Source organism: Psychrobacter sp. TB67 (assembly GCF_000511065.1).
GTDB classification, from domain to species: Bacteria; Pseudomonadota; Gammaproteobacteria; order Pseudomonadales; family Moraxellaceae; genus Psychrobacter; species Psychrobacter okhotskensis.
This window is the reverse complement of record NZ_AYYA01000010.1, coordinates 1-57671: the sequence shown is the minus strand read 5'-3', so window position 1 is coordinate 57671 and position 57671 is coordinate 1. Positions and strand designations below refer to the sequence as shown.

At 44.0% G+C, this 57671-nt stretch carries 48 protein-coding genes and 1 tRNA gene (1 of these 49 running past the window's edge); 18 read left to right on the top strand and 31 right to left on the bottom strand.

The genetic code is table 11. The annotated features are described in order from the left end of the window. The 5 genes from accC to speB all read right to left on the bottom strand — a co-directional run. A protein-coding gene (gene accC / locus W293_RS0102110; RefSeq protein WP_025650879.1) for an acetyl-CoA carboxylase biotin carboxylase subunit crosses the window boundary here: on the bottom strand, positions 1-1138 show its 5' portion. Its footprint begins 209 nt before the window's first position; 1138 of the gene's 1347 nt are visible here — the first part of the coding sequence; it begins with the start codon at positions 1136-1138; its stop codon lies off the left edge, out of view. Between the two features lie 60 nt (positions 1139-1198). After that, positions 1199-1720 carry an acetyl-CoA carboxylase biotin carboxyl carrier protein gene (accB, locus tag W293_RS0102105; RefSeq protein WP_025650878.1) on the bottom strand — a complete coding sequence of 174 codons (522 nt, stop codon included), beginning with the start codon at positions 1718-1720 and terminating at the stop codon, positions 1199-1201. A 387-nt stretch (positions 1721-2107) separates the two neighbouring features. Continuing rightward, positions 2108-3514: a YjiH family protein gene (locus W293_RS0102100; protein ID WP_025650877.1), complete on the bottom strand. Its 1407-nt coding sequence runs from the start codon at positions 3512-3514 to the stop codon at positions 2108-2110. 275 nt (positions 3515-3789) lie between these two features. Beyond that, positions 3790-5511, bottom strand: a complete 1722-nt coding sequence (locus W293_RS0102095; protein WP_025650876.1) for a 5-guanidino-2-oxopentanoate decarboxylase — start codon at positions 5509-5511, stop codon at positions 3790-3792. 117 nt (positions 5512-5628) lie between these two features. Further along, positions 5629-6597: an agmatinase gene (gene speB, locus W293_RS0102090; protein WP_025650875.1), complete on the bottom strand. Its 969-nt coding sequence runs from the start codon at positions 6595-6597 to the stop codon at positions 5629-5631. Between the two features lie 213 nt (positions 6598-6810). Between speB and W293_RS0102085 the strand changes: the two genes are divergently transcribed. Then, positions 6811-7728: a LysR family transcriptional regulator gene (locus W293_RS0102085; protein ID WP_025650874.1), complete on the top strand. Its 918-nt coding sequence runs from the start codon at positions 6811-6813 to the stop codon at positions 7726-7728. Positions 7729-7772: 44 nt separating this feature from the next. Here W293_RS0102085 and W293_RS0102080 read toward each other — a convergent pair whose 3' ends face one another. From W293_RS0102080 to W293_RS0102070, 3 genes are all read right to left on the bottom strand, one after another. After that, on the bottom strand, positions 7773-9560 hold the full coding sequence (locus W293_RS0102080) for a potassium/proton antiporter (protein WP_025650873.1): 1788 nt from the start codon (positions 9558-9560) through the stop codon (positions 7773-7775). A gap of 410 nt (positions 9561-9970) precedes the next feature. Further along, positions 9971-10360 carry a GlpM family protein gene (locus W293_RS0102075; protein WP_227502335.1) on the bottom strand — a complete coding sequence of 130 codons (390 nt, stop codon included), beginning with the start codon at positions 10358-10360 and terminating at the stop codon, positions 9971-9973. A gap of 143 nt (positions 10361-10503) precedes the next feature. After that, on the bottom strand, positions 10504-12174 hold the full coding sequence (locus W293_RS0102070) for an alpha-keto acid decarboxylase family protein (RefSeq protein WP_025650871.1): 1671 nt from the start codon (positions 12172-12174) through the stop codon (positions 10504-10506). Positions 12175-12432: 258 nt separating this feature from the next. On the opposite strand from W293_RS0102070, the gene W293_RS0102065 reads away from it, so the two are divergent. After that, positions 12433-12507: transfer RNA gene (locus W293_RS0102065), tRNA-Gly, on the top strand. A gap of 425 nt (positions 12508-12932) precedes the next feature. On the opposite strand, the gene ppiC is transcribed toward W293_RS0102065, so the two are convergent. Beyond that, complete coding sequence (ppiC, locus tag W293_RS0102060) at positions 12933-13211, bottom strand: peptidylprolyl isomerase PpiC (protein ID WP_025650870.1); 279 nt, start codon at positions 13209-13211, stop codon at positions 12933-12935. Between the two features lie 305 nt (positions 13212-13516). On the opposite strand from ppiC, the gene W293_RS0102055 reads away from it, so the two are divergent. Beyond that, entirely contained in the window at positions 13517-13828 is a 312-nt protein-coding gene (locus W293_RS0102055; RefSeq protein ID WP_025650869.1) for a DUF1244 domain-containing protein, read from the top strand. 116 nt (positions 13829-13944) lie between these two features. Here W293_RS0102055 and W293_RS0102050 read toward each other — a convergent pair whose 3' ends face one another. The 6 genes from W293_RS0102050 to W293_RS0102025 all read right to left on the bottom strand — a co-directional run bounded on the left by W293_RS0102050 (position 13945) and on the right by W293_RS0102025 (position 19723). Then, positions 13945-14382, bottom strand: coding sequence for an SRPBCC family protein (locus W293_RS0102050; protein ID WP_025650868.1), 438 nt, complete (start codon positions 14380-14382; stop codon positions 13945-13947). Positions 14383-14540: 158 nt separating this feature from the next. After that, positions 14541-15521, bottom strand: a complete 981-nt coding sequence (gene rluF, locus W293_RS0102045; protein ID WP_025650867.1) for a 23S rRNA pseudouridine(2604) synthase RluF — start codon at positions 15519-15521, stop codon at positions 14541-14543. 171 nt (positions 15522-15692) lie between these two features. Continuing rightward, positions 15693-16406: a DUF6977 family protein gene (locus W293_RS0102040; protein ID WP_025650866.1), complete on the bottom strand. Its 714-nt coding sequence runs from the start codon at positions 16404-16406 to the stop codon at positions 15693-15695. Positions 16407-16564: 158 nt separating this feature from the next. Next, positions 16565-17284, bottom strand: coding sequence for a hypothetical protein (locus W293_RS0102035; RefSeq protein ID WP_025650865.1), 720 nt, complete (start codon positions 17282-17284; stop codon positions 16565-16567). 380 nt (positions 17285-17664) lie between these two features. Next, positions 17665-18312, bottom strand: coding sequence for a glutathione S-transferase (locus tag W293_RS0102030; RefSeq protein ID WP_025650864.1), 648 nt, complete (start codon positions 18310-18312; stop codon positions 17665-17667). Between the two features lie 91 nt (positions 18313-18403). Further along, the gene (locus tag W293_RS0102025; protein ID WP_025650863.1) at positions 18404-19723 is read right to left on the bottom strand and encodes a short-chain fatty acid transporter; all 1320 of its coding nucleotides are present in this window, start codon (positions 19721-19723) and stop codon (positions 18404-18406) included. Between the two features lie 660 nt (positions 19724-20383). Here W293_RS0102025 and W293_RS0102015 point away from each other — a divergent pair. Both W293_RS0102015 and W293_RS0102010 read left to right on the top strand, forming a co-directional pair. Beyond that, complete coding sequence (locus W293_RS0102015; protein ID WP_025650862.1) at positions 20384-21163, top strand: class II aldolase/adducin family protein; 780 nt, start codon at positions 20384-20386, stop codon at positions 21161-21163. Positions 21164-21170: 7 nt separating this feature from the next. Then, positions 21171-22052, top strand: coding sequence for an alpha/beta fold hydrolase (locus W293_RS0102010; RefSeq protein ID WP_025650861.1), 882 nt, complete (start codon positions 21171-21173; stop codon positions 22050-22052). Positions 22053-22205: 153 nt separating this feature from the next. On the opposite strand, the gene W293_RS0102005 is transcribed toward W293_RS0102010, so the two are convergent. The 7 genes from W293_RS0102005 to W293_RS0101975 form a co-directional block, all read right to left on the bottom strand. Next, positions 22206-22841 carry a hypothetical protein gene (locus tag W293_RS0102005; RefSeq protein ID WP_101212040.1) on the bottom strand — a complete coding sequence of 212 codons (636 nt, stop codon included), beginning with the start codon at positions 22839-22841 and terminating at the stop codon, positions 22206-22208. Positions 22842-23229: 388 nt separating this feature from the next. Further along, a complete protein-coding gene (locus W293_RS0102000; RefSeq protein WP_025650859.1) occupies positions 23230-24516 on the bottom strand; it encodes an NAD(P)/FAD-dependent oxidoreductase in 1287 nt (428 codons plus the stop codon). 17 nt (positions 24517-24533) lie between these two features. After that, positions 24534-25994, bottom strand: coding sequence for a Na+/H+ antiporter NhaC (gene nhaC / locus W293_RS0101995; protein ID WP_025650858.1), 1461 nt, complete (start codon positions 25992-25994; stop codon positions 24534-24536). A gap of 290 nt (positions 25995-26284) precedes the next feature. Further along, positions 26285-27775, bottom strand: coding sequence for an aldehyde dehydrogenase family protein (locus tag W293_RS0101990; RefSeq protein WP_025650857.1), 1491 nt, complete (start codon positions 27773-27775; stop codon positions 26285-26287). Between the two features lie 170 nt (positions 27776-27945). Continuing rightward, complete coding sequence (locus tag W293_RS0101985) at positions 27946-29346, bottom strand: VOC family protein (protein ID WP_051395060.1); 1401 nt, start codon at positions 29344-29346, stop codon at positions 27946-27948. A gap of 189 nt (positions 29347-29535) precedes the next feature. Then, positions 29536-30807, bottom strand: a complete 1272-nt coding sequence (locus W293_RS0101980) for an aspartate aminotransferase family protein (RefSeq protein ID WP_025650855.1) — start codon at positions 30805-30807, stop codon at positions 29536-29538. Positions 30808-31074: 267 nt separating this feature from the next. Next, the gene (locus W293_RS0101975; RefSeq protein WP_025650854.1) at positions 31075-32022 is read right to left on the bottom strand and encodes a LysR substrate-binding domain-containing protein; all 948 of its coding nucleotides are present in this window, start codon (positions 32020-32022) and stop codon (positions 31075-31077) included. A 612-nt stretch (positions 32023-32634) separates the two neighbouring features. Here W293_RS0101975 and W293_RS0101965 point away from each other — a divergent pair. Further along, positions 32635-33834, top strand: a complete 1200-nt coding sequence (locus W293_RS0101965; RefSeq protein ID WP_025650853.1) for a sugar transporter — start codon at positions 32635-32637, stop codon at positions 33832-33834. 97 nt (positions 33835-33931) lie between these two features. Here the strand turns inward: W293_RS0101965 and arfB are convergent, their stop codons facing one another. After that, on the bottom strand, positions 33932-34345 hold the full coding sequence (gene arfB, locus W293_RS0101960; RefSeq protein WP_025650852.1) for an alternative ribosome rescue aminoacyl-tRNA hydrolase ArfB: 414 nt from the start codon (positions 34343-34345) through the stop codon (positions 33932-33934). A 330-nt stretch (positions 34346-34675) separates the two neighbouring features. On the opposite strand from arfB, the gene uvrA reads away from it, so the two are divergent. Further along, positions 34676-37273, top strand: a complete 2598-nt coding sequence (gene uvrA, locus W293_RS0101955; RefSeq protein WP_025650851.1) for an excinuclease ABC subunit UvrA — start codon at positions 34676-34678, stop codon at positions 37271-37273. 30 nt (positions 37274-37303) lie between these two features. On the opposite strand, the gene W293_RS0101950 is transcribed toward uvrA, so the two are convergent. From W293_RS0101950 to W293_RS0101930, 5 genes are all read right to left on the bottom strand, one after another. After that, on the bottom strand, positions 37304-38158 hold the full coding sequence (locus tag W293_RS0101950) for an HpcH/HpaI aldolase/citrate lyase family protein (protein WP_051395059.1): 855 nt from the start codon (positions 38156-38158) through the stop codon (positions 37304-37306). Positions 38159-38387: 229 nt separating this feature from the next. Next, the gene (locus W293_RS0101945) at positions 38388-39149 is read right to left on the bottom strand and encodes an SDR family oxidoreductase (protein WP_025650849.1); all 762 of its coding nucleotides are present in this window, start codon (positions 39147-39149) and stop codon (positions 38388-38390) included. A 172-nt stretch (positions 39150-39321) separates the two neighbouring features. Then, complete coding sequence (locus tag W293_RS0101940; RefSeq protein WP_025650848.1) at positions 39322-40116, bottom strand: SDR family NAD(P)-dependent oxidoreductase; 795 nt, start codon at positions 40114-40116, stop codon at positions 39322-39324. Positions 40117-40119: 3 nt separating this feature from the next. Continuing rightward, on the bottom strand, positions 40120-41139 hold the full coding sequence (locus tag W293_RS0101935) for an NADP-dependent oxidoreductase (protein ID WP_037024851.1): 1020 nt from the start codon (positions 41137-41139) through the stop codon (positions 40120-40122). A 221-nt stretch (positions 41140-41360) separates the two neighbouring features. Next, a complete protein-coding gene (locus W293_RS0101930) occupies positions 41361-43175 on the bottom strand; it encodes an acyl-CoA dehydrogenase (RefSeq protein ID WP_025650846.1) in 1815 nt (604 codons plus the stop codon). A 199-nt stretch (positions 43176-43374) separates the two neighbouring features. On the opposite strand from W293_RS0101930, the gene W293_RS0101925 reads away from it, so the two are divergent. Then, a complete protein-coding gene (locus tag W293_RS0101925) occupies positions 43375-44385 on the top strand; it encodes a GlxA family transcriptional regulator (protein WP_025650845.1) in 1011 nt (336 codons plus the stop codon). Between the two features lie 207 nt (positions 44386-44592). Here W293_RS0101925 and W293_RS0101920 read toward each other — a convergent pair whose 3' ends face one another. Then, positions 44593-45849, bottom strand: coding sequence for an LD-carboxypeptidase (locus W293_RS0101920; RefSeq protein ID WP_025650844.1), 1257 nt, complete (start codon positions 45847-45849; stop codon positions 44593-44595). A gap of 271 nt (positions 45850-46120) precedes the next feature. Here W293_RS0101920 and W293_RS0101915 point away from each other — a divergent pair, with 271 nt between their 5' ends. Continuing rightward, positions 46121-46579: a YkvA family protein gene (locus W293_RS0101915; protein WP_025650843.1), complete on the top strand. Its 459-nt coding sequence runs from the start codon at positions 46121-46123 to the stop codon at positions 46577-46579. 119 nt (positions 46580-46698) lie between these two features. On the opposite strand, the gene W293_RS0101910 is transcribed toward W293_RS0101915, so the two are convergent. Both W293_RS0101910 and W293_RS0101905 read right to left on the bottom strand, forming a co-directional pair. After that, a complete protein-coding gene (locus W293_RS0101910) occupies positions 46699-47004 on the bottom strand; it encodes a hypothetical protein (RefSeq protein WP_025650842.1) in 306 nt (101 codons plus the stop codon). Between the two features lie 388 nt (positions 47005-47392). Next, a complete protein-coding gene (locus W293_RS0101905) occupies positions 47393-47947 on the bottom strand; it encodes a hypothetical protein (RefSeq protein ID WP_217271560.1) in 555 nt (184 codons plus the stop codon). 449 nt (positions 47948-48396) lie between these two features. On the opposite strand from W293_RS0101905, the gene dnaQ reads away from it, so the two are divergent. The 9 genes from dnaQ to W293_RS17140 all read left to right on the top strand — a co-directional run. Then, positions 48397-49998, top strand: a complete 1602-nt coding sequence (dnaQ, locus tag W293_RS0101900; RefSeq protein WP_025650840.1) for a DNA polymerase III subunit epsilon — start codon at positions 48397-48399, stop codon at positions 49996-49998. Between the two features lie 161 nt (positions 49999-50159). Continuing rightward, a complete protein-coding gene (locus W293_RS0101895; RefSeq protein WP_025650839.1) occupies positions 50160-51842 on the top strand; it encodes a hypothetical protein in 1683 nt (560 codons plus the stop codon). Positions 51843-52033: 191 nt separating this feature from the next. Then, positions 52034-53002, top strand: coding sequence for an NAD(+) diphosphatase (gene nudC / locus W293_RS0101890; RefSeq protein WP_025650838.1), 969 nt, complete (start codon positions 52034-52036; stop codon positions 53000-53002). 100 nt (positions 53003-53102) lie between these two features. Beyond that, positions 53103-53936, top strand: coding sequence for an RnfABCDGE type electron transport complex subunit B (locus W293_RS0101885; RefSeq protein ID WP_025650837.1), 834 nt, complete (start codon positions 53103-53105; stop codon positions 53934-53936). Between the two features lie 53 nt (positions 53937-53989). Then, complete coding sequence (gene nth, locus W293_RS0101880; RefSeq protein ID WP_025650836.1) at positions 53990-54685, top strand: endonuclease III; 696 nt, start codon at positions 53990-53992, stop codon at positions 54683-54685. Between the two features lie 90 nt (positions 54686-54775). Beyond that, complete coding sequence (locus W293_RS0101875; protein WP_025650835.1) at positions 54776-55372, top strand: DJ-1/PfpI family protein; 597 nt, start codon at positions 54776-54778, stop codon at positions 55370-55372. Between the two features lie 162 nt (positions 55373-55534). After that, entirely contained in the window at positions 55535-56701 is a 1167-nt protein-coding gene (gene metK, locus W293_RS0101870; protein WP_025650834.1) for a methionine adenosyltransferase, read from the top strand. A gap of 158 nt (positions 56702-56859) precedes the next feature. Continuing rightward, positions 56860-57156 (top strand): DUF3144 domain-containing protein, encoded by a 297-nt coding sequence (locus tag W293_RS0101865; protein WP_051395061.1) that lies wholly within the window; start codon positions 56860-56862, stop codon positions 57154-57156. A gap of 114 nt (positions 57157-57270) precedes the next feature. Further along, a partial coding sequence (locus tag W293_RS17140; RefSeq protein WP_037028747.1) for a helix-turn-helix domain-containing protein occupies positions 57271-57671 on the top strand: 401 nt, incomplete at its 3' end.

Here is a 57671-nt window from a genome sequence, read left to right as displayed (position 1 = left end):
AGGGTGGAACGGTATAGTTTGATTCGATATGGCTATCCACTCGAATACCAAGCCCTGCTGGCATATGACAGTAATCTATACGGCCAGCGTTGGGCAAAAAGGTAACAGGGTTTTCAGCATTAATACGGCACTCAAAAGCGTGTCCAGTGATAACAATATCACTTTGTTTATGCGCTAGCTCTAACCCTGCAGCCACTCGTATTTGTTCTTGAACGATATCGACCCCAGTGACCATCTCGGTAATAGGATGCTCAACCTGAATACGAGTATTCATTTCGATAAAAAAGAACTCACCATTTTCATATAAAAACTCAAACGTGCCCGCCCCTCTATATTTCATTTGCTGGCAGGCAGTCGCGCAAGCTTGACCTATCCGCTGTCTTTGTTCATCAGTAATACCTGGTGCTGGCGCTTCCTCTATTACTTTTTGGTGGCGGCGCTGCATAGAGCAATCGCGCTCACCTAGATAAATAGCATTGCCATGGGTATCAGACAGCACTTGGATTTCAACATGCCGTGGCGCTTGTAGGTATTTTTCGAGATAAACGATAGCACTACCAAAATTGGCTTTGGCTTCTGTCTGCGTCATAGAAATAGCGGATAATAAATCGGCCTCTTGTTCCACGACTCGCATACCGCGTCCACCACCACCACTCGCAGCTTTGATAATGACGGGATAGCCAACATCACTTGCAATCTTGATTATCTGATCGCTATCTGCGGGCAAAGCACCTTCGGAACCAGGTACACAAGGCACACTCGCGGCAATCATCTGCTTTTTGGCAGCGACTTTGTCACCCATCTGTCTAATATTATCTGCGGTCGGCCCGATAAAAACGAGACCAGACTTCTCAATCAAATCCGCAAATTCTGCATTCTCAGACAAAAACCCATAGCCTGGGTGAATGGCGTCAGCGTTGGTCATTTTTGCCGCAGAGACAATCGCTTTTTTATTTAAGTAGCTGTGTGTTGCATTGGCAGGGCCGATACATATGCTCTCATCAGCTAAACGTACGGGTAGCGAGTCTCTATCCGCCTCCGAATGGGCTATGACTGACCCGATACCCAACTGTTTACAAGCTCGCACGATGCGTAAGGCAATCTCGCCACGGTTAGCAATTAAGATTTTTGAGAACATGTCGATTTTCCTAAGCTGATATTCCTAAAAAGTATAGTGCGTAAGCAATGTACGCTAATCTTAGCTGGCTGGTTCAATAACAAACAAGGCCTGTCCATATTCTACAACATCACCTTCATCAACTAATGCCTCTTTAATAGTGCATGGAAACTCAGCTTTGACCTCGTGCATCATTTTCATAGCCTCAATAATACATAGCGTCTGTCCTTTGTCTACCGTACCCCCTACTTTAACAAACTCGTCAGCTGTAGGCTCTGAGCGTCGATAAAAAGTGCCTAGCATGGGTGCTGTTACTTGTTTTTGGGCGTCTTCATTTGCCTCTTTTTTATTGAGAACTGCGTCATCATTACCAACATCGTTTTGATTGCTCTCAGCGCTTATATTCGCTCGCTGTTTTGAGCCGGAAGTGCTAGCAAGATTGCGCTTATTGTTATTGTTGTTGTCACCACTGATACTCTCGTTGCCATCAGATCGGCATATTATAGAGATACGCGCGTCACCATCCGTTACTTCTAAGGAATTTATGTTAGAGCGTTCAGCTATCTTTATCAGCTTTTCGAGGTCAGGGAAGTTAATATTCATATTATTATCTAGTCCATTAGAGTGAAAAGAACACCATTATTTTATTTGACTATATTGAATTGCTTCATTTAATCGTAGCATATATTTTTTGTCAGATTTAGCTAAATAACCACAATCATCTTGCTATCAAACCTATTTAAAAACAGTCAATTCACTATAAAAAAATTACACTATTAAGCGTGCTTGAGTTATTACATATACATCGGCACTCAGTCACTTTTTATCTTTTTTAAATTGTATAAACTATAGCTTAACACCAGTCAAAAGTTATTATTTACAACCACTAAAAATTGGTTAAGCCTATGTAGAAGTAGAATTAATCGCGTCAAACTTAGCCAAAATCATCAGTTATATCTGATAATTTTGACTAAGTATCAATATATCTAACTAGTATAAAAGATGGGCTACTGAGGTGATAATAACTAAGCTAATTAAAGTACGGAGAATGAAGATCATAAACAGCTCTAACACATTGAGCTTGATATTTGATTTCAAAATTAACGCCCCGACCTCAGACATATAAATAATCTGGGTAATAGAGGCCGCTCCAACGATAAATCGTGTCATCTCACTTTCAATGCTTTTACCAACCAACGCTGGTAGATACATATCAGCAAAGCCCATAATCATGGCAGGCGCAGCTTCTGCCGCTTCTGGAATCTTTAACAATTCAAGCACTGGCACGAGGGGCGCGGATATCCAGTTGAATACAGGCGTGTACTCTGCTAGCCCCAGACCAATGGTGCCGATAGCGAAAATAACAGGGATTAAGCCGAAATAAATATCAAATAGATTCTTTACGCTATGCTTAAATACGCTCGCCAGACTGGGCATAGAGTGCGCACGCGTCACGGCACGATTGAGCGCCCACTGCGGCATACTATACTGCGCAGGAATCTCTTCATCCAGCATACATTTGCCAGAATGGTAAGTGTCGGCCTTTAATGACAATGGCGGGATACGTGGCATGATAATGGCCGCGACAAAACCGGTCAACGCGATGGTGAGATAAAAGAAGACAAAGTTATTGTCAACGCCAATAGTCTTGGCAACGACATACGTAAAGGCAATTGAGGTCACCGAAAAAGTCGTGGCAATAATCGCCGCTTCACGCTGGCTATAGTAGCTTTTGTCATACTCTTGCATGGTCACGAGCAAACCAATAGACGCCGCGCCAAACCAAGAAGACATCGCATCGACCGCTGAGCGTCCGGGCAGTTTAAACAGCTTGATAAATACCTTGCTCGATAGCGTCCCTAAAAATTCCATCAAGCCAAAATCGGTCAAAAACGGTAACGATAAGATGGCGAAAAAGAAGAGAGGAATCAAAATCGGAATCAAATCTTCAAAAATAACGCCGCCAGTATTACGATTAATAATAAACTCGGGGCCTACTTGTAAAAAGATCATCCAGATAAATACTGCGCCTAAAAAACGGGCGGCGAGCCATAACCATTCAACATCGAAGAGCTTCTTTAGCATCGAGTCTTGCTGCAAAGTAGGTCGTAGCAGCTTAATAGCAAGTGCACCGATAAAGGAGGTAGTAACAATCGCTAAGGCCACGTAAACCACATAGTCGCCTATCCAGCCTTGCAGCGCATCGGTCAATACCCCTAATAAAATAGTAACCTTGCCATCCCACTGGAATGGAATGATAAATAAGGCGATACCAAGGGCGGAAAATAACAGGAATTTCCACAATGCTGCTCGCCATTGTGTGCCCTCTGGTGTTTTTGGATCGACAGCATTGTTACCTAAAACTGGCTGCTGTGACTTACTAATATGACTCGTCATTTTATTCCTCCATGATAGGCGACGACCGCCAATGTTTCTTTCGCTTTTTGACCGATCCTTGGGTTGAGCGAATGAGTCGATTCAGTTTCTTATGAGTAAATTTCTGATGGTTCGGTTTTTCAATTTCTTAAATAAATAACGATACCGTATGATCGATACCATGTTTAGCAATGAGTTTTTTATCTGCCTCTTTATGTCCTTCATTCAGCACACTTTAATATAGCCAGCCTCACTATTGTTAGTGTTCTTACTATTAATGTCACTGCCTTTAACCTTTAACTAAAACAACTAAAACTCTTACCCATTTCGGTTAGAAATGCATCAGATTCATCAACTTCATAAATAATAGGTTGCTTGCCTTTAATATCTTCTTTCAATGCATCTAGCAGTTGCTGTTTGGCTGTAATTCTACGATAACCAACACCAAAGCCTGCGGCTAATGGCTCAAAATTCGGCGTCTTAATATTAACCCCGATCAGTGGCAACCCGCCCTCCTCCATATAACGACGAATCTCGCCATAGCCTTGGTTATTCCACAGCAGGACAATTAACGGCAGCTCAAGCTCAGCGGCGCAGATGAGCTCGGCAATCGTAAACTGAATACCACCGTCGCCAATCAAGCTAACCACCGGACTGTTTGAGCCAATCATAGCCCCAATTGCAGCAGGCAAACCATAGCCTAACGTGCCAAATCCAGTCGATGAGTTAAACCATCGACGCGTTGCCAACGCTTCAAAGCCAAGGTTGCCGCTATAGACAGGCTGGGTCGAATCACCAACAAAGATAACGTCTTCTACCTCATCCCGAATCAGCTGCAGCAGCGCATTTTGACCCGCAAAATCTGGTGTCATGTTTTCTATAAGTGACTGTTTTGCATCAGCTACTCGCGCTACTGCTTGATGGTTTAACGCCTGATCCTCTAAACGGCTACACAGCCCACTGATAGCCACTTGCGCATCGGATAATACGGCGATATCGGCTCTAAAAGGACGCTGCAATTGCTGAGCATCGCAGTCAATGCGAATCAGCGTGCCATTGATTTTAAACTCACCATTAAAGAACACGTCATAATCAGTCTCACCCAGCTCAGTGCCAATGGCTAATACTAAATCAGCCTCGCTAATAACAGCACGGCCGGCATCTAATGACTGATTGCTACCCAAACTCAACGGATGACTAGGTGGTAGCAACCCTTTAGCATTGATGGTCAAAAAGGTTGGGGCATCTATCAGCTCTGCCAGTTTTTGTGCATCATGATCGACGTCAACACAGCCGCCACCATAAAGAATCACGGGATTCTTTGCGGCTTTCAAAGTTTCAACAATCAAATCTAATTGCGCAGGATTGGGCAGCGGTCGCATCACTTGCGGAAAGGTCAAGCCATTCGTATTATCTTGACCTTTTGCAATATGACTCAAGCTAGGAGGCTTGGCGACATGACTGGCATCGGCGGTAATCACATCAATAGGTAGCTGGATATGCACGGGGCCCGGACGCGCGCCATTAAACAATGCAAAAGCTTCAGCGATGACTTTCGGTAATGCTTCAGGCTGCCAGATGGTTTTGCTGGTGAGCGCTACCTTACTAACCATGCCTTGTTGGTCATGCAATTCATGCAAGTGCCCTTCACCGCTACCCGTATCTTTTACCTTATTGACACTAGATATCACCAGCATTGGAATAGAGTCAGCCAAGGCTTGCGCCATAGCAGTCATGATGTTGGTCATACCGGGACCAGTAATGATAAAGCAGACGCCAACTTTGCCAGATGCACGGTAATAGCCATCAGCCATAAACCCAGCACCTTGCTCGTGACGCGGTGTCACGTGGCGAATATTGGTACTCGGTAGGCCTCGATATAGCTCGACCGTATGGACACCCGGAATACCAAATACGGTCTCTACCCCATAATACTCTAGCCATTGCACGAGCAGCTCACCGCAGGTTAGAGACGGCGTGGCTGGTGCTGAAGCAGGCGTTTGCATCGTTTGCGTCATGAGTTAATCATCCTAAAATATTTAATTATTATTTAAAGAAATCGTTAAATCTAATATAAAAACCAATACCACCCTATTAACAAAGGATGAATTTGGCGAAAAGATAACGAATGATGATTAATAGACTGCTTTGACCTTATCGTCATAGCGGACGCCCGGTACGATACACAGCATCTCAAACAATAAGTTCGCGGCTAATACAGAGGTGTTACCAAATGGGTCGTACGGTGGTGACACTTCTACTAAATCACCTCCGACGACATCAAGGCCACGCATACCGCGAATAATTTCAATAGCTTGCGTCGAGGTTAAGCCACCGATTTCAGCCGTGCCCGTACCCGGTGCAAATGCAGGATCAATACCATCGATATCGAAACTTAGATAAACAGGACCATCGCCTAACTTTTCACGCACTTCTGCCATCAATGGCGTCAGTGACTTATACCAACATTCCTCAGCAGGTACCACGCGAAAGCCTTGCTGGGTTGACCAATCAAACTCTTCAGCACTATATCCAGTGCCACGCAGACCAATCTGTACCACACGATTACCATCGATAAGGTTCTCTTCGACAGCACGGCGAAACGGCGTACCATGAGCGATTTTTTCGCCGAACATCTCATCATTGATATCTGCATGCGCATCAATATGTACCATACCGACAGGGCCATGTTTTTTGGCGAGTGCACGCAGAATAGGCAAAGCAATGGTATGATCGCCGCCCAATGTCAATGGGATAGCACCATGATTCACGACTTTTTCTGTATAGAACTTTTCGATGATATCGATACTTTTTAAGAGATTGAAGGTATTGATAGGTACGTCGCCGATATCAGCGACTTGTAAAGACTCAAAGGGTGCCGCGCGAGTGGCAACGTTATAAGGGCGAATCATGCGTGATTCATCGCGAATCTGGCGAGGGCCCAATCTGGCACCGCTACGGTTTGACGCCCCAATATCCATAGGTACACCAACGAAAGCCACGTCTAATCCTGCTGCATCAGCCTGAGTTGGCAGGCGCATCATAGAAGCAAAACCGCCAAATCTTGGCATGTCGTTGCCGCTCAATGGTTGATTGAATTTCATAATTCACATCCTTGTTTTATGTCGTCGAAATAGACAATTTGTTATATATCAATTTTTATATGACTCTGACAATACCTAAATATCGGTAGGCAGACCATGGTAAAATTCAGAAGTAAACTTCTATTTTTTCGTAGTAAGTTAGATTTAATCGTTATTATTAGAAGTTTTATAAAAGTTTTGGTCAAGACAATAGATACGGGAACATAACTTTCGATGTTAGATGAATTGATAAAAATAGACATCAAAACCTTGCGTAGCTTTATGGCAATCGTGGAGTGTCAAGGCGTGACCGCCGCTCAGTCGCGCTTAAATGTGACGCCCTCTGTTATTAGTGGACATTTAACCCATTTAGAAGATCGCTTGGGTATGACGCTTTGTCATCGTGGCCGCGCGGGTTTTAAGCTGACAGAAGATGGCGCTGCGGTTTACGAGGCTTGCTTGAGTTTTACTGAAGCGGTGGCCAGCTTTCAGCATCAACTGCACTATATTCGCCAATTAGATTCGGTGCGTGGCGGTCATATCCGACTGTGTCTCATTGACCAGATGCCGACGTTTTTTTATGACGCCTTGCGCCAATGCTTGGCTGCTAGCTATCGTGACAATCCACTCATTCATTTTTCTATCGATGTGCAAAGCCCTGAAAGCATGCTGGAGAAGCTGCTGAGTAACGAAAGTGATATTGGCGTGGGTTATTTTGGTAGTTTTCCACCATTACTCACTTTTCAGCCAGCATTTATTGAAAGACAGGTCGTCTGCTGCGGACGCGAGCATAAACTGTTTTATGACTCAGAAAACTTAAGCTTTGAGGACTTGGAACAAAACCATCCATGGATAAAACGAGGGTATATTACTGATATGAGCATCAATCATGTCCGCCCCAAGACGTTAAGCGCTACCACTTATCATATGGAGGCAACCGCGCAGCTGATTTTGGCAGGTCATCATGTTGGCTATTTGCCTAATGATTTAGCCAAACGTTATGAAGAGATGGGGCTGATGAAAATACTACTGCCCAATGAGGCCAGTTATGAGGTCAAGCATCATTGGGCTTACCGAGAAAACCTGCACAAACAAGTCGCCGACTTTTTAAGTCAAATGATGCGTCTTTTATTAGAAAACGCACCAAAGTGATTTAGAAAAAACACCGAAGTGATAAAAATCTCCTATAAACCAGTTTACGCTGCTGGTTGCTCCTGACGCTTTAGACCAATGGTTCTGAGCTTGCCTTGATCATCGACTTCTTTGATGACTAATGACCATTCGTCATTGATGGCAACGGTATCTCCTGATACTGGCGTCATAGCTAAGCTGGCTTTGACATATTCAGCAACCGTCTGCGACCACATGCTTTTTTCGTCGTCTTTAGGTTTGGACTTAAGTTTATCGACCAAAGATTCGGAGGTCATGACACCAGTCAAGAATGGCAAGTCGCCAAGCTTGACGCTAGGTGATAGTAGCCAATCGCCATAAAAGTCATCGATGGCTTTTCGGTCTAATGTTGTATCATTGAATATCTTAGCAATCTGGCTGGCGTGATCACCGCGCATAGCATACCAGACACTGTCTCCAAATTTGAGCTTGGTATTATCATCGACAATCACAATCTGCTGCCCACGTACCAAAGCAAAAATACTAATCTCATCAGGATTGACGCGATTAGAGATACCCCTCGGATGGCGGCCAATGGCAAACGCCCCTGACTTCACTTGAAACTGATATAACGTAATACTCGCCTTGTCCGACACCCAAACCTCATGTTTTTCTTCTGGGTCTTTATTATTCGGAATACGTACTTTGAATAAATCTGCCATAAAGGGAATGGTTGTACCTTGCAAAATCAAAGATAAAACCACCACGCCAAAAGCAATATCAAACAGCATAAAGGCGTTGTCTATCCCTGCCATGACAGGCAATATCGCAAGAGTAATAGGCACAGCGCCACGCAAGCCCACCCAAGAAATAAAGCCAATCTCTCTGTCTTTAAACTTAAAAGGCTTCACGCTGGTATAGACCGCGATGGGACGGGCAATCAAAATCATAAAGGCGGCAATGGCGACCGAGTAATACCAAACATTGAGGACGTTCGATGGCGTGACTAATAAACCTAAAACGACAAACAGCACTGCTTGTGATAACCACGCAAAGCTATCCATCACCCGCATGACGTGTTCGGTTGAGCGCACTTTATGGTTACCTATCAGCACACCAGTAAGATAAACGGCTAAAAATCCACTACCACCGATTAAATTGGTCGCTGCAAACACTGCCAAGCCAGCCGACAGTATCAAGATGGCATACATACCCTCTGCCAGATGTACCTTGGGCAATAACCTTGATAATAAATAGCCAAACAGCAAACCCATACCAAGGCCAAAGCTAAGCTGTTGTAATAGCAAGCCTAAAAAGCCAAATACTGTCTGTCCGGCAGGGTCAACATTTAAAGCAATCAACCCCGTCACCAATAAAATAGCTAACGGGTCGTTGGCACCGGATTCTAGCTCCAACGTCGCTTGGACGCGGTCGTTAAGCTTGACGCCGCCATTACGCAGCAGTGAGAATACCGCTGCTGCATCGGTTGAACCAACGATCGCTGCCATTAACAGACCAAAGCGCCAGTCAACATCAAGCAGCCACGTGACAAACACACCCAGTATTATGACCGTCGCCAGTACGCCCCACGTGGCAAGCGTGATGGCTGGTTTTAAGCCGACTCGGAAAGATTTAAAAGAGGTGCGTAGACCGCCATCCAACAAAATACAGGCCAACGCCGCCTGCCCGACAAAGTTGGCAAGACCATATTGAGAAAACTCAATACCCAATAGCCCCTCTTCGCCAGCCAGCATGCCAACCACTAAAAACAACAATAACAAAGGAACGCCCAAACGCGCCGACAACGTACTTGCCATAATGCTGGCAAAAATTAACAACGCCCCTACGAGATACAGGATATTTAAGGTATCCATCTTTTTTAAGCCCTATTTTTATAAATGATAACCAGTTGCGCTATTGCGCTAATATTGATCTTACTGTGCTGCGGGGGAAATTACAGATATAGTCGGTTCAATATCATTTAGATATAGTCAGTCCCAAATAAAATGACTACAAATATTTTAATGCGCTACTGGTATAAACTTTCCTTGCTTGCTGTGCCCGCGCAGTTTCGATGCTACGAAAAATTCATCCCAGTAACACTGTGTTTATTTTATATAAGACTGACTATAGGATCATAAAACCGTTCTCAAGAATAACACTTCCTACCAACCTTAAAGAACCGATCGTCAAAGAAATTTTATTAAAAAAACGTACCAATCTTTCTATTTAAACTTATAAAGCGTTCTTTGAATTGAGACTTATAACCTTGTTCTGCAGCTTATTAAGCCTGAATGTATTGCCAAGCAAGCACTAAAATAGTCGCTGCCACTGTCCAAGCGACGACGCCTAGTAGCAATGCCTTATACAAGCTGACATAACTGATGCTAAAAAACACCACAAAAGTATAAATAAGATGCGGGATGACACCAAGCATACTAAATATCAATGCCACTCTTAGATCCGCGGCACTACGCTCAGTACCAACGATGAAATGACTGATCAGGGTAAATGTAGGGAATAGCGGTGCCAATGCCGCCAGATAGAAGAATTTGGTCTGCGCAAATAATTGAATGAGCAAAACCATCAAAGCGCCAATAAGCATTTTTAGCCAAATCACGACGGGGTCATCTCCTATGGAATGATAAGGGCTGGAAATAACCCAATCTACCATGATACTAAAGTCTGCAAACCGACATAAGAGCAATAACTGATTAATTAATCTATAGGATAAAAAAGTGCAAGAAGCCCCATTTAGCAACATTGCTAGATGGGGCTTCTTGCACTTTTTTATGAAGCGAGTTTTTTATTAATTACTCAATCATTTTTTGGCTTCAGCGCGGCACTGATGTCGGCCAGTAGTGGCGGGATATCATGCTTACCAGCGATGACTTCCAACATAACCAGCTTGTCTTTGGCGGCAGCTGCTTGCTTGAGAGCTGCTTTTAACTCACCCGCTGTCTCTGCTTTTAGTAGCAGACTATTATCATCAGTAGCACCAAACGCTTTTGGCATCAGCTGCCAGTCACATTTAGGGATGTCGTTATAATACTGATTTTCACCATGAATCGCCCGCTCAACGGTATAGCCGTCATTATTAATCAGTACAATCACAGGATTGACCCGCTCTTGAATCATGACCGCAATCTCTTGAATGGTTAATAATGCCGAGCCATCACCAATCAGCAAAATACTACGCTTATGCGGCGATGCAATGGCCGCGCCTAAACTCGCCGGCAAAGTATAACCGATAGAACCCCACATAGGCTGTCCATAAGACGTCACGCCTTCTGGCAGACGCACATCACTGATACCAAAATAGGCAGTACCTTGTTCAGAAAACACCAAGTTTTTATCATCAAGCGCATCAGCGATGATATGCCATAAGTCATCTTGACGGATAGCCTCATCATCCTTGCCATGTTGCTCATGCGGCTTTACCTCTTCACAGAACTGCTTTGGCACAATGTTAATATCTGAAGTCATCACCTCATGCAATGTTTTTAGAGCATCTTTTAGGGCAATGGGTGCAAAGTTTCTGCCTGCGATACTTGCACGCTCATAATGCAGGTCAACCACCACATTTTCATCAATATTTTGGCTAAAACCCGCTGTCGTCGTATCCGTATACTGCACGCCAATCTTAATCAAACATTCACAGTTTTCGACCATATCCTTAACGACGGGACGCGATGCCACGCCTGCATAAGTCCCTGCCCAACGATCACTGTTTTCGTCAAGCAAAGTTTTGCCCCACGATAGCGTCGTATAAGGAATATTGGTATCGGCAAGCAACGCTTTTAACTGCTTTTGCAGCCCTAAACGATGCACCATCAAGTCTGCCATAAGCGTGGTGGTTTTGTTTGGCAGAAATTCTATTAGCGCTTGCTTAAAATCATCTAACGCCGCTTGACTGGTGATATCTTCTTCACTATCGACAAGTTTAGTCGTTGGCGGATAAATGGGCGTTTTTGCAACATCTGGTGATAACAGTAAATAACCGGGACGATGCTTTTTAAGAATCAGACGAATAACCCGATCAATCTCAGAAGCAGCATTTTCAGGTGTAATGTGCGCGCGCGCCACAGTCACCGGCTCGACCATTTTAATAAAATGGTTAAATACCCCGTCACCCAAAGTATGGTGAATCCGGCGTTTGGAATCTTGCAATGCTGTGCTTGGTGCGCCGACCACATGCAATACCGGTGCATACTCTGCAAACGAGCCTGCCGTTGCATTAATCGCTGACAGCTCACCGACGCCAAAAGTCGTTACCATAGCGGCAAAACCACGCTCACGTGCATAGCCGTCAGCTGCGTAGCCTGCATTCAACTCATTGGTGTTACCCACCCAGCGCAATTTATCAGAAGCGATAACATTGTCTAAAAATGTTAAATTAAAATCACCGGGCACACCAAATATTTCAGTGGCACCCGCTTCAGCGATTCGATCAAACAAATAATCAGCGATGGTATATTGTTGACTCATTTCTTATCCTTTGACTTATCATTCTAAGTATTGTTGGTTTTTAATTTGATTATGACTAACTATAAAGTACATCCCAGCTTATTTATTTAATGCAAAGCTTTTGGAATGCATATTATAAGAAACTGTTATAACATACATTTATGGCCAGATAACATACCTGTCTTACTAACTTTTACTTTTTTCGTCATAGGTGTTGACACTCTTAAAAAACTGCGTATAATACGCCTTCATCAACTAACGACAGTTAATTGATAATTAGCGGGAATAGCTCAGTGGTAGAGCATAACCTTGCCAAGGTTGGGGTCGAGAGTTCGAATCTCTTTTCCCGCTCCAAATTAGCTTGAATAAAGCGCAAAAGCCTCACATCTCTTAATGGGAGATGTGAGGCTTTTTTTTGTCTATTTTTAGGGGATTACGCAGAGCACCTATGATATTCAAATATGGGCGGACTACTGGGCATACAATAATAAAGGCGGCTTTATTAAGCACGTAAAGACGCTTTGCGGGAATTATGAGCTTAGCGCATAAATACAATTTGAGATGATTTCTCAACGCTATGCTCACTTAGATGATGTTGTATGTAAATACTATGGTTATAACTATCCGATTGAAGTACACATATACGTCAGCATGATTTTTAGCAGACAGATAAGTACCAAGAATTAAAAAAGCCAGACAACTAAGCTGTCTGGCTTTTCTTGTGTGCATCATCTATTAAAAACAGTTTAAGGCTTCTATGCCACTACAGTCTCTAACGCTTACGTCCTATAAAGCACTTTAACCACATGCCAGCCAAATTTGGTTTTTACTAAATGCGGGGTAAAGAGTTCACTGTTGAAGCAGACTTTATCAAATGCTGGTACCATGTCGCCTTTTTCAAACTCACCTAAGCTGCCACCTTTTTTGCCTGATGGGCAGGTGGAGTGTTTCTTAGCCAGTACATCAAACTGCGCGCCTTTTTTGAGTTTGGCAATAATGTCGTCAGCCAATGCTTTATCTTTGACTAAAATGTGTAATGCGCTAGCGGTGCGAGCCATAACGTAAACCTTCATAAAATATTGATTATCAGGGCATTATATCACTACTTACTTTGGTTTCTCACCTAACTTGACTGCGCTATTTTATCAAAAGCCATTATCTACACAGGCGATTTTATAAAGCGCTGAGTTCTTTTATCCAATTTTTCAGGTTTGGAGGGAATTTCAATGTTAGCTCATGTAAATAAATTTTTAATAAATGGACAACCAGTAAATGAACAGAAAACAGGTTATCATTACTCTTAAAATGCCCTGTATAACAATGCATAAATACCCATTAACAATTAACCATTAGGAAGAATCTTATGGCAAAATTAGAATCCAACATCGAATTAGAAGCCGCAGCATTCCGTCGTTTATTGGCTCATTTGGACGAGCGTAAAGACGTACAAAATATTGATTTAATGAACCTTGCTGACTTTTGTCGCAACTGTTTATCCAAATGGTATAAAGCAGCTGGTGAAGAGCGTGGGATTGACATCGACTACGAAGACGCGCGTGAGCTTGTTTATGGCATGCCCTATTCTGAGTGGAAAGAGAAGCATCAACAACCAGCAACACCAGAGCAATTGGCACGCTTTAACGACATTGAAGCCGCCAAGAACGAGTCCAATTAAGAGTAATTGTAGTTGCTCTCAATCAATGAATCAATATTGATTGAGAACAACTATAAAAACGCTAAGCAATACTTGGAATACAATCAAGCGAGGCCGCTAGTTTAGCGGCTTTTAGTTTATCTGCTCTCTAAAGACTTGAGCATACTATTAAATACTTTTGTACCTTGTTTTTGCATTTTACGATCCAACGCCCATCCAATTAATGGCACAACTATTCGACCTTCAGACACCCAAGTCACGTGTGTGGTTCCATCCCCTAAATCTTTTAGATCAACAATGCCTTTGTTGTGTTGCATTTTTATAGGCTTAGATTTTTCGATTTTGTATTGCATATGGGTGGGACGCTCAAACGCAGTAATGCGTTCCCATACTTTAAAGGCGCCCGTTTGTACTGATCGTAAAGCGCCAACGCCATTGCGTTCCTCGTCACCCTCAGTCAATAATTTAGCAGTACCTACAGCTTTAAATAACCCATAACTGGCATGGTCACTTAGTGCTTCAAATACCTCATTAATCGGTTTTTTGACAATGCGTTCTACTTTTATTTTAAACATAACACTATCTCGTCAAGGTTAAGGTTATTTAACTTATTGCCATTTCATCAATGAATAAAGCAATCACACTTTAAGTTATCTCGATTTTTATATAATACCTCTTAGCCGGTATCCTAATTAACTGACCACTATACTTCAATCTATGGTTTTGAAAACTGTTACCGCTTAGAGCCTCGACCTTTTGAAGGGCGATTGCCACGTGCAGCAGGTTTACCACTGCCACGAGACTTATTACCATCACCAAAAGGACGTCTATCTTTTGAGCCCTTTGGTTTTCTCGCACCATCCTTCGTATTTCTAGTATTTCCTTTGGCTGCATCCCCTGATTTTGCAGACGCTTTTGCTTTTGACGAATCATCACTGCGAGATTTTTTTCGTGGCGTATGACTAGGTTTCTTGCCCGAATTACGATCTTGTGAAGAAGAGTCTTCTATCGATTTGAGTAAAACAGACAGCTCTTTTTCGGTTAAATCTCGCCAATCTCCAACGGGAGTACCCTTAAGAGTAACATTCATAATCCGCGTACGCTCAAGCTTGACGACTTCATAGCCAAAATGCTCACACATACGGCGAATTTGGCGGTTCAAACCCTGAACTAGCGTGATGTTAAACACGGTGGGTGCGACCTTAGTAACCGGGCATTTCTTTGTCATCTGCCCCAAAATAGGCACACCACCGGCCAAACCCTCGATGAAACTATCGGTGATCGGTTTATTGACCGTGACCAAATATTCTTTTTCGTGATTATTGCCAGCACGTAATACCTTATTCACCAGATCGCCATTGTTGGTCAAAAAGATTAAACCTTGGGAGTCCTTATCCAAACGACCGATGGGGAAAATACGTAAACTATGTCTCACAAAATCGACGATGTTGTTTTTCTCAGAGCTCTCGGTGGTGCTGACAATACCTACTGGCTTATTCAACACAATAAAAACAAAATCATCAGGCTCTCGTGGCTCAATAAGCTGGCCGTTAACTTTTACCGCATCTCCAGCGACTACTTGCGCGCCTACTTGAGCACGCTTGCCATTGACGTACACATTACCTTGTTCAATAAAGCGGTCAGCGTCGCGTCTGGAGCAAATACCGCTTTCGCTGATGTATTTATTTAAACGAGTCGAGGAAGCGTTAAACATAAAGCACCGTTTTACTTAATAAAAGGCTTTTCCTGCTAAGAAAAAAACCTAAATTGAATGAATAATTAATAACTGGATGGCTCGTATTATATAGGAAACTCAGTGCTCATTTGTATCGTCGCTTTTAGAAAACCAATTGACTTCTTATATCAAATTGAAAGCACAGAGCAATCAAACCCACCCTTCTTCCAAAAGCTGCTCGGTGTTACTTATTTTGAATTCATGATATAAATTGAAGAATACCGCAGGGTCTTCAATGTTATCGAGCAACTCGCGTTTATTAAGCGCCACAAACATCGCCAGCGCATAAGCGGCACAATGAATAGATTTTTTGGGATTAAACTCACGATCCGTAAAGGCCTGATATTGCATGACTTCCTCATGCAGATGCGGGTTTTGCTTTAGGGCATTGATATACAGCCAGTCATAAAATGTCGTCAACGGCTCTACGCTCCATTCCATGCCAAAATAATTATAGCCAATCAGCTCACCTGAAGTTATTAAGCGCTCGTCCTTTTTGGCTTGTCTTGGCGGCACACTTAGCAAGTCGATATAAGGGCCACCATCCTCAAAAACCATACTGCTTTGAAAGGCGTTTTCGACACTATATTGCTGCCCATCTTGCTCATTCGTGAGCTTTAAGCTCAATGGACTGAGCGGAAAACTCAATTTATTGCCCGATTTACTCGATAGCTCTAGGACATGACTAAAGCCATACTTTTTACGAATGACTTGATGCATATCATTAATGGATTTTTTCTTTTGGCGACTCGCAAACCCCACATGCCGCTCAAACCGAACCATGTCCGTTTTGACCAGATTATCACTGTTGGTTCTCGGCATGAATACGGGTTTATGTTCTACAGCATCTTGTCTTTGATCCACAGGGTTCTGTGTTTGTTGCATAGCAATGTGCCTTATATCAATAATCTTGTATAAATGTTCTTTTGTAACGGCTTTTTTATAACAACTTTGGCATAAACAGTATTTTAAAATAATTGTCATGCGAATTTAGGACATACCCTACTCTTAGCGCTTGCTACCTACTCAGCAGCATCTAATAAGGTGTTAAGCTCGTCCACCATGGCATCGTCTATGATGTTGTCCTCAACATAGCTCACTGTCTCATCTATAGTGTTCAGATCCATTTCTCGAATACCTAAGCTGGCTAGCTGCTTATTGATCGAGTCTAAACTGTCATTCTCTTCGGTGTCGTCCAGTAGATTTTCTTCGAATCTGCCTCTAACGAACCAGTACATTTTTTCTAATACGGTTTCTTTTTTGGTCAAAGTAGAATAACCGTCACCATAAATGAACAAGTTAAAATGATAAGGTATCTCTACATCGTTAATGAAAAAGGTGCGCTTGCACTCTAGTGTATAAGCTTGAATCTCTTTGTCTTCAGCGTCTAGGTCTTCAATACCTTCATCATTTTTATTGTCTTCATCATATTCAATCACTTCTTTTACCAACTCGCCTAGGATTTCATAGCGCCCTGCTTTGACCTTATGATTATAAATGATAGAGGACTCCGCGATTGCGTCAAAAATAATCGCACTGACGTCTAACGTATGATTGTCAATATCATAAAAACTCTTTAGCGCGGGTAAAAACTCGGTCAGCTTTTCTTCAGGTACTTGAATGAGAAACTGCTGCTCGTATATTTTAATCATGTCTTCAGGCGCATAAGTGTTGGCAGTATCAGTCTCGTTTCTACCAGTCGGCTGCAAAGGTAAAAAATTATACGGGTTATTATTGCTCATTCAGGACGGCCTTTTTATTTGGAGGTACTTTGTTAAATTTTTATTGCTGCTAATTGCTATTAGATAATGAGTGATACATAAAATACCGCTCACACTCTGGCAGCTCACACTCTGGCAGCTCATACTCAACGCTATCAATAATCTCATTACGCTGTTTAGTGATAAGTCGATAACCACTAATTACCAATGATTAATCACGCCGTTATACGGCAGGTTACCATTATACGTCTTATAGTGCTCGTCGATACACTTTTACCCGTACAGTTTCGCCTTAGGAGGCCAAATACTGCTTTTAACCATGAAGCGTGGTTATATCCACTAAGCATCTCGTTAATAACGCACGTTCATCTTAATGAACCCTTATCGTTAAGCACTTAGGATTAAGAAGGAAATAGCACCACATCATCCTCTTCTTGCCAAGGCTGGTACTTTTTCATTGCCTGCAGGAATGATGGATGCGCCAGCCAATCTTGCAACCAGCGCTGTAGATTTGGGTAAGGTAGATCATAAAAAACATCGCGATCCACATGCGCAAACTGACGGACAAAAGGCATGATGCCAATATCGGCAATCGTTATGCTATCGCCTAGCAAATAAGGGTTTTTAGTCAGCAGTTCTTCTAGCACCTGTAAAAAGACTTCGCCCCGTTGTCGATACTCTTCCTGAGTCATCTCAGGATGACGGTCGGCATATTTATAACGATCTAGCCAATGTTTAAATTCGTTATCGTTTTTATCGATCAGAGCGTTGGCCTGTTGCAAAACCTCTGAATCCAGCAACCTTTGCGGATCTTGCTGCTCAAGCACCCACTCCATTATCTCTCTACTCTCTTCAATCACCCTACCATCAGCCAGTTGCAAAACAGGCACTGTAGCTTTGGGACTTATCGCTAGCATCTGCATCGGTTTATTTTTGAGCGTTATCTCCCGCAGCTCCACTTGTAACTCAGCGAATAAGATGCCAAGCCTAGCACGCATGGCATAAGGACAACGACGAAAAGAATACAGGCGATGCAGTTGAACAGTCATAATATCTCTCACAGGTAACTCAAAATCAGGAAAGAAGAATAAAAAAGACCTCGCCCCTAACTCAAAGCAAGGTCATTACTTTAGCATTTATTTATAAGAACAATAATCCCAGACCAATCACAACGCCACTGACAATCAACACGATGACACAAAAGCCCATGATATCTTTGGCTTTTAGTCCAGCGATTGCTAAGGCGGGCAATGCCCAAAATGGCTGGATCATATTTGTCCAAGCATCGCCCCATGCCACCGCCATGGCAACTTTTGCAGGGTCACTACCAAGCATTTCTGCCGCTTCCAACATAATCGGCGCTTGCACTGCCCACTGTCCACCCCCTGACGGGACAAAGAAGTTGACGAGTCCTGCACTTAGGAAGGCAAAAAGTGGCAAGGTGTCTGCTGACGAAACGCTGACGAACGCTTCTGACATAACAGCTGCCAAGCCAGACGCCGTCATCATACCCATAATGCCTGCATAAAACGGAAATTGGACAATAATTGCGCCTGCGCCTTTGACCGCTTCTTGCACGGCAATCAAATACTTGCGCGGTGTTCCGTGAAATATGATGCCAAGGAACAAGAACATAAAGTTGACCAAGTCGAGCGTCAATGCAAAGCCGTTTTGCACAAAATAATAGATGATAAAGGCTATGCCCATGACACCGATAACCATCGATAGTATCCAGCTGTTTTCCAAACGCTCTGCTGGTGTCATGGCTGATTTTTCTGGTAGTTCCTCAATGATTGGATCAGCCAACACTTTTGGATCCACCGTCACCGTATCTTCTTTTTTTGGCATCATCAGACGGTTTAATAACGGCACAATAATAACCAAGGCTGCAACGATAATTAAATTATAACTCGCAAAGATAGTCGCACTCGTCGGAATAATACCAATTTTATCAACGAACGGATGGCCTTCTGTGGCAATCGATAGAGGAATCGATCCCGAGAATCCGGCATGCCAAATAATAAAACCAGAATAAGCACTGGCAATCAATAAGCGGTAATCGACATGTTCAACACGCTTCGCTAATTCTTTGGCGAATAACGCACCGATGACCAAGCCAAATCCCCAGTTGATCCAACTCGCTGCAAGCGAGACTAAGGTTACCAAAATAATCGCACTACCGGGCGACTTGGCAAAGCCGGCAAGTTTGCCCAATCCTTTTTTAAATATTGGGCTGCTTGCCAATACAAAGCCAGTGACGAGTACCAGTACCATCTGCATTGAGAACGCGAGTAATGCCCAGAAGCCCTCACCCCAATATGCCACCATCTGTACCGGTGAAGAATCGGTTAGACCTAAGCCCATACCAAAAATCACGACGGTTAAGATGATGACAAATAAAAATGGATCCGGTAAGTATTTTTCCATCAAACTATTCGAAAAACGCGTGATTCCCTTCATTGTAAAACTCCCTTTTTATTGAAAATCGTCCCTTACTTCTAACGCTAATGTTACCTCATTCTTCCTTTATATTCTTACTCATTCAGCAAGAATTAGCTCTTATTACGCTGTATTAGCTTCTAAAATCTTCTGTCTCATTAGTTAACAGAAAAAGTCTTTGCAGAGCGATATCGCTCTGCAAAGACTTCTAATGATCAACAACAGTTATCAAAATTTTTTATAAGCTCTCATAGTCTTTGATAATCTGTCAGATGCAATCAATAAATAGATAATATTTAAACTTTTATCTTTTTCACGATAAACAGCAGCAACATCTTTCACTCGCTTATGATAACAATGCGAACACTGACCCTCAATAATAATTTTCACTCTTAAAGGATATGGTACTCATAGGCTCCTTTAGGTGTATGACAATGGTGAGATCATAAGAAATAAAATTGGAGGATACAAACGTTTAATCTAATTATCAAAATAGAAATTAAATGAAATCTATTGATTTCAAACATCTATCTTAAACGTGTCATAAGCGAGTAACAGTTATCTTTATAAAGAATTCAATTGCTTTTACTTATCGTAGGATATAGATTTGAGGGAGCCGTGCGGACAAAATGATGGATTCATCGCCTTTCAAAAATAGCTAAGAAATTCAAGGATGACATAATGAAAAGCAATTCAACACTCAATGTAAATGACAACGTAAAAGACAATGTAACTGAACAAGAATGGCAGATGCGAGTCAACCTTGCCGCTTGTTATCGATTGATTGCCTTGTATGGCTGGGATGATTTGGTCTTTACTCATATTTCGGCACGTGTGCCAAATACTGAGGATGAATTTTTGATTAACCCTTATGGTTTACTATTTGAAGAGATTACCGCCTCTAGTCTGGTCAAAGTCAATCAAGCTGGTGAAAAAGTGTCGTCATCAGAATTCGATATCAATCCTGCAGGGTTTACCATTCATAGTGCCGTCCACGAAGCTCGTAGTGATGCCCATTGCGTTATCCACCTCCATACCAGCGACGGTGTGGCTGTATCTACCCAACAGCAAGGATTACTGCCTATCTCGCAACAATCCTTATTTCCATTATCTAACTTGGCTTATCATGACTATGAAGGTGTCGCTTTGAACCCTGAAGAAAAAGTGCGCTTAGTGTCTGATCTTGGAGAAGCCAATTTCATGATTTTACGCAATCATGGTTTGCTCACTTGTGCAAGCACTGTGGCCGATGCCTTTTTAAACATTTACATCTTGCAAAAAGCGTGCGAGGTCCAAATCAAAGCGCAGAGCGGCGGCAGTGAATTAACCTTGATATCACCGCAAATATTGGCTGGCATTCAAGCGGCATCGAAGCAAGTAACTAAAGAAGCCAATGGTGATATTGCGTGGCCGGCCTTATTAAGAAAGCTGCACCGAACTGATCCGTCTTTTGAGGAGTGAGCCAATAATGATAACGCTGAATGAATGGCAACAACAGGGACAATTCGTATTTATTGACGGTCAGAAAATTTTTACCCGTCAGGGTGGAGATAAAAATGCGCCAGTATTACTGTTAATTCATGGTTTCCCCAGTGCCAGTTGGGATTGGGAAGGTATGTGGGAGAAGCTCACTGAGCATTATTACGTTGTCACTCTCGATATGTTGGGGTTTGGCTTGTCTGACAAACCCAAAGACGCGCGCTACTTAATTAGTGAGCAGGCTGATATTTTTGAGACTTTTTTGCAAAATCTTGGCATCCATGACTATCATATTTTGGCACACGATTATGGTGACACAGTCGCACAAGAGTTATTAGCTAGGCAAGTTAGTGGCAGTAGTGACAATAGTAAAAGGCGCATTGACAGTGTTTGTTTTCTAAATGGTGGCCTGTTTCCTGAGACTCACAAACCAATCTTGATTCAAAAATTATTATTGTCGCCCTTAGGTCCTTTGGTATCCAAATTCATTAATAAGCAGAAGTTTGCGGATAATTTACAACAAATATTTGGGCCAGCAACGCCGCCAACCCCTGAGGTCATCGAAACGTTATGGCAGCTGTTAACTCATAATAATGGTCTAGCAGTGATGCATAAACTGATTAACTATATACCACAACGTCAACAATATCGTGAACGCTGGGTAGACGCGATTATCAATAGCAGCATACCAATTAAACTGGTTGCAGGTGCCAAAGATCCCATCTCGGGTAAACATATGATTCAGCGTTACCGTGAATTGATCCCGAATGCCAATGTTGCTGAGATGTCAGCGTTGGGACATTATCCACAAATTGAAGATGCCGATGCTATCACCGCCGAATACCTAAGCTTTAGAAGTAATGTGAATTAAAGAATATCTGCACCAAAATGAGCAAGGAAAGGTATGTGAAAAAGCGTCGTTAAGTGACTAGTCAAATCTCGCACTCGTCACCACTGTCAGCGGTCTGACATTACCGTCAGGCTTTGCTTCGACCTTCGACCTTTGGCATTTAACATTTAAAACTTAACACGCTTTAGATTCTGGTAGAGCATATTTGACGCTATCAACCACTTCATTACGCTGTTCAGTGATTAATTGATAACCTTTAACCATACCATTATAAGGTAGGTTGCCCTCGTGCTGCCGATAATGCTTGTAGATACTTTTTTTCACTATCGACGCTCGCTCAGACTCATCTAGTTTGGCAAATCCCTCTGGCAATCTTATATGAGCCAAGCGCGAAGCAGCACCACGAGCCATCCAGTTCACGTCCGCAGTAAACTCAAAGTTTACCTCTGCTCGCAAACTATATTTTGGCAACCGGCTAGGATAATGTGTTAAGTCATCTTTAATTTGGGCAATATCTTCTGCAAAAGGTGCATGAGGTATCTCAAGCACTGTAAATAATGCTATTAAAAACTCATCAGCAGTAAAATATTTATCAAGATAGCTGCTATCAAGCCCGAGATATTTGTTCGACAATACATGACGCAGTCGCTCACAAGCAGGAATGGTATGCTTGATAGGATAACCCATGGCTTTGACAATATCTTGCGGACGCAGCTCAAGTGTTGCTATCTGATTGATCGCATACTGTGCAAGAAGATGACGTGGATGATAATGACGAGTATATTTGGATTGGTTGGCAATGTGGCTCATGATATTGAACACCTTAGACTCCTGTAACTCCGACGAAAAACGTTGAAATAAGCCCAAGTAGGCAAATAAAAACAGGCACAGATGAGGATGTCGGAGTACAGGCTCATGCGCTTTACCAGAATTGTTTTATATCGTGCTGGAAGTTGCAAGGTTTGTACGCTGTCATTAATTAAAATAACGGATGACGATACAAAACTGTTAAACCCACGATAGTGACTCAAGGATAATAGCATATCAGATACTAGAAAATAAATATGGATATTAATACGCTTTAGTAATCAAACAAGTATTAATGTCTTCCTATCATCGTAAAACTCTAAATATCTTTATATTTAAAAGAACTTTAGCAAAATCAGACGATAACTCAATAAAGTTATCCAATATAAAGTTATCCAATGATTCTTAGGCATTGACCTGCATGATATAAAGTCAGTCCCAGCTCAGTAAAGCCAGACTTAATGCCTCCAAAAGATATTTTTGCCTCTTCTAAAGTCTTAAATGGCAAGGGAATACTGTCCCTATTACCTGTCATTATATAATCTGCAAAGCACTTACCCATCAGCGTGCCTGTGGTAATGCCGCGACCGTTATAAGCCGTTGCTGTCAGTAAACCTTCAGCGGGTTCCATGACTCGAAAGATATGATCTTGCGTAAAGCCGAAGCTACCAGTCCACTCATACTGCCACTTAAATGCTGGTAAATCTGGATAATAGCTTTGTTGCACAGCATTGGCCCATGATTGATAAAAGGATTTTGGTTTAAGCTGCGTACCACCAACTGTTCCCAATAATAGACGATCATCGTCATCACGGCGAAAGCTAGACAAGGCCAAGCGTGTATCCCATGCCCCTGTTTTGTATGGCAAAATACGATCTGCCGCCTCTCCGCTGAGCGGCTCAGATGCAATCTGATAGTAATACACTAGATAAAACGTCTTTTTGATTTCTGTCCACTCGCCTTCGGTATAAGCGTTGGTTGCAATAATGACGCGCTCAGATTTCACGCGCGCTTTAGTGGTTCTTGTATACCAATGACCGTCTACTTTTTCTAGTGCCTCAACGGCTGAATGTTCGTAGATAGTGACACCAAGACTGGCCGCTACTTTGGCCAGTCCTCTGACATAAGCCAGCGGGTTTATGGTACCAGCACGGTGATCAAGTAGTGCCTTATTGATGTTCTTAGTCCCACAATACTCATGGCATTTGCTGCCGGTCAATACCTCAACATTCGCGCCGCGACGACTTAGCTGCTCGTATCTAACATCGACATCGACTTCACCTTTAGCGTTATGTGCCATGTGGATATTGCCAGCTTGAGTGGCTTGTGCATCGATATTATAACGCTTGATTAAGTCGAATACTAAGCTTGGGGCTTGTCCAAGGGCTTCAGTTAAACGCTCACCTGCTGCTTCACCTAGCGCAATATTCAAATCATCAGGGCGCGCCCAAGTACCTGCATTGACGAGCCCTACGCTTTTTCCTGAACCGCCACTGCCAATGGTATGGCTCTCTAAGAGGATAACTTTGACACCTTTTTCTGCCAAATGAATCGCAGCCGATAACCCGGTATAACCGCTGCCTATAATACAGATAGTTGCTTCAGTATCGCTATTCATCTGGCTGTAGGTATCAATAATAGGTGCGGTCATATTCCACAAACATTGCTCTTGCAACATCTTATATTCCTTATAAATTACACGTTGTCTACAGTGGAGAGCGTGCTTGTGTCGTTATTAACAGTAGGTTCTTCACGGGGAATAAATTTATCTAAGAATACCCATAGCAAGCCAAATAGCGGCGATAACCAGCAGGCAAAGGCAAAGGGCGCATAAGTAAGGGTCGCAATACCTAGGGTTGCCGCAACGAAACTACCACCCATGTTCCAAGGAATCAGAGGAGATAACAGAGTGCCAGTATCTTCAATAGAGCGCGTAAGCGTCGTGCGCTTATAGCCCATTTCTTGATATTTGTCTTTGAGTAGACGGCCTGGCAATACCAGTGTGGTATAGACGTCACCGATGAGCGTACCGACACCAAGAGTGCTGAGATAAGTGGTAATTACTAAGCCAAATCTTGATTTCACCATCTTATTAATTTTTGCCATGATGGCTTTGAGCGTACCGTAATGCTCAATGGCACCAACGAAGGCTAAGGCAAAGATGGTCAAGGTCACAACCCAAGTCATTGACATAATGCCGCCTTTAGACAGCAGTTGGTCGACGACAGCAAAGCCTGTCTCACTGACAAAGCCATTTTGTAGGACGTTAAAGATATCGTGAACACCCACGCCTTGCATAAAGAACGCGACTAAGCCTGCAACTACTACACCTGATAATACCGTTGGAATAGCGGGCATTTTCATTACCGCCGCAATGACAACGACTACAGCAGGTAATAAAGTAATCACGCTCAAGTTATAGTTGGCCGCTAGTGAGGTTTGAATTTCTTTGATCGAAGATAAATCGACATTTTCTGCACCGTAACCCATCCCAATCCAAGCATAGATAATTAATGCAGTCACCATGGCAGGTACAGTCGTTGGCAACATGCCGCGAATATGATCCCAAAGCTCAACACCAGCCGCTGCTGGCGTTAAGTTGGTGGTGTCTGATAGAGGAGACATCTTGTCGCCAAAAAAAGCACCAGAAACGATAGCGCCGCCCGTTAGTGACGGCGGGATTCCCAAGCCTAGCCCAATACCCATCATAGCAAGACCGACTGTACCAACCGTGCCCCAAGAGGTACCGGTTGCGACAGAAATAATGGCGCAGATAAGACAAACGGAGACTAGAAATGATGAAGGGGAAAAAATGCTAAAACCGTAGTATAAAATCGTAGGGACGGTACCAGCGATAATCCAAGCCCCGATGAGCATACCAACGCCCATCAAGATAATCATGGCCGGTAGACCAATTTTAACAACCTTTAAAAAGCGTTGTTCCATGCCGTCCCAATCACGGCCACGCAGCTTCATAAACAAGCCGGTGATTAAAAGACCGCAAGCTAAGGGAATGTGAGGGGTAAAATCTTTGAATACAAAAAACTGCACCATCAGAATAATGGCAGTCAACACCAGAGGTGCAATATCTAATAAAAAACTAGAAGACGGACCGTAGCCATCTTTAGCTTCGTCATAAGGTTTATCATCCATCATAAGACACCTACCTTCCTTAGTAGTGGTTACTGTTGTCATAGATATAACAGTAGTGGGAACAACCAATCCATGGCTGCTGATAATGCTAAAAAAACGCTGAAAAGAGTACTAAAAAGGGAGTAAAAAAACCTGTTTTTGAAATCATGAATAGTTATTCATCACTTGCGCAGGCTTTCATACCAAAACAATAAATACTTAATAATTGGCTACCAAAACAATTGATACTTGGCTTGTTAAATAGGCGCTGAGCCTACTTAACAAGCGTCACATCACATCACATCACATTCTTACTAGCCAAAGTTGATGCCTTGCGCCAGTGGCAGCTCGGTTGAATAGTTGACCGTATTGGTCTGACGACGCATATAAGCTTTCCATGCATCAGAACCTGATTCACGACCACCGCCGGTTTCTTTTTCGCCGCCAAATGCGCCGCCAATCTCAGCGCCACTGGTGCCGATATTGACGTTAGCGATACCGCAATCACTACCGCGGTCACTGAGGAAAGTTTCAGCTTCACGCAAGTCATTGGTAAAGATACAAGATGACAACCCTTGTGGCACATCGTTTTGCATCGCTAGCGCATCGTCAAATTCTTTATAAGGCATGACATATAAAATCGGTGCAAACGTCTCACTACGTGCTACGTCATTTTGCTCATCAAGCTCAACAATGGCAGGGGTCACATAATAGGCATCGGGGAACTTATCCATCAGCACCCGTTCGCCGCCCGTGACTTTACCGCCAGTATTTCGAGCCTTTTCTAACGCCGCTTGCATGTTATTAAAGCTGTCTTCATCAATCAGTGGACCGACCAAATTGCCTTCGAGCGGGTGGCCGATGCTCACAGTATCGTAGGCAGACTTAACGCGCGGTAAGATATCGTCTTTGACCGACTCATGAACGAATAGACGGCGTAAAGTGGTACAACGCTGTCCTGCCGTTCCTACTGCTGAGAATAAAATGCCACGTAGCGCCAAATCTAAATCAGCCGTCGGTGCCAAAATCATGGCGTTATTGCCACCAAGCTCAAGCAAGCATTTACCAAAACGCTCAGCGACTTTAGGTCCTACTTCTCGGCCCATGCGCGTACTGCCGGTGGCACTGACCAAGGCGATGTCTTTATTTTCAACCAACGCATTACCGATATCGGTTTTACCCAATATAATTTGCGATAGATGTGCGGGTGCTTTACCAAATTTTGCCAAGGCTTTTTCAAATAACGCTTGGCAAGCTAAGGCGACGAGTGGGGTTTTTTCTGAAGGTTTCCAGATGACAGGGTTGCCACAGACGATGGCCAGCGCCGTGTTCCAAGACCAAACGGCAACGGGGAAGTTAAAGGCCGAGATGACGCCGATGACACCCAGTGGATGCCATGTCTCACGCATGTGGTGACCTGGGCGTTCCGAGGCGATGGTTAGACCATAAAGCTGACGCGATACGCCCACGGCAAAGTCACAAATATCAATCATTTCTTGTACTTCGCCAAGGCCTTCTTCTTTAATTTTTCCGGCTTCTAGCGATACTAAGATACCTAAGTCTTCTTTGTGTTCACGCAGGACTTCACCCAATAGACGAATCAGCTCACCACGTTTAGGGGCAGGAACGACACGCCATTCTTGAAAGGCTTTTTTGGCATTTTGGATTTTATTATTAACATCATCAACGCTATCTAGAGTTATCTTGCCAATAACCGTACCGTCTATAGGCGTATTGACTTCAAAATCGCCATGTTGATATTGTTCTTCTTTGACACCCATGGCAGACATGTATTGCTTAATCATAATCAATCCTTTGCTTATTGGTATAATGGTTTACTACGTCCTTGACTGACTTATAAAATTACCCTGCTACCTACTAAGTTGCAAAATAATAAATTTCTTGCAGTCATTCCTTTTTGGAATGACGTAGTAATAAGTCGGCTATACGCTGGCTATTTTTAGCCTAAATTTTACTAAATATTGACACTAGACAGGCACTGCTCAAGGCTTTGCGCCTGCATCGCTTCATACAATGCCATCTCATCGTAAATGACTGCCCCCAAATCACGTTCAAACTCTTGTTGGCTTGAGTAACCATCATATTGGCTTGGCTGCGCCTGTTGCAGATTCGATTGAAAGATACCGGCGGCACTGACAGGCAAAAAGTCCTCATAAACGATGGGTTCAATGCGAAGCACTTCATCATTAATCAGAGCAGTCAGCTTAGCATTAGGCAGTTTATTCAAATCATCATTGCTTAAGCTGCCGGCCAACAACGCTTGACCGTCCTCAGAATCAAGGGTGCTGTCCGTCAACTGGTAATAAAAATACGCCAGCCCCTCATCGTGTAGAGTTTGATAATCATCAGGAAAAGCGGTAAATACCTCAGTTAAAATTTGATTATACTGAGCCGCATTGTCCTCATTTGGGGTAGCACCAAGCTGGCGGCGAGCTGCGGCCAATAATTCATCATAAAGCGCGCGGCCCTTTTGTGTTAACGCCACACCGCGTTGCTCAATCTCTCCAAAGCGCGCGGTATGATGCCCTTGCTCGTACTCTTCATGGCTAGCGTCTGAGTTATTAGCAACTTTAAAGCCAACCGCTTCTTGTAGCGCTTTAAAACTGGTTTGCCTTAATAAGATAGGACACGCTCTACGCGGTGGCCCTTCGATAATGGCTTTTGAGGGTATGCCTCTTGCTTGCATGCCTTGTTGTACGGCATCAATATCCAAGGTTCGAGGCGTTAAATGATTGATATGTGGACCCTTAAAGCCGACCACATCAGCGACGAGCGGATGCTGATTTAATAGACGCTGATAGAGCGCTTTTGCCACCGGCGTTTTATCATGCCAACGAAATGTCTCTAACGCTTCTTGGACAAATTGCTCTGCTTGCTCAGTAGTCAAACCACCTTGCGCCTCAAAGACTTCAATAAGCTCAATGACGCCAGTAGTGAATATCTGACGCTGCGCCAGTGTGGCCGTGGCTTCTTGTTGTAAATTTTCATCGGCAATCAAATCTAAACGCAATAACGAGGTAAAAACGCGAAAGGGGCTTTTATGCAATGAATGCGAGTCAAGTGCGCGAAAAGCTGTTGAATGCACCGGCACGCCAGCAGGCGCTAAATCGTAGTAGCCGACAGGGTGCATACCCATCACGGCAAAAAGACGGCGCATCATGCTCAGCTCTGCTGCGCTACCTAGCCTAATTGCCCCGTGACGCTCCATGCTTAGACGCTCAATCTCGCCCGTATGCAGCAGTTGTGATTTAATATCGGGATGTGAGGTTAATACTTCGACATTGACATCACTGACCAAATCAACCAAATCGCCGTATAGCGGCACCTCATCTTGGTACATCGCTGACATGGCCATAGAGAAATCATGGCGGATATCATCGCTGCAGATAAAATCCTTATCTGGACTGACGCTACTATTTTTCACAAATAAACATCCTTGTAATAGAGTTAATAAATCTTTAGCTTAATAATAAGTATTTTGTTTCGAGCATTTGGTTATGACGATGCGCTATCTATCCTCAGCACGCCTAAGCACTCCTAAACATTAAGCGGCAGGCAATCCATCAGGAAGCGCGATGAGTACCTCTTTTAGAATATCCAACCCTTCTTTTAGGGTGTCAGAATCTATGGTAAGTGGCGGTAATAAGCGAATGATATGGCGATATTGCCCACTTGGCATCAGCAATAGACCACGCTCGCGGGCTTTGGTTAATACTTGCGCCATCACACTTGGATGCACATCATGCTCAGGATGGCGCAGCTCGATACCGCGCATCGCACCGATACCAGTAAGACCAAATAACCAAGGTGAGATACCTTCTTGCTGCCATTGGCTGATGGTCGTCTCAATCGTCTGGGCATAATGCTTGGCTGACTGCCAAACGTCATTAGCTTGCATGATATCAAGCGTGGCATTGGCAGCGGCGCAAGCAACTGGATTGCCAGAATAAGTACCGCCCAAACTGCCTTTAGGAAGACCATTGACCACACTAGCCTTGCCTATGACCGCACCTAAAGGCAAGCCGCCTGCGATACTTTTGCCAAGTAAAATAAGGTCAGGCTCAATCCCTAAATGGGTAAAAGCAAACGGCGTACCCGTACGACCATAGCCGGATTGAATTTCGTCCATGATGAGTAACATGCCGTGCTCATCACAAAACTTACGTAGATATTGCGCAAAGGTGGGCGACATCAATTGAAAACCGCCTTCCCCTTGTACAGGTTCGACGATGATGGCACCGATATTATCGATATCGGTTTCTACCATAAATAAACGCTGGAGCGCATCAATCGCTTGCTCGTCGCTGATATTGTTATCGGGGCTGGGAAAAGGAATATGATAAACGCCGCTCCCTAATGCACCAAGCCCGCGCTTATAAGGCGCGACCTTACCATTGAGATTGACCGCAGCCAGTGTGCGCCCATGAAAGCCACCATCAAACGCAATGACGCCTGTGCGACCCGTCTTCATGCGTGCTATCTTTATAGCGTTTTCGGTTGCTTCTGCGCCGCAGTTGGTGAGCATCCCTGCCAGATCGCCCCTAATAGGCACAAGCTCACACAATCGCGGCATAAAGGTTTGATACGGCTGATGCGCTGCCGCATTGTAGGCATAGTGAATCAGCGCCTGGGCTTGCTGAATGATGGCGTCAACGATGTGAGGATGGCAATGACCAAAGTTTAAAACGCCGATACCGCCGACAAAATCGATATAGCTGCGGTCATTGTCGTCCCAAACTCTGGCATTTTTGCCTTTGACGAGCGTGAGCGGATGCACCATCGTAAAGGCATCGGTCACGTTATAAAGCTTGTCCATGATGAATCTCTATCTCTTCCTTGAGTTAGACTCATTTCAACAAAACATCATTCCGGCAGCAAACGAATAATAGTTGTGGTGGCATTCCTTTTTGTCATTGCCAGTAAATTAGCTCCCTAAACGAATCCTTTAAAAACAAAAAAAACTGCGTATTAAGGCAGTTTTTTTAGCTTGTTAAATTTTCACAGCAAACAACTTTGCAGGATAAAAAAAACAAGACCAGTGCTATAAAAAACACTTTAGATTATCGAAAAAAACAGCAGGACATTATAAAACCAACCCTAACGCCTTTTCACGCTCATCTGAGATTGCTAAATAAGCCGTAATCCATTCTAAAACCGCTTTGACCTTATGCGATTGCCCTGAAGAGACAGGATAAGTCACATAATAGCTGCCGCGACCCTTTGCCGCATAATCCCACGCCAGCACTAAAGTGCCTGATTGTAGCTCGGGCTCAACCAAACGTAACGGCACTAAGGCTATACCATAGCCCAGTAAGGCGGCAGAAATACAAGCATGGAAAGTCTCAAAACGTGGACCTACAAAAGTGCCATCGACGCTGATATCTTGTTGCTTAAAATACTCATACCACGCACTTAAGCGCGAGCTTATTTGCAATAACACATAGTCATTTATACACTCAGTACTCATTGTTTTATCTCGCAAATACTGCGGCTGACAGACCGCAACGCAGTATTCATCGAACAGTTTTATGGCCTCCATATTGCTCCACATGCCATCGCCATACAAAAAAGCAATATCGACATTTTGGTCTTCAGAAAAAAATGGCCCCGCCAGCTCTTTAATATCCAAGTTAATAAGCGGATATTTTTGACTAAAGCCACTGAGTGCTGGAATCAACCAACGGGCACAAAATGTCGGATGTGAGACGATTTTTAGCAGCTCGGTATTACTGCTATGCGACATCAAATTGGTGGTCGCCACCTCGATATGTTTTAAAATCTCTAAAACTTCAAGATAATATGACTTGCCAGCAGGGGTCAGTGAAATCCGGTGCGGCGTCCGATAAAACAAAGACAGGTTTAGCATCTCCTCCAACTGCGCCACTTGCTTACTGATGGCGCTTTGGGTCATGTGCATCTCTTGCGCGGCATTGGTAAAACTCAAATGACGAGCAGCGGTCTCAAAACATTGCAGCGCCGTCGTTGAAGGATATCGTCTAAAGGCTAATGGTTTATTGGTGTCGGTTTTCATAGATTGCTTTTCTTTTATCCCATCTTAGGGCGTGTTTTCAATTCATTCGATAGTCATCTAAATGGGCTAAAAATGGCTAAATCTTGCCAAACATCGTCAAATAGCTGGTTAATATCCCGATATTATCTGCGCTGTTTTTCTTGTTTGACAGCAATTTATCTCATTTTTATCGCCATTTTTGAAATGAATACACGCCCTAGTAAAATATCAATGATTATTTAAAATCACGTTATCAGGCATTTCTAGCCTATGGCGTCATCATACCTATATTCAAGCGTAAATAGCGATACCTCACTATAAGCACTATGTAACTGACACTGATGTCATCATCGGATTTACTTAACCATGAATTTAACAGTCCACTTAATTATTCAACCAGTTACTCGGTCGCTAATTTTAAAGACTCTCCTACAAAAAAACGGTCGATTCCTGATAAAATAGTAGGGTCTGATGATAGGCTCTGACATACCGCAACTGATTTGCTATCTTGCCCTCCTCTTTTTCATCATTATGACCTATGCCGCCATGTATTTCCGACATCACGCTTAAACTCATGAATTATTTTTCAGCTAATTTGCACTATTAGCGCCTTCTTTATTTGTATTGGATCATATGAAACATAACCTTGAGGTGAGCGCAAATGCTCGCCGAACTCAGTATTTCCAAGTATTCTTAATGGGCGTCAGCGCCTTTATTATGAATACCACCGAATTTGTCCCCGTTGCCCTATTAAGTGACATTGCCCAAGATTTTTCCATCACCACAGCAGAGACTGGCTGGATGTTGACGCTGTATGCGTGGATTGTCGCGGCCATGTCATTACCATTGATGCTACTTACCAGCCGCTTTGAGCGTAAAAGCTTACTTTTGGGCTTGTTTGTGGTATTTATTGCCAGCCACGTGTTATCAGTATTTGCTTGGAGCTTTGATGTATTGCTGATTAGCCGCGTTGGTATTGCACTTTCGCACGCGATATTTTGGTCAATCACAGCGGCGATTGCGATACGCGTAGCACCAGAAGGCAAAAAAGCACTGGCACTTAGTGTACTTGCAACCGGTACTTCATTGGCGATGGTGCTCGGCGTGCCACTAGGGCGCTTAGTCGGTCAATGGTTTGGCTGGCGGGCAACCTTTGGCGGTATTGGGGTGATTGCTTTTATCGTCTTTATCTTGCAAGCAAGGCTATTGCCCATGCTACCAAGTATGTTTGAAGGCTCGTTTAGAAAAATTCCAGAATTGCTTAAAAACCCCTTATTGGTCTGTTTGTATCTACTCATTTTACTGGTCTTTACCGCGCACTATGCCGCTTATTCTTATATCGAACCCTTTATGCGGCAGGTTGGCGCTATAAGTGAAAACGCCGCGACGGTTGTCTTGCTATTATTTGGAGTAGCAGGGATTGCAGGCAGTGTGATATTCAGTCGCTGGGGTGATCGTTTTAATACCAGATTGATGCTGATATCGATCATATTAATGCTGATATCTATGCTGGTGCTATTGTTTGCCGTGACCTCCATCTGGGCGCTGAGTTTCATTGCGTTACTGTGGGGCGCGGCGCTGATGCTGCTGATTATCTCCATGCAAGCCAAAGTCATCATGGTCGATGTCACGGCGCAAGACATGCTGATGTCGATGTTCTCAGGGATTATTAATTTAGGCATTGGCGCCGGTGCACTGTTTGGTGGTTATGCCGTAACGCATATTTCTATATCAAGTGTCGGCTATGTTGGCGCGGCTATCGCCAGTGTGTCGCTGCTCTTGATGTTATTTATGATAAAGCGCTTTCCTGAATTAAGTAGAAGACTTGGTTAGCTAAAAATCTGATAGTAAATAAGCCTATAAAAAATGCCAGCTATTTAAATGGGCTGGCATTTTGCTGTTTGCTTTATTAAAAAAGTAAGCCGCTTATTTAAAAATCCACCTTACCGCGTAAAGCTTTGGTCTTACCGCGCTGGGTTTTTTGATCGACGCGTTTACGTTTGGCATTTCTGCTAGGTTTGGTCGCTTTGCGGGTTTTATTGACATGAGTGGCTTGAATAATAAAGCTTTGCAGCCGCTCCAAGGCATCAATTCGATTGCGTTCTTGGGTACGAAACTGCTGCGCTTTAATAATAAGTACACCTTCTTTGGTGATTCGACTGTCTTTACTGTCCAATAAGCGCTGCTTAATGACATCGCTCAAGCTCGAAGCGGGAATATCAAAACGCAGATGGATAGCAGACGACACTTTATTGACGTTTTGCCCGCCTGCTCCTTGCGCGCGTATGGCGCTAATATCTACTTCGCTGTCATTCAGGCTAATGGTATTGCTGATAAAAATCATAAAATACTTTTATAAATGATTGATAGATAAGGTTAATGATAAAGCATTCTCAATTAACGCGCCACTTGCCCGCTTAATAGCGGTCAAAACGCCGTATTTCTTAACCTCTATAATCTGCAATTTATCGGGTAAACCTTATAAAGGTTATCGTTTGACGTTACTGTGTCTATCCTCTGTATATAAAGCGTAAGCCTGCGCAGGGTTTTGATTTTAAGGTGGTAGGATGACGTTAAGCAGATACGATATTAAAAGAACACAGTATCAAACAGACACGGTATTGTTGAATCAAAGCGTTAACGAGCCGATTTTAGTCAAAGGAATAAGCGTTGTATGACAACCCATAATAAGAAATCTAATCATAAAAAATCTAACATTTCTCTCAAAAATCACCACCTTACCGCTGATGAAAGTATTCAGGTCAGGGGCGCGCGGGTGCACAATCTCAAAAATGTCGATGTAGATTTACCGCGTAATGCGTTGGTCGTTTTTACCGGTATATCAGGCTCAGGCAAATCGTCACTGGCATTTGGCACTCTGTTTGCTGAGTCGCAACGCCGCTATCTTGATTCGGTATCGCCTTATGCACGGCGCTTGATTGACCAAGTTGGCGAGCCTGATGTCGATTCGATAGAAGGCTTACCGCCTGCGGTCGCCTTGCAACAGCAGCGCGGTACGCCGTCGGTACGTTCATCGGTTGGTAGCGTGACGACGATTTCAAATGGTCTACGCATGCTGTACTCGCGAGCGGGTGAATACCCCGCTGGGCAAGACATGCTATATGCCGATGCCTTTTCGCCAAATACGCCAGAAGGTGCTTGCCCTACTTGCTCAGGTATTGGTCGCGTGTTTGAGGTCACAGAAGATTTGCTCGTGCCTGACAAGACGAAAACCATTCGAGAACGCGCCATTGCTGCTTGGCCACCAGCATGGCAAGGGCAAAATCTGAGCCGGATATTGACCACACTGGGCTACGATATCGACAAACCTTGGAACACGTTATCCAAGGAAACCCGCGATTGGATTTTATTTACCGATGAAACCCCAGAAGTGCCGGTTTACCCAGAATACAATCTCGAGCAAGTACGCGAGGCGATTAAAAAAGGTGAAAAACCCAATTATAAAGGCACTTTTACCAGTGCAAAAAATTTCGTCTTACATTCTTTTGCCACGACCCAAAGTCCACGTACCAAAAAACGTGTGGCGCAGTTCATGCAAATTTCAGAATGCCCAAGCTGCCATGGCAAAAAGTTAAAACAAGAATCGCTGTCGGTTAAATTTGCAGGGCTTGATATTGGCGAGTTGTCACAATTAACCTTGACTGAACTGGCGCTTAAACTTCACGGCGCTGCCAATAAAAAACTCAGCGATGATATGCCCGACCGTGAAAAAGCCATTGTTGCCAAGCGTATTACCAGCGATATTTTATCGCGTGTAGAAGCGTTAACCAGACTTGGGCTAGGTTACTTATCACTTGAACGCACCACACCTACCTTATCGCCCGGCGAGCTACAGCGCCTAAGACTTGCCACTCAAATTCGCTCTAAACTATTTGGCGTGGTTTATGTACTCGATGAACCGTCCGCTGGCCTGCATCCTGCCGATACTCAGGCGCTATTAGGCGCTCTAGATGAACTGGTAGCCGCGGGTAATTCATTATTCATTGTCGAGCATGATGTCAGCGTCATTCGCCACGCCGATTGGATAGTCGATGTCGGACCAAAAGCGGGCAGTCACGGCGGTGAAATCATCTATAGCGGCCCTGTCGCAGGCTTGCAAGATATCTCTGATTCCTATACTGGACAATATCTTTTTAATGGGGATTCCAAAAATAAAAAATCAAAAACCCAGCAACCAAAAGCCCATCAATTAACAAGCCAGCAGCCAAGACAACCTAATCATTGGCTAAAACTTGCCAATATCGAGCGTAATAATCTACAAGGGTTAGATGCGGCATTTCCTTTAGGGGTGTTAACCACAGTGACGGGCGTTTCAGGTTCGGGGAAATCGAGTTTGGTCAGTCAAGCGTTGGTTGAACTGGTCTACAATGCGCTAGGGCAAAAAACTGTGATTGAAGCGCCCACCGATGAAGCGGCCTTACTGGAGCAAGAACAAGAAACGCCAATAGGCGGAGAGATAGTCAGTGGTATGGAGCATATCAAACGCTTAGTCACTGTAGACCAAAAAGCCATCGGGCGCACACCGCGCTCAAATCTGGCCACTTATACTGGACTGTTTGACCATGTGCGCAAGTTATTTGCTGCCACCAAAGTAGCAAAAGCAAGGCACTATGATGCTGGACGTTTTTCATTTAACGTTAAAAAAGGACGTTGCCCAAATTGCGAAGGCGTCGGTTTTGTCAGCGTTGAGCTGCTATTTCTGCCGAGTGTTTACTCGCCTTGCCAAGTGTGCCACGGTCAGCGCTACAATGACGAAACCTTAGAAATTACTTATCAAGGCAAAAACATCGCTGAAGTACTCGATTTGACAGTCGAAGCGGCTTCTGAATTTTTCGTTGATGATGCCCCAATAATGCGCGCCTTAGATGCCTTGCTAAAAGTTGGGCTTGGCTACCTAAGACTTGGGCAACCAGCAACCGAGTTGTCTGGTGGCGAAGCACAGCGCATCAAGCTTGCTGCCGAACTGCAGCGTACCCAGCGCGGCGATACGCTGTATGTGCTCGATGAACCAACGACTGGCTTACATCCTTCTGATGTCGCGATGCTGATGGCACAGTTAAATGGGCTGGTCGCAACTGGTAATACGGTGATTATGGTTGAGCATGATATGCAAGTCGCTAGCAACAGCGATTGGATTATCGATATGGGTCCGGGTGCTGGTGATGAGGGCGGTCTTATTGTGGTAGAAGGCACGCCAGCAGAAGTCGCAAAGTCAAAAACCAGCCGTACTGCGCCTTTTTTACTTTTTTAGCCTATTTCGGCGCACTCTATTAACAACCTTTTATCCACTCAGCAACTGACGGCAGCGCTCGATTACGGGCGCATCGACCATCTGACCTGCTATTTTAAACACCGCTTGTCCGCTTCTGTCGTACTCTTCTAGCACTTGTTTGGCAAATGACAATTCGCTCTCTGTTGGTTGTAAAGATGCTTGCACGGTGGCGACTTGCTTGGGATGAATACACAGCATCCCTGACATGCCCATCTGTGACCAAAGCTGTACTCTGGCACTTAAACCTTCGTCGTCCTTAAAGTCAGGATAAACCGTATCAATAGGCGCTAATAATTGATGTACTGTTGCCGTTAAGATTAATTGATAGCGAATCTGATTGGCGATGATGTCTGCTGCTGGCGTTCCAACAGTGACACCCAAGTCATTACACAAATCTAAAAAACCATAGCTAAATGTCAACAGCCCTGATGCTTTTGCCATCTCGTCTATCTGATACAGACCAAGCGCACTTTCTATTAAGGCAATTACCGATAAGTTAGTGGCTTGATAAACTGCTTCAATATCCGATGCTTGTTCGGCTTTCGCCAATACGACACCCGCCAGATTAGGCAGCTGTTGGCACAATTCTAAATCCTTTTTATACTCATCACTACCCGCTTTATTGATACGTAGCCAAATCGGTCGTGGGTTTTGTACATTATCCTGCTCGTCATAATAACTTTTTACAGAGTCGCGAGCTTGCGTTTTATCTTCGCAGGCGACCGCATCTTCTAGATCGACAATCACTGCATCTGCGCCGCTCACAAAGGCTTTTGCTACTCTATCGATTCGAGTCGCAGGGACAAATAGCCATGTTTTGTTTTGAGAGATTATATTTATTTTATGATTGGTCACTGAATCCATGCGTAATTCCATTATATTGTTCAAGTAGCTGTTAGTACCTTTATTATGCCATTACACAGCCTATTTTTACTTTAGATTAACAATCTATCGATGCAATGACACTTAGAGTATTTAGACACTCACTCAATCAATCAATCAAAAATAAAATCAAAAAAACCGCATGAAAATTAATCTCATGCAGTTCTTAATAGTAAACTGTTCTTGAACTTATATGCTGTAGCTTTACTGATTAAGCTAACATACCGCCATCGACAACGATAGTCGCGCCTGTGGTATAGCTCGAAGCGTCCGATACTAGATACAACACTGTGCCAGCCATCTCGTCAGGATTCGCAACACGTCCTAGTGGAATAGCATGTAGCGCCATTTTTAAGACTTTATCATTGGTCGTCAAGGCAGAGGCAAACTTGGTATCTGTCAAACCTGGCAACAACGCATTGACACGGATATTGAGTGGGCCACATTCTTTGGCAAAAGCTTTAGTCATGCTAATAACAGCTGCTTTGGTGATTGAATAAATACCTTGCTTATCGCCCGCTACCAAACCATTCACCGATGCAGTATTCAAGATGACACCGCCACCTTGCTCTTTCATCATTTTGCCAGCGGCTGTCGACATAAAGAAGTAACCACGGATATTTACCTCAACCGTCTTATCAAAAGCGGCTAAATCCGTATCTAAGATATGACCATAATATGGGTTGGCTGCGGCGTTATTAACTAAGATATCGATTTGGCCAAACTCGCTTTTGATATGCTCAAAAATTGCATCAATCTGAGCCATCTCGCCCACATGGCAAGCAAAGGCACTGGCCTTATGACCATCAGCGATGATGCTATCCGCGACTGCTTGGCAAGCATCAATCTTACGGCTAGAGACGATAACGTGCGCGCCTCTTGACGCCAATAAGCGGGCGATAGATTCGCCAATACCACGACTGGCACCAGTGACTAAAGCAATCTTGCCGGTTAAATCAAATAAATCTTTCATCGTTATTCCTTATATTTTGAATTAGCTATTCAGTTTTCAATTTTTTATCGTAACCACTTAATAAATTATAGTCGAAAAACTGCAAATCTATTACAAGGCAGCTGAGTGTAGATAGTACGCATGGTACATCGAGCGAGGCTAACAGCGTAATGATTTAGCAGTTATTTGACTATTAAGCCAACATACCGCCATCAAGGGTAAACGCATGACCATTCATAAAGCTGCTTTCATCACTCGCGAGCCAAGCAATCGCGCCAGACACTTCATCGACTTTACCTAAACGGCGTAATGGACTGGCATTAATAGTGGCTTTTTGCGCGCGCTCGCCCATCTTCGCCATGGTATTCTGCACCATTGGCGTATCAATAAAGCTTGGACATACGGCGTTAAAACGAATATTGACGCGCGCATATTCATGAGCAGCAGACTTCGTCAGTCCCATCACGCCATGTTTGGCAGCGCTATAAGCTGATAGCAACGGCGCAGAACGAAGTCCTGCGATTGATGCCACATTAATCACATGACCACCGCCATTCGGAGCCATACAAGTGACGGCGGCACGCATACAATGCCAAACACCCTTTAAATTAACGGCGATATTGCGGTCAAAATCCTCATCGCTTAGCTCATGCATCGGTGCAGGCTGATGGTCGATGCCCGCATTATTTACCACCACATCAAGACCACCCAGCGTTTCCATGGCAAAGGTAAATAATGCGCGCACTTCGTCGCCACTCGTCACATCAACTTTTTTAAAGACGATACTATTGCCCGCATCTTGACCTTGCTTGGCAACGGCTGCGCCCATCTCTTCGGCCATATCACCGATCACGACTTTCGCACCGCGACTGGCTAACAATAACGCACTTGCCGCACCAATGCCAGACGCACCGCCCGTGATTAAAATACGTTTACCAGAAACGTTACTGGCTACGTCTGATGCAATTCCATTTGTATTCAGTGTCATGATTTATCCCTCTACCTTAAGTACCAGTTTGCCGAAATTTTCACCTTTAAAGAGCATCATCAACGTATCAGGGAAAGTCTCGATACCTTCAACGATATGATCTTTTACTTTTAACTCACCCGACTGAATCCAGCCAGCAATCTCTTTCATCGCGATTGGATACTCTTTGATATTATCAAAGACAACGATGCCTTCCATACGGGCACGATTGACCAATAATGACAGATAGTTTGACGGCCCTTCTACCGCTGTGGTGTTGTTATATTGGCTAATCGCACCGCAAATCACGATACGCGCGCGCAGATTAATTTGGGTCAGGACGTCATTTAAGATATCGCCGCCTACGTTGTCAAAGAAGACATCTACCCCATTTGGACAAGCTTGCTTTAAGCCTTTTTTGACATCCTCATTTTTATAATCTACCGCAGCATCGAAGCCTAGCTCATCGACTAAGAATTTACATTTCTCAGCACCGCCTGCGATACCAACGACACGGCAGCCTTTTAGTTTTGCAATCTGTCCAACCAAGCCACCGACCGCACCCGCAGCACCAGAGACGACCACTGTCTCGCCAGCTTTTGGCTCACCTGTTTTTAATAAGCCAAAGTAACCGGTCATACCCGGCATACCGAGCACGCCTAAGTAATAAGATAAGGGTGCAAGGTTTGGATCGACTTTGTATAACCCAGTACCATCACTGACCGCATACGACTGCACGCCATTATGACCACAGACATAATCGCCGATGGCAAACTTCTCATGCTTACTTTCAATGACTTCGCCCACGGTACCCGCACGCATGACATCACCAATTTGTACCGGCTCGATATAAGATTTGGCATCGTTTAACCAGCCACGCATCGCTGGATCCATCGAGATATACTCAATTTTTATCAACAGCTCACCATCTGAGATAGTCGGCAGTTCTGTCTCGGTATACTCCCACGTATCAGCGTTTGGTTCGCCCACAGGTCTTGCTTTGAGTCGCCACTGCTTATTCATCTTTTTGTTATCAGTTGTCATTATTTATTCCTTTAAATTTTTATAAAAAGCCATTGGTATCGTTTGCTTAAAAAGAGTTTATTCAAAATAAGCCAAATATATTAAAAAGCGTTCTTCTGGGATAAATTTTTCTCGCTTGCTGTGCGCTTTGCACTCCAGAGGCTTCGAAAAATTCATCCCAGCATCACATTAGTCGTATTGTTCAGGCATGTTCTTATATTGAAAACATTCCAAACAATTACTTAAAACCATTCTGCTTGCATATTGGTACATACTGCATTGTCGTTATTTAACAGCTCAATATCGCGCTTGATTAACGGCAATTCCCAATCGATAAAGTATTTTGCTGCTTGTAATTTGCCATGATAGAAGTTTTGTTTCTCAACATCCGTGGTTTCACTAATTTCGCTTAGCAATTGCTCAGCTTTGCTGGCTTGGCGAATCCAAATCCAGCTGACCACAATGGAGGCAAAAATATTCATTAGTGCTTGTGCATTACCCGTTAATGTAAGTGCTTTTTCCGTTTGCAGGATTTTGCTTAAATGCACGAGCACTTCATGCATATGACCCATATAAGGCATCAATTTACCGGCGAGTTTGGCAGTTTCTGGTGTGCTGATACTTTCTAAGTCTTGGGTAATTTCACGTTTTAGAATTTGAATACCAAGACCCTTGTTTTGCCATAACTTACGGAATGACAAATCTAACGCTTGCACGCCATTTGTGCCTTCATGAATGGGATTGAGACGATTGTCACGCCAAAACTGCTCAGCCTGATACTCACGCGTGTAGCCTGCACCGCCCAATACTTGAATACCTAAATCATTGGCTTTCGGCCCATATTCAGAGGGCCATGCTTTTAATACTGGGGTTAATAAATCTAGCAGTTCTGATAGCTCAGCCTTTAGTGTTGCATCTTCACACGTATTGATACGGTCGATTAGGTTTGAGCCATATAGACAGAGTGATATACCGCCCTCGCTATAGGCTTTTTGCGCCAACAACATACGCTTCACATCGCCATGCTGGATAATCGCCGTTGCTGCATCTTCAGGCTTATTATTGGGCGCGATTCTGCCCTGTGTTCTGTCTTTGGCATAATCGAGCGAGTATTGATAACCACGATAGCCAATCATCGCTGCGCCAAAGCCAACCGCGATGCGCGCTTCATTCATCATCTTAAACATATAACGCAGACCAAAATGCTCTTCGCCGATAAGATAGCCATAGCACTCGCCTGCATCACCAAAGCTTAATGCCGTGGAAGTCGCGCCTCGATAGCCAAGCTTATGAATGAGTCCGGTTAAATGTACATCATTGCGCTCGCCGACCGATGCATCGTCATTTAAACGATACTTCGGCACGGCAAATAAAGAAATACCTTTGACGCCACCAGGACCGCCGGGCACTTTAGCTAAGACCAAATGCACGATATTGTCAGACAATTCGTGATCGCCTGCTGAGATATAAATCTTGCTGCCTTTTACGCGATAGCTGCCGTCGTCTTGTTTAACAGCGGTAGTTTTGATATCGGCAAGCGATGAGCCAGCATGCGGCTCGGTTAACGCCATGGTGCCGGTAAATTCACCCGTTAGCATACGCGGCATAAAGGCATTTTTAATCTCGTCGCTGGCAAAATGCGAGATAACATTAATGGCGGCAGTGGTCAAAAATGGATAAGCGGTGGTTGATGGATTGGCCGCCATAAAATAGCCTGCCACTGCGGTCATAACCGTTTCGGGTAATTGCATGCCGCCATCGTCAAAGCTATAACGACCCGCGATGAAGCCCGACTCACGAAACGCATCAAAGGCAACTTTTACGTCACTTATCATGCTGACTTTTTTGCCATCGAACTGTGGCTCGTTTTTATCTGCCACATGGTTATGGGGCAAGAATAGCTGGGTGGCGATTTTATTGGCGGTGTCGAGTACCGCATCAAAGGTTTCGCGGCTGTGTTCTGAAAACTTCGGATGCTCGGTTAAATGCTCAGTGCCCAATACATCATATAGTTGGAACGGTAACTCAAAGTCATTGATAAGCGTATCTGCTGCCATAGTATTCTCGTTAACTCATTAAATTTGGTGATTCATTGATATTAATCTAATTTAACGCCTTGCCGTATTGTCATTTATGACATAATTATGGTCAAATAAGACATCCTCTCTAACCTATAGTGAGTGAATTTCAAATTACGTATCCTGTAGCTGGTGAATATCAGCCATAAATTTGCATACACTTAAAGGAAGCCAAATTTTGCCCTACTTCAAACCGTTTAAAGTGATTATCGTTGGCTTCGATGGCGTGCTCGGTAGTGTGCTTGCTGGGGCGCTAGATTTATTTTCGTTTACTGGCGTCAGCTGGCAGCGATTCTTGGATGAGGCAGTAGAACCAAGGTTTGACGTGCAGATTGCAAGCTTAGGTGGCGCGGATATCAGATGCAGCAACCGTTTGATTATGCGAGCGCATTGCGATATTCAGGAAGTCACAGAGTGCGACTTACTATTAATTCCAACGATTGGCGATTCAATCGATAAAGTATTGAGTCAAAATAGCGCTCTAATTTCGCATTTACAGCGGCTGGCAAACACCAAAGCGGATATCGCTAGTAATTGTAGCGGCGCTTTCTTTTTGGCAAAAGCAGGCTTGCTCGATGGCAAAGTAGCCACCACCCATTGGGGTTATGCCAGTAAGTTTAAGACCGATTTTCCATTGGTTGATTTGCAGGAAAACCAGTTTGTCACTCAATCAAAGAATCAATCTGGCAATATATTCTGTGCGGCAGGCGGTAGCGCCTTTTATGACTTGGGGTTGTTGTTAATCGAGCGGTATTGCGGACGTGAGATTTCTACCCAAGTGGCAAAAACTCAAATTATTGATAGTAAACGCGGCAATCAAAACAGCTATACCAATGTAACCTTGCATAAACCACATGCTGACCAGTTGGTTAAGCAGGTACAAGAATTTATCGAGGAAAACTTCAAACAACCTATGCAGGTGAGCAATTTGGCTGCTATGGTGAATATCACCCCGCGCACCTTAAACAGGCGTTTTCAATCATGCGTTACTATGCGCCCAATTGAGTATATTCAAGCAGTACGAATTGAGCAGGCCAAGCGCTTACTGGAATTGGGCGATGTGACGATAAAATCGCTAACTGAGCAAGTCGGCTATGATGATATCTCGTCATTTACGCGGCTGTTTAAACGCGCTACTGAGCTAACCCCGAAAGAATATCAGGATAAATTTTCACGACTGGCGATTTAACTTGATAGTAGACTTTTTAGAAGTAATACGTGGCTGCAATAAATTTATCACAGCAACAATTTTTATATAATTCATTCGATATAAAAACGATACAGCGAGATGAAACGTTGTTTTTTGCAGCCTCTGTCGGCGTAGGCACAGCACGCAAGAAAAACAACGTTTCATTGAGCGACCTGATAACTACGTATCTGATTTATTTGGATTTGACTATAGGCTTAAACTTTTTTGCCACAAGCCTTCGACATGAATGGCATCGGCTTTAATCGTTGGGTAATCATTAAATACCAATTGATAGCCACCAACTGTATTTGGACTAATCTGACACCTCGCGCCAAGTGTAAAGCTGTGCTTTTGCCCAATATGACCAAAGCGCATGCCGCTATAAATCGGCAATCCTGTCAGCTGATGCAATTGACGAATGACGGTGGCGACATCATAACGCTTATCATAACTGTCCTCACCGCTACCCGATAACGCACCGAATACAATCGCTTGCTGACCTTTAAACACCCCTGCCAAATACAAATCATAGAGCATGCGCTCGATGCGGTAAGCTTGCTCGCCGACATCTTCTAAAAATACGATACCGCCAGCAATACGTGGCAAATACTCACTACCTGCCAGCGCCGATACCACGCTTAGATTGCCACCCCACATAGTGCCGGTTAGATTTTTTGGCTCAGAATTTGTCAGAATACTGGGTAAATTTACACTGGTTAACGACGCATCTGCTATATTGATAGTCAGATTGGGATTGGTTAATGCTTCTACAAATTGGCGACAGCTGACTTGGTCGGGTTTGGTTTTGCCAAACTCGCTATAGAGCATCGGCGCGGCAAGTGAGCTCATACCGCCTTTTGCCAGTAGCGCACACTGAATCGCGGTCACATCGCTAAAGCCCGCCAGTATCGTGCCGCGCTCCTTCATAATACGACCTAAAGTTGACCAATCAACCATCGGCAATAAACGCATCGCACCATAGCCGCCGCGTACACCAAGTAGCAGTTTAGGCGCTTTAATCGCACCCGTAGCAATGTTTTGCAAATCACTAGCGCGCTGCGAATCCGTACCCGCAAAGCGTAAATACTGCCGTTTGGTAATCGCAGGATTATCCACCTTAAAGCCCGCACAAGCCATGCGATCTAACGCCAACTCATTACGCTCGTCACTACCGCCGACATTGGAGCTGGCAAAAAGCCGCGTCTCAATATTTGGCGTGATACAACTCGTTTGCACCTGCAATGTTTCGGGCGCTGCTTGTTGTGCTTGTCCTGATGGCAGGCTCTCATCCATCAACGCCGTTGGCAGATCATCTTTGGTAAATTGCGTGCTGCTATCTTGCCCAGTAGTATTAGCAGCCAGTGCTTGAGTAATGCTTTGGGTCGCTAACAGCCCTGCCCCTGCGCTGATTCCGACTTGACGTAAAAACTGGCGACGATTCAGCTCAGAAAATTTCTTAGTCATTATTCTACCTTTTTTGCCATGCAGCTAGGGTCTGTTGGACAGACGTCTTTAGCACACGTTAAATATTTGTTTTATAAGATCTCATAAACTGGATTATAACGCAGGTTTGGACAATATCGCGTCTTAGGATGGTTTAGCTCAGCTCAATCTATCGCTGCTATAGTCAACAAAACGATACAGAATCACTCACAGTCTTATTTGGCTGAAGTCGCTACTCTTGTTATAGTAAAGGGCGTTCAATAGTCTTTAACAAAAAATAAGGAATATGAGTATGGCTGACAAAGAGAAAGATAATAAAAGCCTGATAGACAGTATTAAGGTCATTTTAGGTAAAGAAGATAAGCTCAATGACCAGCTCGAAAACGGTCGCGGCCTTGAGCGTTATGCTAAGGATTTGCTACTGCTGATGAGTTTAGTCAAAGATTATTATCAAGGCAACTATCGCAATATTCCCTACAAAACTATTTCTGCGGCAGTGGTCGGTCTGCTCTATGTCCTGAACCCTATTGACATCATTCCAGATTTTATTCCCTTTATCGGTCAAATCGATGATGCATTGGTACTGAAATTTTGTCTCAAGCTCATGGAAAAAGACTTGCGCAAGTACAAAACTTGGAAAGATGAGCAGACAGCTTCTAAAGATGAAAAGTCTAATAAAGACGCTGCCTCAAAGCCGACTGATAAAAAGCTAGAAGATAAAAGTAACAGCTCAAAGAAAACAGATAAATAATCTAGTAAACAATCACTTATAAAAAACACGATCAATGAGGCACTCACTGACCGTGTTTTTTACAAGCTTAAAATAGAAACCTTTTAAGCTATTTATACATTTACCTTTTCAACTCTTTATCAATCTGGCACATCATAACGGGCTTTTTCTGGATTAAGACCGAATGAATAAACAAAGGTCGCAACGAGGCTGTTTATAATGATAAACGGCAAATCGATAGCGGTATGCCCAAGCAAGTAGCGACCGATGAGCCATGAGATAATGAGCATAACAATAAAGAACCCGCCCAAATACGCCAAGATGGCTGGATGCTTAAGATTATAAGGCTGCTCAGGTTCAGGTTTTTTGTTTAATACATAGCTTCTTATCGCCCAACCAGCCGCATAAGAAAACCCACCCAACACCACATAACTAAAAAAATTCATATTACCTGACTCTAATGACTTGACTACTTATGAGAAAAGACTGCTTATAAGAAAAGACTGATTATGAGAAAAGATTGTCTATAATCGATGAGATGTACTTAGGGTCTGTTGAACATTCAAATATTAGGACTGCTGATTGCTAAAATCGTCCCAAACTAGGCGTAAACCGACGATAATGTCGAGACCTTAGCTAGGTTTACAACAACGTTTGGGGTGATTTTAGCATCAGCCTTCCAGGGCAGGGCTATTTTTTGCCAACACATGGCGAAATTATCTAACCTAGAATGACTAGGCGTCAAAAATTTCACTGCGTATTGTCTAAAAAATAGCCACTGCCAGTGCCACATTTGAATGTTCAACAGACCCTAATGCTAATCAGACCATTTTCTTAGCTGCCTGTACCGACATTATCAATGATAATATTGGCATGGGGATTGGCTAAAATATCAGTATTAACGTCATCACACTCTACGCGATAGATAGTATTGGCACCGCGATAGATATACGACAAATACTCACTGTCCAGTAGCGGATCGATATTGGCATAGACAGGCTTCACATGAGCCAGTACCAGCACCCTATCGGGACGGCCGATGACTGCATCGACATTGTCAGGGTCGATAGAGAAAAACGTGGGTATCTCGCTATTTTCGAGTACTTCTAACGGTTCAGCGTCATCCCAAACACGCTTGGCGCTTGCTGGCTCCTTCATTTGCATCACCCAAGCGCCGTCCTGTTGACTGACTTTTATTTGCGCAGGCTCGTCATGACTGACCGTATAGCAGCCTTCAAAGACAGACAGATCTGCTGCGGCTTCAACCACGTCGGTATCGGCTTGGGTATTACTATCATTACAAGCGCTCAACAGTAACGCGCTGCTTGCCGTGATACTGACCATCAACAGCGTCAATCTTTTATAAAAAACGTTTGAGCGTAAGGACATAATAGGGTTATCCTGCATTCATGCATTAAAACTTTTAGGAAGCAAGCCGTTGATAAACAGTATCGTTAATTTTAATTGTTAATGGCGAAAAAGTAGCCATGACCATCGTTATTTAAATGGCAGTTTACGCTATTTTTTATGCATTCATCTTTAAAACGACGCAGCCACTTTGAGAATTGCTACTAGTGCTATTTTGGGTTAAATACGTTGATGCTCGTGCTGCCAAATGCTGGTCAGCTTGGCGCAATCCTGCTTATTTTAACAGAAAACTGCAGGGTTACTATTATGATATGTGGTTTTGCGATTTTGTGCGTTACGATTGCCCATATCAGCGATAGATTTGTTATACTCAAGCGCAGTTAAGTGGTGCGCCGCTATTGTTTTTATGGTGCTCCCAAAATCTCTTAACGCCACCCTACGTTTCTCATTTATTAGGTCACAAAGTTTTTATGTCAGACAATCGTACCTCTACGCCACATAGTTATAAAGACCACGCGATTGATCCGTTGGCCGCCAAAGCAAACACCACAGTGGCCTACACCGATGGCGCCTGCAAAGGCAACCCGGGCGCTGGTGGTTGGGGCGCGCATTTGATATTCAGTGATGGGCGTACGCAGGATTTATATGGTGGCGATAAAGAAACGACCAATAATCGCATGGAGCTGATGGGCGCGATACAAGCATTGACTCATAGTCCACATGAGCAAAACCTCGAGATTTGGACAGACTCCAGCTATGTCAAAAAAGGCATTACCGAATGGATTGAAGGTTGGAAAAAACGAGGCTGGAAAACAGCCAGTAAAAAACCCGTTGCCAATCAAGACCTTTGGCAACAATTAGATGCACTATGCCAACAGCGCGATGTTGACTGGCACTGGGTGAAGGGTCACGCCGGACATGCGGGCAATGAAAAAGCCGATGAGCTGGCAAACTTAGGCGTGACGTCCAGTAGTGAAGCATCATCGAGCATAGAGTCGCAAGAAATGGCTAAAAAAAAAGAGCAAATAATGCCTGATAAAGCACAAAGTGGCTCTAATCAAAGCGCCTCTAATCAAAGTGGCTCTAATAATGATGACTGGCTAAAATATGATCCGTTGGGTCTTGATATCGATGATGAGCTTGACGAAGAAGCGCTCGATGATGAACCATTCGACAACCCTTTATTAGACGAACAAAGCCATGACAATGCTAGCAAACCAATGAGTACCCCCAACATGCCAGAAGCCCAGACGATGACGACTGACACTATAATAAATAATGATAATCCAGATATGGCAACTGATGAGCCAAAATTTGATGGTGACACCAGTCGTGCCAATCCATATTTTAAGCCATTGCTACCCAAGCCGATACACCGTCACGAGTCCGATCGCCAGCTCATTATGGATACCGAGACCACCGGACTTGATCCACAAAAAGGCGACCGTATCATTGAAGTTGGTATTGTTGAGATGATCGGGCGCAAATTCACCGGTGAAAAGCTACACGTCTATATCAACCCGCAGCGCGGGATGGATGAGGAAGTGATTCGCATTCATGGTATCTCTGAAGCGTTTTTAACCGACAAGCCAACCTTTGATCAAGTCGCTCAGTCACTCTATGACTTTATGGACGGTGCCGAAATCATCGCTCACAACGCCACCTTTGATATGAACTTCTTAAACATGGAGTTCGCTAAAGTTGGCATGCATGACTTTGCACAGCGGGTAAAAGTCACTGACTCGCTAGTCATGGCCAAACAGCAATATCCAGGACAAAAAAACACCCTAGATGCCCTCGTGCGCCGCTTAGATGTCGGTAAACAAGACCGTACTTTCCACGGGGCATTATTGGATTCCGAGATTTTAGCTGAAGTCTATCTAGCAATGACGGGCGGTCAGGTCACCCTCGCCATCGAAGAAGACTCACAAGCAGACGGCGGACAAACAGCCCACGCCAGCTTTGCTAATTTGGCGTCCTTATTATTAGTGTCACCCACCGATGAGATGGCCAGCCAGCAGTGGTATAGCGAGTTGGCCGAACAATATCCTGAATTAAAAGCAAACATGTAGCACGTGATTAAAATAACCTCTTATATTAAAATAACCTCTTATACTGACATTTGGATACGGTAGTCTTGATTGTTATAAGCGTTAGCCTTTACGCATAAACGCCTGTTAACTCATCCTTTAAATGATCGCTATTTTCATCAGTACGTTATGGAAAAACACCTATGAACCAGTCTGCCCAAATGAAATTAACTGCTCCCACGCTTAGCGTTACTGACTTTAATTTGCCATCGCTACATTTGTTGCATGATGAAATTATCGTCACCCTTAAAGACACTGAGATTCATCTAAGCGAATTTAACGATGATAACAGTCAAGCGCCTTTATTATTAGACTCTATTACCGTGCTAAAGCAGCTGTCTTGTATTTTTGAGCTGATTTCTTTGGTTGGTGCAGAAGTGTTAAATACCGCCATCGTCAATGGTCTGCAGCGCCTTTATGACAGTGGTGATAATAATGATACTGCCTTGATTATGGATTTATCACAAGCCATCATGACCCTCGATCGTTATGTGGAATTTGTACTGTTGACAGAGTCAGTAGAGCCGACTTTATTATTACCAATCATTAATAAGCTTAATGCTCATGGGCAGCTAGCGCCAATCGAATCGGATTATTTTGCGACATTTGGTAGTAGCAGTGTCATTATTGCCAATCCTGAACAGAACTTTCAGCCCCTGCACGAGCTTAACCTCGACAGTGAGCTGCTGACCTATGCGTATCGTAGTGGTCTTGGTATTGCACTGCTCAACCAAGATGGCGTAGTAACTCAAGACGCTCAGAAAAAATTAGATGCCATGAGTGCTGCTTGTGCTTTGATAGCTGCTCAGAGCAAGAGTCTATTCTGGCAAGCTGCCGCCGCCGCTGTCACTGATATCGCGACCATTTTGCCGCTTAACCTCAGCCAAAAGCATACGCTTATTTATTTAGAGCAGCAGTTCCAGAGCTATCTACCTATCATGGACACGCGTTTTGCTGATCTAGTCAGCTTTGCCTGTCAGCGTGATAATGAAGCGGCGCAACTGCTGCGTGAACAATATGCGGTTAACCAATTAGAAGACCCACAGCGCGAACAAATGAAGCGCTTCTTATTCGGTCCTAACCGCGCGCTGACAGACACTTTAAACGCTATTATTCAGACTCAAATCAATACGATTAAAGAAGATGTGGATAGCTACGCGCGTGGTGATTCGCTCAATCCTGCTGATATGCAGACGGCACAAATTATCGAACAGCTGACGGTACTGGGCTCAGCATTACGCTTGTTGGGACTGTCAAATGCCGCGAGCAGCCTGAGTACAGCAGCCGACGCGGTAAGCAAGTGGCGTGCGCCCTCGCCTGAAGATTTCGATCATTTACTCTTGGCATTGATGCATGCTGAAAATGCCACTATTTCCATGGCTGAGATGCATACCCCTGGGGCTATCTATCTGCCGCTGAACAACCCCCATATCTCATTGCATCAGCTCAATACTGCCTATGATACGTTAATACAAGAAAGTCGTACGGCTATCGCCAGTGCTGAGCAAGCGATTAATGATTATTTATCTGAGCCTGAGCGCGATATGCTCAATATTCAGAATATACCTGAAATGCTACGCCAAGTGGCAGGCGCGGTACGCTTTTTGCAACTGCCGACCCCAGCTAGCATGCTGAGCCAATTGGCCAATTATATACAGCAGCGCATCGAAAGCGGACACCGTATCGATGATAGTACGCTGGCTTATATCGCTGATGTGATTATGGCTGTCGATCATCATTTAGATGGTTTTGAGCACAATCGTCCCGTGAGTAAACAGGCGCTTGATGTTGGTCAACAAAGCTTAAGCCAATTACTTGCCGCTTAAGAATGATAGCGGCGACGGCGCTGTGATAACGATTGATTTTGAATGTTACTTTTGAATGTTACTTTTGAATGTTACTTTTGAATGTTACTTTTGAATGTTACTTTTGAAATAGTTACTTCAAAACAGCCACTTAAAGCAAGTTCGCTCTTCATTTGCTACGTACTTACTTTAGACTGTTTGGAAACCTGCTTATGACTCGCGCTTTTGTATTTAGTGATGATACCCTCCTCTGCCGTCAGACGATTGACGGTTGGTGGCCATTACAAATCCAACTACCACCATCTTCAAATGCAAACGACAATGGCAACCTACCAGTGCCCGCCTATCAAATAGGCAACGTCGCCCTACTCGAAAGCCTAGCGCCACATCACTGGCAGTCTGATGCTGACAGTAGTATCAGTGATGGTACAAAGGGTTTGCTTGCGCCTGAAACTGCCGAGAATAATGTCGCTTTTACTGCGCAAGCGGCCAGTGCCATCACTTATGATTATGCGATGGCGCATGATATCGCATTGCCCATCATTGCAGAGGGCAGCGGGAACGCTTTTGTACCGTATCGACAGCTTATTACCCAGCTACCTGCCGCCTTATCGGCTCAGATTAGCCAAGCAATACAACTGTTACGCTGGCAAACCGATACGCAGTTTTGTAGTCGCTGCGCATCCCCAGTCGTTCATGCCACAGCAGATGAGCGCGCCATGGTCTGTCCAGTATGCCGATTACGCCAATACCCTCGTGTCCAGCCTTGCGTTATCACCGCTATCACTCGTCCCAATCCACAGACGGGAGAGATGCAAATCTTACTCGCTCATCACCATCGCCATGGAGAACAAAAACGCCCTCTCATGTACGGCTTGATTGCAGGTTTTGTCGAAGTGGGTGAAAGTTTAGAGCATGCGGTCGTTCGTGAAGTGGCAGAAGAGGTAAATATCAGCCTATCAAATATTCGCTATGTCAGCAGTCAGCCATGGCCATTTCCTTCCAATTTAATGCTTGGTTTTCGCGCATCTTATGCGGCTGGCGATATTGTAATACAAGAAGATGAGCTGTCGCACGCCGATTTTTTTGACCTCTCTAATCTGCCCAAAATACCGTTTAAGGGCAGCATTGCCTACGAGCTGATTGCCCAAGTTGCCCATGAGCAAGGCATCGTACTATAGTAGATTGACTATAGAATTAGACTAAAAGACAATCATTTCAATATTTATATCTATTTTAATAACGACAGTCTTGATGACTGATGTTAAGGTTTTTAATTAAATGCAAAGCAGTCGTAATATTCGCCTAATCAATCTGCCCATCTTGTTCGATACCTTGCGTATCGAGACATTGCCTGCTGATATGCAAGCAAAAATTGCCCGTATCGATGCTTGTCTGCCGCAGACTCAGTGCGGTCTGTGCGAACATCCAGACGGTTGCTTGCCTTATGCTACCGCGATTGTAGTGGATAACGAGCCATACAATAAATGCGTGCCGGGCGGTCAACCAGTTACTGATGCTATTGCGCAAATCGTCAATCCCGCCAGCGCTACAACAACCCTTAGAGCCGCGCCATCTCAGTGGCCGATAGATGCCACATCGATGCGACCGACCGAGGTACGTGCCGTTATCCGTGAGGATGACTGTATCGGCTGCACCAAATGCATACCCGCCTGCCCCGTCGATGCCATCGTCGGCACTGGCAAGCACATGCATACTATCTTTACGGATTTATGCACGGGCTGCGAGCTGTGTATCGCCCCTTGCCCAGTCGATTGCATTGATTTGGTCACTATTGAGCGCGAGCTGTCTATCTCTGAGCGCGAGGCAGAACAAGAGGACTTAAGGCTGCGCTATCATACGCACCTTAGGCGCGTCACTGAGCAGCTTGCTGACAGCAGCAATAGCAAGCCTGTTGTCAGTATGGTAGAGGCAAAACTGAATAATGCCGCCAGTCAGTCTATAGATATCAGTGAAGCTCAAGCAAAAAACACCATTGCCGCTGCCAAGCTGCGCAGTAAAATTAAAAAATTAGAAAAGCAGTTAAATGTGCGTCCAAATGAGCGCAAAAAAATAGAACTTGAAGGATTAAAAACTGAACTTGCACAACTTTAATAGCGAGTACTCACTTCTGAATAACCAACGAATAAAATCATAGTAAAAATACCATGAGTAAAACTGTCAAACACAAAACTGCCGATACCCCGCCGTCTCGGCGTATGCCCAATCGTGACGTCCGTCCGTTCTTTGAAAAGTTGGCAGCAACGATTGATGAGCCGGTCACGGAATTACATTATAGAAGTAATTTTGAGCTACTGATTGCCGTCATCTTATCGGCACAAGCGACGGATGTCAGTGTCAATATTGCCACCAAGCAATTATATCCTGTGGCGAATACCCCTGAAGCCATCTTGGCATTGGGTGAAGAGGGTTTAAAATCCTATATAAAAAATATTGGCTTATATAATGCCAAAGCCAAAAACGTCATTAAAACCTGCCAAGATTTGATTGAGAAATTTAATAGTACCGTTCCTGATAATCGTAAGGACTTAGAATCACTCGCTGGCGTTGGACGTAAAACTGCCAATGTGGTCTTAAATACCGCTTTTGGGCAGCCGACCATGGCAGTCGATACGCATATCTTTCGCGTCGGCAATCGTACTGGCCTCGCCACTGGTAAAAACGTGTTAATCGTTGAAAACAAGCTGGTCGAACGTATCCCAGATGACTTTATCGTAGATGCGCATCATTATCTGATTTTGCATGGCCGCTATACCTGTCAGGCTCGCACACCCAAATGCGGTGCTTGCCCTGTTTATGAGGAATGTATGTTTAAGGACAAAGCCAAGTTTTTAGAACTATAGCTTTCAGGATTATATTTTTTGGAATTGTAGTTTTTAAGATTATAGTTTTTGGAATTATAACCATTCTTTATTTAGAATTAAGGAATCCTAATGCATACGCTGACTGCCCTACTCTTTGATGATTTTGAAACATTGGATCTGTTTGGACCTATCGAGATGTTTGGCTGCTTGCCTGAGCACTATCGTCTGCAATTTGCCTCACTGAGTGGTGGTATCATTCACAGTAAGCATGGCGTTGCGATGCAAACGGTCGCTGTCACAGAATTGGCGTATCAGACTGATATTGTATTGATGGTTGGCGGGATGGGTACTCGCCAGCAAGTCTATCACAAGCCGTTTTTGCAGGCGCTTAGGGCATTGGTTGAGCACGCTGATTGGGCGCTTAGCGTTTGTACAGGCAGTGCATTATTGGCTAAAGCTGGTGTTCTGGATGGCAAGCGTGCAACGTCTAATAAGCTCTCATGGCAATGGGTAATATCGCAGTCTGATAAAGTTGATTGGGTAGAGCAAGCGCGCTGGGTCGTCGATGGCAAGTTTTATACTTCTTCAGGGGTTAGTGCTGGCATGGATATGGCGCTTGGCTTTATCACTGATAGACATGATATAGAGACGGCTCGTCAGATCGCTCACTATACTGAATATCGCTGGCAAGAAAATAGCGATATTGATGACTTTTACCGTGGCTAATCCATGCCTAGTTACTTCTTAGTATTATCCATCGCTAGAGTTTTCACTCAATTCACGGTAAAATGTCATAATTTTTTGATTCACTTTTGCCTTATTTTTCCGTTAACATTTAATCATGACTGAGTTTATAGATTACAGTCCTTGCCATTAAGCGATCCAACTATGCGCGAATACAACTTATTTACCTCAGAATCTGTGAGCGAAGGCCATCCTGATAAAATGGCTGACCAAATATCAGACGCTATCCTTGATGCCATCTTACGTGAAGATCTCCATGCCCGCGTTGCCTGCGAAACTTTGGTTAAAACCGGTGCCGTGATATTGGCAGGTGAAGTGACCACGACGGCAAATATCGATGTTGAGCGTATCGTACGTGATACCGTCAATGGTATCGGTTATCACCATTCAGACTTGGGTTTTGATGGCGAGACCTGTGCGGTCATCAACATGCTCGGTAAGCAATCTCCAGAAATTGCCCAAGGTGTCGATCGTAGCGATCCTGAAGAGCAAGGTGCAGGCGATCAAGGCTTGATGTTTGGCTATGCCAGCAACGAGACTGAAGTATTGATGCCAGCCCCTATTGAATATGCCCATCGCTTAATGGAGCGTCAGTCTGAGTTACGCCGCGCAGGTGAGCTACCATGGTTACGTCCCGATGCCAAGGCGCAAGTGACCTTAAAATATGATGGCACTCGTCCTATTGCTATCGATGCTGTCGTCCTATCGACCCAGCATGACCCTAGTATCTCGCAGGCAGATCTGCAAGAAGCGGTGATGGAATCTATCATTAAGCAAGTATTACCAGCTGATCTACTGCATGCTGGCACTCGCTATCATATCAATCCCACGGGCAAATTTGTCATTGGTGGGCCAGTTGGTGATGCTGGATTAACAGGTCGTAAAATCATCGTTGATACTTATGGCGGCATGGCACGTCATGGCGGCGGCGCTTTTAGTGGCAAAGACCCTTCAAAAGTAGATCGCAGCGCCGCTTATGCCGTGCGTTATGTGGCCAAAAACATCGTCGCTGCGGGACTGGCTGACCGCTGTGAAGTACAAGTGAGCTATGCCATTGGGGTCGCTGAACCGACGTCTATCTCGGTCAACACCTTTGGTACTAGCAACATCAGCCATGACGAGATCATTCGCCTGATTCGTACCCATTTTGATCTGCGCCCTTATGGCATTACCCGTATGCTGAACTTATTGCAGCCTATGTATCAGCAGACTGCGACGTTTGGCCATTTTGGTCGTCCCGGCTCTGAAACTGCCTTTACGTGGGAAAAAACAGACAAAGCTGAAATCTTAAAAGCAGACGCAGGGTTGTAAAATATTACCTGATGCCCCTTAGTCTCTTACATACAGACCGTCTCTATAAATTGAAAATTACCGATACTTATTAGGAATTGCTTATGTCTCAAGACAATATTCAAGACAGCAACACTCAAGACAACAATGTTGATGCTAATGTTGAAATCACCCCTGAAATGCAGGCATTTTATCAACGTGCGGATGCCATCATCGGTGTAGCAAACAGTCAATTGGGACCTGATGCTCATTCAGGTCAAGTCGGCGCGTCTTTATTGTACGCCGCCGCGCGTTATAGCGCCTCAGTGGCCTCTATCGGTTTTGTTAAAGGCGATGACTTTGCCAAAGAAAAAGACGATATCGTCGAGTTCTATGTCAAACAATATCGCCAGATGCTAAGTGATAACTTAACCGATTATGCGCAAAACTTTGATAAATACGTTCAGCTTAATCAAGACGATAAAGTCGGTAAATAAAGCTTTTTAAATGCCTAGATTCAAATAAGAAGTGCAACGTTTTAAAAGAATGAGTTGAAGAGTAAGATGTGCCGTGTTGCATTTCAAACTTCAACTCCTACATATCAGAACGTTATGAAACACTATACACATCTTACCCAAGAGCAAAGATATCAAATATCAGCGCTATTGCAAGCTAAAAAAGGCATGAGTGAAATAGCTAGAATTATTGGCTGTCATAAATCAACGGTGAGTCGAGAGATAAGGCGAAACATGGGACAAAGGGGTTATCGCCCCAAACAAGCCCATCGATTGGCAAACGCGTGCAAAGTTGTGAATAGCTCACAGATCAGCCGCTTTGGCTGGTGCTATATTGATCATCTACTCAGCAAGCACTACTCACCTGAGCAAATCACAGGGCGACTGAGAATGCTGGGTTGGCAAGAGGTCCCAAGCCATGAATCGATATATCAACACATCTATACTGACAAAAAGGCAGGGGGTAACTTACATAGCGCCCTTAGATGTCAAAAGCG

Bases quoted from the DNA above. Each gene is read 5' to 3' on its own strand.
- accB (WP_025650878.1), bottom strand. From the start codon at position 1,720: ATGAATATTAACTTCCCTGACCTCGAAAAGCTGATAAAGATAGCTGAA.
- W293_RS0102100 (WP_025650877.1), bottom strand. From the start codon at position 3,514: ATGACGAGTCATATTAGTAAGTCACAGCAGCCAGTTTTAGGTAACAAT.
- W293_RS0102095 (WP_025650876.1), bottom strand. From the start codon at position 5,511: ATGACGCAAACGATGCAAACGCCTGCTTCAGCACCAGCCACGCCGTCT.
- speB (WP_025650875.1), bottom strand. From the start codon at position 6,597: ATGAAATTCAATCAACCATTGAGCGGCAACGACATGCCAAGATTTGGC.
- W293_RS0102085 (WP_025650874.1), top strand. From the start codon at position 6,811: ATGTTAGATGAATTGATAAAAATAGACATCAAAACCTTGCGTAGCTTT.
- W293_RS0102080 (WP_025650873.1), bottom strand. From the start codon at position 9,560: ATGGATACCTTAAATATCCTGTATCTCGTAGGGGCGTTGTTAATTTTT.
- W293_RS0102075 (WP_227502335.1), bottom strand. From the start codon at position 10,360: ATGGTAGATTGGGTTATTTCCAGCCCTTATCATTCCATAGGAGATGAC.
- W293_RS0102070 (WP_025650871.1), bottom strand. From the start codon at position 12,174: ATGAGTCAACAATATACCATCGCTGATTATTTGTTTGATCGAATCGCT.
- ppiC (WP_025650870.1), bottom strand. From the start codon at position 13,211: ATGGCTCGCACCGCTAGCGCATTACACATTTTAGTCAAAGATAAAGCA.
- W293_RS0102055 (WP_025650869.1), top strand. From the start codon at position 13,517: ATGGCAAAATTAGAATCCAACATCGAATTAGAAGCCGCAGCATTCCGT.
- W293_RS0102050 (WP_025650868.1), bottom strand. From the start codon at position 14,382: ATGTTTAAAATAAAAGTAGAACGCATTGTCAAAAAACCGATTAATGAG.
- rluF (WP_025650867.1), bottom strand. From the start codon at position 15,521: ATGTTTAACGCTTCCTCGACTCGTTTAAATAAATACATCAGCGAAAGC.
- W293_RS0102035 (WP_025650865.1), bottom strand. From the start codon at position 17,284: ATGAGCAATAATAACCCGTATAATTTTTTACCTTTGCAGCCGACTGGT.
- W293_RS0102030 (WP_025650864.1), bottom strand. From the start codon at position 18,312: ATGACTGTTCAACTGCATCGCCTGTATTCTTTTCGTCGTTGTCCTTAT.
- W293_RS0102025 (WP_025650863.1), bottom strand. From the start codon at position 19,723: ATGAAGGGAATCACGCGTTTTTCGAATAGTTTGATGGAAAAATACTTA.
- W293_RS0102015 (WP_025650862.1), top strand. From the start codon at position 20,384: ATGAAAAGCAATTCAACACTCAATGTAAATGACAACGTAAAAGACAAT.
- W293_RS0102010 (WP_025650861.1), top strand. From the start codon at position 21,171: ATGATAACGCTGAATGAATGGCAACAACAGGGACAATTCGTATTTATT.
- W293_RS0102005 (WP_101212040.1), bottom strand. From the start codon at position 22,841: ATGAGCCACATTGCCAACCAATCCAAATATACTCGTCATTATCATCCA.
- W293_RS0102000 (WP_025650859.1), bottom strand. From the start codon at position 24,516: ATGTTGCAAGAGCAATGTTTGTGGAATATGACCGCACCTATTATTGAT.
- nhaC (WP_025650858.1), bottom strand. From the start codon at position 25,994: ATGATGGATGATAAACCTTATGACGAAGCTAAAGATGGCTACGGTCCG.
- W293_RS0101990 (WP_025650857.1), bottom strand. From the start codon at position 27,775: ATGATTAAGCAATACATGTCTGCCATGGGTGTCAAAGAAGAACAATAT.
- W293_RS0101985 (WP_051395060.1), bottom strand. From the start codon at position 29,346: ATGGCCATGTCAGCGATGTACCAAGATGAGGTGCCGCTATACGGCGAT.
- W293_RS0101980 (WP_025650855.1), bottom strand. From the start codon at position 30,807: ATGGACAAGCTTTATAACGTGACCGATGCCTTTACGATGGTGCATCCG.
- W293_RS0101975 (WP_025650854.1), bottom strand. From the start codon at position 32,022: ATGAAAACCGACACCAATAAACCATTAGCCTTTAGACGATATCCTTCA.
- W293_RS0101965 (WP_025650853.1), top strand. From the start codon at position 32,635: ATGAAACATAACCTTGAGGTGAGCGCAAATGCTCGCCGAACTCAGTAT.
- arfB (WP_025650852.1), bottom strand. From the start codon at position 34,345: ATGATTTTTATCAGCAATACCATTAGCCTGAATGACAGCGAAGTAGAT.
- uvrA (WP_025650851.1), top strand. From the start codon at position 34,676: ATGACAACCCATAATAAGAAATCTAATCATAAAAAATCTAACATTTCT.
- W293_RS0101950 (WP_051395059.1), bottom strand. From the start codon at position 38,158: ATGGATTCAGTGACCAATCATAAAATAAATATAATCTCTCAAAACAAA.
- W293_RS0101945 (WP_025650849.1), bottom strand. From the start codon at position 39,149: ATGAAAGATTTATTTGATTTAACCGGCAAGATTGCTTTAGTCACTGGT.
- W293_RS0101940 (WP_025650848.1), bottom strand. From the start codon at position 40,116: ATGACACTGAATACAAATGGAATTGCATCAGACGTAGCCAGTAACGTT.
- W293_RS0101935 (WP_037024851.1), bottom strand. From the start codon at position 41,139: ATGACAACTGATAACAAAAAGATGAATAAGCAGTGGCGACTCAAAGCA.
- W293_RS0101930 (WP_025650846.1), bottom strand. From the start codon at position 43,175: ATGGCAGCAGATACGCTTATCAATGACTTTGAGTTACCGTTCCAACTA.
- W293_RS0101920 (WP_025650844.1), bottom strand. From the start codon at position 45,849: ATGACTAAGAAATTTTCTGAGCTGAATCGTCGCCAGTTTTTACGTCAA.
- W293_RS0101915 (WP_025650843.1), top strand. From the start codon at position 46,121: ATGGCTGACAAAGAGAAAGATAATAAAAGCCTGATAGACAGTATTAAG.
- W293_RS0101910 (WP_025650842.1), bottom strand. From the start codon at position 47,004: ATGAATTTTTTTAGTTATGTGGTGTTGGGTGGGTTTTCTTATGCGGCT.
- W293_RS0101905 (WP_217271560.1), bottom strand. From the start codon at position 47,947: ATGTCCTTACGCTCAAACGTTTTTTATAAAAGATTGACGCTGTTGATG.
- dnaQ (WP_025650840.1), top strand. From the start codon at position 48,397: ATGTCAGACAATCGTACCTCTACGCCACATAGTTATAAAGACCACGCG.
- W293_RS0101895 (WP_025650839.1), top strand. From the start codon at position 50,160: ATGAACCAGTCTGCCCAAATGAAATTAACTGCTCCCACGCTTAGCGTT.
- nudC (WP_025650838.1), top strand. From the start codon at position 52,034: ATGACTCGCGCTTTTGTATTTAGTGATGATACCCTCCTCTGCCGTCAG.
- W293_RS0101885 (WP_025650837.1), top strand. From the start codon at position 53,103: ATGCAAAGCAGTCGTAATATTCGCCTAATCAATCTGCCCATCTTGTTC.
- nth (WP_025650836.1), top strand. From the start codon at position 53,990: ATGAGTAAAACTGTCAAACACAAAACTGCCGATACCCCGCCGTCTCGG.
- W293_RS0101875 (WP_025650835.1), top strand. From the start codon at position 54,776: ATGCATACGCTGACTGCCCTACTCTTTGATGATTTTGAAACATTGGAT.
- metK (WP_025650834.1), top strand. From the start codon at position 55,535: ATGCGCGAATACAACTTATTTACCTCAGAATCTGTGAGCGAAGGCCAT.
- W293_RS0101865 (WP_051395061.1), top strand. From the start codon at position 56,860: ATGCAGGCATTTTATCAACGTGCGGATGCCATCATCGGTGTAGCAAAC.